This is a genomic window from Thermodesulfobacteriota bacterium (assembly GCA_025062045.1).
GTDB lineage: Bacteria > Desulfobacterota > Syntrophorhabdia > Syntrophorhabdales > JANXAF01 > JANXAF01.
The window spans coordinates 1-57,671 of the sequence record JANXAF010000005.1; the positions used below are offsets into that span (position 1 = coordinate 1).

General features: G+C 42.6%; 60 protein-coding genes, 1 tRNA gene and 1 pseudogene (1 of these 62 running past the window's edge). 25 read left to right on the forward strand and 37 right to left on the reverse strand.

Features of this window, described 5'->3' with window-relative positions; all coding sequences use genetic code 11:
• On the reverse strand, nt 1–279 hold a 279-nt coding region (locus NZ583_04715; protein MCS7280915.1), incomplete at its 3' end, for a bacteriohemerythrin.
• A 1,177-nt stretch (nt 280–1,456) separates the two neighbouring features.
• Between NZ583_04715 and NZ583_04720 the strand changes: the two genes are divergently transcribed.
• Nucleotides 1,457–2,920: a TRAP transporter fused permease subunit gene (locus NZ583_04720; GenBank protein ID MCS7280916.1), complete on the forward strand. Its 1,464-nt coding sequence runs from the start codon at nt 1,457–1,459 to the stop codon at nt 2,918–2,920.
• Nucleotides 2,921–3,004: 84 nt separating this feature from the next.
• Here NZ583_04720 and NZ583_04725 read toward each other — a convergent pair whose 3' ends face one another.
• From NZ583_04725 to NZ583_04760, 8 genes and pseudogenes are all read right to left on the reverse strand, one after another.
• Complete coding sequence (locus NZ583_04725) at nt 3,005–3,361, reverse strand: hypothetical protein (GenBank protein ID MCS7280917.1); 357 nt, start codon at nt 3,359–3,361, stop codon at nt 3,005–3,007.
• Nucleotides 3,362–4,541: 1,180 nt separating this feature from the next.
• The gene (locus NZ583_04730; GenBank protein MCS7280918.1) at nt 4,542–4,853 is read right to left on the reverse strand and encodes a hypothetical protein; all 312 of its coding nucleotides are present in this window, start codon (nt 4,851–4,853) and stop codon (nt 4,542–4,544) included.
• A gap of 231 nt (nt 4,854–5,084) precedes the next feature.
• Nucleotides 5,085–5,178: transfer RNA gene (locus NZ583_04735), tRNA-Ser, on the reverse strand.
• Nucleotides 5,174–5,617 (reverse strand): annotated as a pseudogene (tadA, locus tag NZ583_04740) (tRNA adenosine(34) deaminase TadA). The gene NZ583_04735 and the pseudogene tadA overlap by 5 nt, the downstream one beginning before the upstream one ends.
• Nucleotides 5,618–5,643: 26 nt before the next feature.
• Complete coding sequence (locus NZ583_04745) at nt 5,644–6,384, reverse strand: DUF72 domain-containing protein (protein ID MCS7280919.1); 741 nt, start codon at nt 6,382–6,384, stop codon at nt 5,644–5,646.
• 11 nt (nt 6,385–6,395) lie between these two features.
• Nucleotides 6,396–8,210, reverse strand: a complete 1,815-nt coding sequence (locus NZ583_04750) for a VacB/RNase II family 3'-5' exoribonuclease (protein MCS7280920.1) — start codon at nt 8,208–8,210, stop codon at nt 6,396–6,398.
• 120 nt (nt 8,211–8,330) lie between these two features.
• Nucleotides 8,331–8,729 (reverse strand): hypothetical protein, encoded by a 399-nt coding sequence (locus NZ583_04755; protein MCS7280921.1) that lies wholly within the window; start codon nt 8,727–8,729, stop codon nt 8,331–8,333.
• A gap of 47 nt (nt 8,730–8,776) precedes the next feature.
• The gene (locus NZ583_04760; GenBank protein ID MCS7280922.1) at nt 8,777–9,217 is read right to left on the reverse strand and encodes a hypothetical protein; all 441 of its coding nucleotides are present in this window, start codon (nt 9,215–9,217) and stop codon (nt 8,777–8,779) included.
• Between the two features lie 183 nt (nt 9,218–9,400).
• Here NZ583_04760 and NZ583_04765 point away from each other — a divergent pair, with 183 nt between their 5' ends.
• From NZ583_04765 to NZ583_04775, 3 genes are read left to right on the forward strand one after another with little or no spacing between them, the layout of a single operon-like run.
• Nucleotides 9,401–10,234, forward strand: a complete 834-nt coding sequence (locus NZ583_04765; protein ID MCS7280923.1) for an ABC transporter ATP-binding protein — start codon at nt 9,401–9,403, stop codon at nt 10,232–10,234.
• Complete coding sequence (locus NZ583_04770; GenBank protein ID MCS7280924.1) at nt 10,231–10,968, forward strand: ABC transporter permease; 738 nt, start codon at nt 10,231–10,233, stop codon at nt 10,966–10,968. The genes NZ583_04765 and NZ583_04770 overlap by 4 nt, the downstream gene beginning before the upstream one ends.
• Nucleotides 10,965–11,816, forward strand: coding sequence for an amidohydrolase family protein (locus tag NZ583_04775; GenBank protein ID MCS7280925.1), 852 nt, complete (start codon nt 10,965–10,967; stop codon nt 11,814–11,816). The genes NZ583_04770 and NZ583_04775 overlap by 4 nt, the downstream gene beginning before the upstream one ends.
• Here NZ583_04775 and rnc read toward each other — a convergent pair.
• Entirely contained in the window at nt 11,793–12,449 is a 657-nt protein-coding gene (gene rnc / locus NZ583_04780; protein ID MCS7280926.1) for a ribonuclease III, read from the reverse strand. The two genes, NZ583_04775 and rnc, sit on opposite strands and share 24 nt — an antisense overlap.
• Nucleotides 12,450–12,456: 7 nt before the next feature.
• Complete coding sequence (locus tag NZ583_04785) at nt 12,457–14,037, reverse strand: AMP-binding protein (GenBank protein ID MCS7280927.1); 1,581 nt, start codon at nt 14,035–14,037, stop codon at nt 12,457–12,459.
• Between the two features lie 141 nt (nt 14,038–14,178).
• Here NZ583_04785 and NZ583_04790 point away from each other — a divergent pair, with 141 nt between their 5' ends.
• Nucleotides 14,179–14,838 carry a DedA family protein gene (locus NZ583_04790; GenBank protein MCS7280928.1) on the forward strand — a complete coding sequence of 220 codons (660 nt, stop codon included), beginning with the start codon at nt 14,179–14,181 and terminating at the stop codon, nt 14,836–14,838.
• A 93-nt stretch (nt 14,839–14,931) separates the two neighbouring features.
• Nucleotides 14,932–16,575 carry an adenosylcobalamin-dependent ribonucleoside-diphosphate reductase gene (locus NZ583_04795; protein ID MCS7280929.1) on the forward strand — a complete coding sequence of 548 codons (1,644 nt, stop codon included), beginning with the start codon at nt 14,932–14,934 and terminating at the stop codon, nt 16,573–16,575.
• Here NZ583_04795 and NZ583_04800 read toward each other — a convergent pair.
• Nucleotides 16,567–18,369, reverse strand: coding sequence for a YgiQ family radical SAM protein (locus NZ583_04800; GenBank protein MCS7280930.1), 1,803 nt, complete (start codon nt 18,367–18,369; stop codon nt 16,567–16,569). The genes NZ583_04795 and NZ583_04800 overlap by 9 nt on opposite strands.
• Before the next feature lie 80 nt (nt 18,370–18,449).
• Between NZ583_04800 and NZ583_04805 the strand changes: the two genes are divergently transcribed.
• The 11 genes from NZ583_04805 (at nt 18,450) to NZ583_04855 (ending at nt 29,837) form a co-directional block, all read left to right on the forward strand.
• Complete coding sequence (locus NZ583_04805; protein MCS7280931.1) at nt 18,450–20,006, forward strand: fused MFS/spermidine synthase; 1,557 nt, start codon at nt 18,450–18,452, stop codon at nt 20,004–20,006.
• A gap of 2 nt (nt 20,007–20,008) precedes the next feature.
• Nucleotides 20,009–20,578 carry a DJ-1/PfpI family protein gene (locus NZ583_04810; protein MCS7280932.1) on the forward strand — a complete coding sequence of 190 codons (570 nt, stop codon included), beginning with the start codon at nt 20,009–20,011 and terminating at the stop codon, nt 20,576–20,578.
• Nucleotides 20,579–20,725: 147 nt separating this feature from the next.
• Nucleotides 20,726–22,105, forward strand: a complete 1,380-nt coding sequence (locus tag NZ583_04815) for an FAD-binding protein (GenBank protein ID MCS7280933.1) — start codon at nt 20,726–20,728, stop codon at nt 22,103–22,105.
• 17 nt (nt 22,106–22,122) lie between these two features.
• A complete protein-coding gene (locus NZ583_04820) occupies nt 22,123–23,391 on the forward strand; it encodes a (Fe-S)-binding protein (GenBank protein ID MCS7280934.1) in 1,269 nt (422 codons plus the stop codon).
• Nucleotides 23,392–23,422: 31 nt separating this feature from the next.
• A complete protein-coding gene (locus NZ583_04825) occupies nt 23,423–25,027 on the forward strand; it encodes an AMP-binding protein (protein MCS7280935.1) in 1,605 nt (534 codons plus the stop codon).
• Between the two features lie 88 nt (nt 25,028–25,115).
• Nucleotides 25,116–25,415, forward strand: coding sequence for a DUF3553 domain-containing protein (locus tag NZ583_04830; GenBank protein ID MCS7280936.1), 300 nt, complete (start codon nt 25,116–25,118; stop codon nt 25,413–25,415).
• 7 nt (nt 25,416–25,422) lie between these two features.
• Entirely contained in the window at nt 25,423–26,451 is a 1,029-nt protein-coding gene (gene selD, locus NZ583_04835; GenBank protein ID MCS7280937.1) for a selenide, water dikinase SelD, read from the forward strand.
• Between the two features lie 18 nt (nt 26,452–26,469).
• Entirely contained in the window at nt 26,470–27,855 is a 1,386-nt protein-coding gene (locus NZ583_04840) for an FAD-binding protein (protein MCS7280938.1), read from the forward strand.
• Nucleotides 27,856–27,886: 31 nt separating this feature from the next.
• Nucleotides 27,887–28,378 carry a peptide deformylase gene (def, locus tag NZ583_04845; protein ID MCS7280939.1) on the forward strand — a complete coding sequence of 164 codons (492 nt, stop codon included), beginning with the start codon at nt 27,887–27,889 and terminating at the stop codon, nt 28,376–28,378.
• Entirely contained in the window at nt 28,375–29,295 is a 921-nt protein-coding gene (gene fmt / locus NZ583_04850; GenBank protein MCS7280940.1) for a methionyl-tRNA formyltransferase, read from the forward strand. Before def ends, fmt begins: the two co-directional genes overlap by 4 nt.
• 14 nt (nt 29,296–29,309) lie before the next feature.
• Nucleotides 29,310–29,837, forward strand: coding sequence for a nitroreductase family protein (locus NZ583_04855; GenBank protein ID MCS7280941.1), 528 nt, complete (start codon nt 29,310–29,312; stop codon nt 29,835–29,837).
• Here NZ583_04855 and NZ583_04860 read toward each other — a convergent pair.
• From NZ583_04860 to NZ583_04915, 12 genes are all read right to left on the reverse strand, one after another.
• The gene (locus tag NZ583_04860) at nt 29,810–30,277 is read right to left on the reverse strand and encodes a hypothetical protein (protein ID MCS7280942.1); all 468 of its coding nucleotides are present in this window, start codon (nt 30,275–30,277) and stop codon (nt 29,810–29,812) included. The genes NZ583_04855 and NZ583_04860 overlap by 28 nt on opposite strands.
• Nucleotides 30,261–31,856, reverse strand: coding sequence for a citramalate synthase (cimA, locus tag NZ583_04865; protein MCS7280943.1), 1,596 nt, complete (start codon nt 31,854–31,856; stop codon nt 30,261–30,263). Before cimA ends, NZ583_04860 begins: the two co-directional genes overlap by 17 nt.
• A complete protein-coding gene (locus NZ583_04870; protein MCS7280944.1) occupies nt 31,847–33,097 on the reverse strand; it encodes an aspartate kinase in 1,251 nt (416 codons plus the stop codon). The genes cimA and NZ583_04870 overlap by 10 nt, the downstream gene beginning before the upstream one ends.
• 40 nt (nt 33,098–33,137) lie before the next feature.
• Nucleotides 33,138–33,566, reverse strand: coding sequence for a tRNA (adenosine(37)-N6)-threonylcarbamoyltransferase complex ATPase subunit type 1 TsaE (gene tsaE / locus NZ583_04875; protein ID MCS7280945.1), 429 nt, complete (start codon nt 33,564–33,566; stop codon nt 33,138–33,140).
• Nucleotides 33,529–35,103 (reverse strand): NAD(P)H-hydrate dehydratase, encoded by a 1,575-nt coding sequence (locus NZ583_04880; GenBank protein MCS7280946.1) that lies wholly within the window; start codon nt 35,101–35,103, stop codon nt 33,529–33,531. Before NZ583_04880 ends, tsaE begins: the two co-directional genes overlap by 38 nt.
• A gap of 14 nt (nt 35,104–35,117) precedes the next feature.
• Nucleotides 35,118–35,438 carry a holo-ACP synthase gene (acpS, locus tag NZ583_04885; protein MCS7280947.1) on the reverse strand — a complete coding sequence of 107 codons (321 nt, stop codon included), beginning with the start codon at nt 35,436–35,438 and terminating at the stop codon, nt 35,118–35,120.
• Nucleotides 35,438–36,169 carry a pyridoxine 5'-phosphate synthase gene (locus tag NZ583_04890; GenBank protein ID MCS7280948.1) on the reverse strand — a complete coding sequence of 244 codons (732 nt, stop codon included), beginning with the start codon at nt 36,167–36,169 and terminating at the stop codon, nt 35,438–35,440. Before NZ583_04890 ends, acpS begins: the two co-directional genes overlap by 1 nt.
• On the reverse strand, nt 36,166–36,819 hold the full coding sequence (locus NZ583_04895) for a CdaR family protein (protein ID MCS7280949.1): 654 nt from the start codon (nt 36,817–36,819) through the stop codon (nt 36,166–36,168). The genes NZ583_04890 and NZ583_04895 overlap by 4 nt, the downstream gene beginning before the upstream one ends.
• Nucleotides 36,820–36,823: 4 nt before the next feature.
• Complete coding sequence (gene cdaA / locus NZ583_04900; protein MCS7280950.1) at nt 36,824–37,564, reverse strand: diadenylate cyclase CdaA; 741 nt, start codon at nt 37,562–37,564, stop codon at nt 36,824–36,826.
• Entirely contained in the window at nt 37,561–38,379 is an 819-nt protein-coding gene (gene folP, locus NZ583_04905; GenBank protein MCS7280951.1) for a dihydropteroate synthase, read from the reverse strand. The genes cdaA and folP overlap by 4 nt, the downstream gene beginning before the upstream one ends.
• Nucleotides 38,363–40,186: an ATP-dependent zinc metalloprotease FtsH gene (ftsH, locus tag NZ583_04910; protein ID MCS7280952.1), complete on the reverse strand. Its 1,824-nt coding sequence runs from the start codon at nt 40,184–40,186 to the stop codon at nt 38,363–38,365. The genes folP and ftsH overlap by 17 nt, the downstream gene beginning before the upstream one ends.
• A gap of 205 nt (nt 40,187–40,391) precedes the next feature.
• Nucleotides 40,392–40,556 carry a zinc ribbon domain-containing protein gene (locus NZ583_04915; GenBank protein ID MCS7280953.1) on the reverse strand — a complete coding sequence of 55 codons (165 nt, stop codon included), beginning with the start codon at nt 40,554–40,556 and terminating at the stop codon, nt 40,392–40,394.
• A gap of 168 nt (nt 40,557–40,724) precedes the next feature.
• Between NZ583_04915 and NZ583_04920 the strand changes: the two genes are divergently transcribed.
• Both NZ583_04920 and NZ583_04925 read left to right on the forward strand, forming a co-directional pair.
• Entirely contained in the window at nt 40,725–41,882 is a 1,158-nt protein-coding gene (locus tag NZ583_04920; GenBank protein ID MCS7280954.1) for a reductive dehalogenase, read from the forward strand.
• A gap of 55 nt (nt 41,883–41,937) precedes the next feature.
• On the forward strand, nt 41,938–43,710 hold the full coding sequence (locus NZ583_04925) for an aldehyde ferredoxin oxidoreductase family protein (GenBank protein ID MCS7280955.1): 1,773 nt from the start codon (nt 41,938–41,940) through the stop codon (nt 43,708–43,710).
• On the opposite strand, the gene NZ583_04930 is transcribed toward NZ583_04925, so the two are convergent.
• Nucleotides 43,673–44,113, reverse strand: a complete 441-nt coding sequence (locus NZ583_04930; protein ID MCS7280956.1) for a DUF488 domain-containing protein — start codon at nt 44,111–44,113, stop codon at nt 43,673–43,675. The genes NZ583_04925 and NZ583_04930 overlap by 38 nt on opposite strands.
• Nucleotides 44,114–44,214: 101 nt before the next feature.
• Between NZ583_04930 and trxA the strand changes: the two genes are divergently transcribed.
• Both trxA and NZ583_04940 read left to right on the forward strand, forming a co-directional pair.
• Nucleotides 44,215–44,538, forward strand: a complete 324-nt coding sequence (gene trxA, locus NZ583_04935) for a thioredoxin (GenBank protein MCS7280957.1) — start codon at nt 44,215–44,217, stop codon at nt 44,536–44,538.
• Nucleotides 44,538–44,978, forward strand: coding sequence for a PaaI family thioesterase (locus NZ583_04940; GenBank protein ID MCS7280958.1), 441 nt, complete (start codon nt 44,538–44,540; stop codon nt 44,976–44,978). The genes trxA and NZ583_04940 overlap by 1 nt, the downstream gene beginning before the upstream one ends.
• A 1-nt stretch (nt 44,979) precedes the next feature.
• Here NZ583_04940 and bamD read toward each other — a convergent pair whose 3' ends face one another.
• Nucleotides 44,980–46,218: an outer membrane protein assembly factor BamD gene (bamD, locus tag NZ583_04945; GenBank protein ID MCS7280959.1), complete on the reverse strand. Its 1,239-nt coding sequence runs from the start codon at nt 46,216–46,218 to the stop codon at nt 44,980–44,982.
• 37 nt (nt 46,219–46,255) lie between these two features.
• Between bamD and NZ583_04950 the strand changes: the two genes are divergently transcribed.
• From NZ583_04950 to NZ583_04965, 4 genes are read left to right on the forward strand one after another with little or no spacing between them, the layout of a single operon-like run.
• A complete protein-coding gene (locus NZ583_04950; protein ID MCS7280960.1) occupies nt 46,256–46,882 on the forward strand; it encodes a class I SAM-dependent methyltransferase in 627 nt (208 codons plus the stop codon).
• 10 nt (nt 46,883–46,892) lie between these two features.
• Nucleotides 46,893–47,276 carry a cyclophilin-like fold protein gene (locus NZ583_04955; protein MCS7280961.1) on the forward strand — a complete coding sequence of 128 codons (384 nt, stop codon included), beginning with the start codon at nt 46,893–46,895 and terminating at the stop codon, nt 47,274–47,276.
• A 7-nt stretch (nt 47,277–47,283) separates the two neighbouring features.
• On the forward strand, nt 47,284–48,063 hold the full coding sequence (locus NZ583_04960; GenBank protein ID MCS7280962.1) for an AAA family ATPase: 780 nt from the start codon (nt 47,284–47,286) through the stop codon (nt 48,061–48,063).
• Nucleotides 48,042–48,857 carry a ParB/RepB/Spo0J family partition protein gene (locus NZ583_04965; protein MCS7280963.1) on the forward strand — a complete coding sequence of 272 codons (816 nt, stop codon included), beginning with the start codon at nt 48,042–48,044 and terminating at the stop codon, nt 48,855–48,857. Before NZ583_04960 ends, NZ583_04965 begins: the two co-directional genes overlap by 22 nt.
• On the opposite strand, the gene NZ583_04970 is transcribed toward NZ583_04965, so the two are convergent.
• The 11 genes in view from NZ583_04970 to NZ583_05020 are tightly spaced (at most 11 nt apart) and all read right to left on the reverse strand, a layout consistent with a single transcriptional unit that may run on beyond the window.
• Nucleotides 48,838–49,740 carry a Ppx/GppA family phosphatase gene (locus tag NZ583_04970; GenBank protein ID MCS7280964.1) on the reverse strand — a complete coding sequence of 301 codons (903 nt, stop codon included), beginning with the start codon at nt 49,738–49,740 and terminating at the stop codon, nt 48,838–48,840. The two genes, NZ583_04965 and NZ583_04970, sit on opposite strands and share 20 nt — an antisense overlap.
• Before the next feature lie 8 nt (nt 49,741–49,748).
• The gene (locus tag NZ583_04975; protein MCS7280965.1) at nt 49,749–50,657 is read right to left on the reverse strand and encodes an RNA polymerase factor sigma-32; all 909 of its coding nucleotides are present in this window, start codon (nt 50,655–50,657) and stop codon (nt 49,749–49,751) included.
• Entirely contained in the window at nt 50,647–51,666 is a 1,020-nt protein-coding gene (locus NZ583_04980; GenBank protein ID MCS7280966.1) for an XdhC family protein, read from the reverse strand. The genes NZ583_04975 and NZ583_04980 overlap by 11 nt, the downstream gene beginning before the upstream one ends.
• Nucleotides 51,656–52,489 (reverse strand): selenium-dependent molybdenum cofactor biosynthesis protein YqeB, encoded by an 834-nt coding sequence (gene yqeB, locus NZ583_04985; protein MCS7280967.1) that lies wholly within the window; start codon nt 52,487–52,489, stop codon nt 51,656–51,658. The genes NZ583_04980 and yqeB overlap by 11 nt, the downstream gene beginning before the upstream one ends.
• Nucleotides 52,489–53,514, reverse strand: a complete 1,026-nt coding sequence (locus NZ583_04990) for a molybdopterin-binding protein (protein ID MCS7280968.1) — start codon at nt 53,512–53,514, stop codon at nt 52,489–52,491. Before NZ583_04990 ends, yqeB begins: the two co-directional genes overlap by 1 nt.
• Nucleotides 53,501–54,112 carry a nucleotidyltransferase family protein gene (locus NZ583_04995; GenBank protein ID MCS7280969.1) on the reverse strand — a complete coding sequence of 204 codons (612 nt, stop codon included), beginning with the start codon at nt 54,110–54,112 and terminating at the stop codon, nt 53,501–53,503. Before NZ583_04995 ends, NZ583_04990 begins: the two co-directional genes overlap by 14 nt.
• Nucleotides 54,113–54,123: 11 nt before the next feature.
• On the reverse strand, nt 54,124–54,666 hold the full coding sequence (gene amrA, locus NZ583_05000) for an AmmeMemoRadiSam system protein A (protein ID MCS7280970.1): 543 nt from the start codon (nt 54,664–54,666) through the stop codon (nt 54,124–54,126).
• 3 nt (nt 54,667–54,669) lie between these two features.
• On the reverse strand, nt 54,670–55,500 hold the full coding sequence (gene amrB / locus NZ583_05005) for an AmmeMemoRadiSam system protein B (GenBank protein ID MCS7280971.1): 831 nt from the start codon (nt 55,498–55,500) through the stop codon (nt 54,670–54,672).
• A gap of 11 nt (nt 55,501–55,511) precedes the next feature.
• Nucleotides 55,512–56,408 (reverse strand): succinate--CoA ligase subunit alpha, encoded by an 897-nt coding sequence (sucD, locus tag NZ583_05010; GenBank protein MCS7280972.1) that lies wholly within the window; start codon nt 56,406–56,408, stop codon nt 55,512–55,514.
• A 1-nt stretch (nt 56,409) separates the two neighbouring features.
• Nucleotides 56,410–57,561 carry an ADP-forming succinate--CoA ligase subunit beta gene (gene sucC, locus NZ583_05015; GenBank protein ID MCS7280973.1) on the reverse strand — a complete coding sequence of 384 codons (1,152 nt, stop codon included), beginning with the start codon at nt 57,559–57,561 and terminating at the stop codon, nt 56,410–56,412.
• On the reverse strand, nt 57,548–57,671 hold the 3' end of the coding sequence (locus NZ583_05020; protein ID MCS7280974.1) for a 2-oxoacid:acceptor oxidoreductase family protein. 455 nt of this gene lie beyond the right edge of the window; 124 of the gene's 579 nt are visible here — the last part of the coding sequence; its start codon lies off the right edge, out of view — the gene reads right to left on this strand; it ends in the stop codon at nt 57,548–57,550. Before NZ583_05020 ends, sucC begins: the two co-directional genes overlap by 14 nt.

A 57,671-nucleotide genomic window follows, 5' to 3' on the forward strand; every position in this document is an offset into this window, starting at 1 on the left:
GTCTTTTAAATTCTTTGCCTTCTCGGCCAATTCCAAATGTTCTTTTCTATGCCAGAAAAGTCCTGGAAATCCGTACTGTTCCATGAGTTTCTCCTCTGTTGAAAAATGATATGCCGTATAGTGGATTAGCTCTCCCAAAATCTTTCCCATAATCTCCTTCGCTTTTCCTTCCTTCATGGCATCAAAGAGATCATTCACCAACTGAAATAGCTTCTTGTGCTGTTCGTCACAGATTTTGACATTGGTTTTGTTTTTATCTGTCCACTCGATGAATGGCATTTATACCTCCTTTTGCTAGAATTCTCGGTTATTATCGTCAAAAAACGAAAAGAGTTAAGGACTCGCTAGGGCTCCGTCCGTAGTTTGACTGGTATTTAGAAACGTGAACCGACATAAAACGTAGCTGCTTCTTTAAAAAAATGTGTAGATGACGCACTACATCGTCAAAGCCAACTTGATAGTGATGTAGGCGTACTGGCATCGCTTTCAATAGAATACCTTTTTTAGATTCGTCGTCTAAATGATAGGCCCTAGGAAAATAGAAGAATCAGAGCTTATTTTGAGATCTTTTTGTTCATAGTTGGACCGATTGTGACCCGAGTCCATGATAAAAACTTGATCGACAGGGAAAAAGTTGGCCATCACACCTAAAGTGCAGTCTTCTACAAACTAGCCTCAAAAGTGAGCCCAGCAGAACTATGGAAAATTTTGAAAAATAATTGAACGCAGTGAGATAATTCTAACGACAAAAATAAGCCAATTTTTTATAGTACCGCAAGGTCTTCCGCGGAAGGTTTTAAACCTCATCTGCTGTCGAGTTCGTCAAAAGGGTACCTCGCCTTCATCGAATCTGATTGATTTTTAGGCAGTGATGGAATTTTTAGGTTTTTTGGTTTCAAGCTCTTTAAAATTCCAATTTTTTCTCTGAATAAAAAAATGCCCAACTTTTGCTTAGTCTTTTTCACTTTTACAGGTGACAGACCAATTGGTTAGATTGTAAAAAATTCGGAAAAAACCCGCATTAGAGAACTAACGGACAGCAACTTAATAAGTCGAACCAAAACTTGACTAAAAGGAAACCGTGAAATGATCTCTCATCTTCAACGTACCACTGTGTTTCCAAAACGGGAATTATTGGTGAAGTCCCGACGCACGGCAGATATTTATTCAAACCCTAGTGACGTAGAAAAGAAAGCTGACATTGGTATTTGTCCTGAGTTTCCTGAAGGGTAAATGTATAGTAGAAAAAACCCTCGCGATTCGATTTGTCAATGTGGTTTTCTTTGTCTCTTTTACGTTCAGCTACAGTAGGCAGGACTTCAAACCAGGGCTTACTTTAATACTTTAATACTTTTTTTCAACCTTGTGGTCGAGGGAGCTCTGATATTCCTCTCATTGAAGGCGACCGGATGGGAGCTAGGATTGTTTCTGCCTTTCCCCGTATTTGTGATAAATAATCCAACCGTTTCTCGGACATCTTCTTCCAGAGCCGTTTTACTGTCATTCTCTTGGAGTGTCTAAGACCATTTCCAAACTGGCCATAGCTTTGGAAAGTGGAATATACCAATTTCTCCCTATCTCGACTAATTACATTTTTCTTTTCGCCGTCTTCGGATGTCTCTTGCAAGCTCTCGGTGGAACAGACTTCTTCATGGAGTGTGCTCGGCTCATTTCGCGGAAGCTCAGGGGTGGACCGGCGATGATGGCTGTTGTCAGTAGCGCTATGGTAGGGACGGTCACTGGAAGCGGAGCTGCAAATGTTCTGATCACCGGCACGTTTACAATACCGCTTATGAAGAAACACGGATACACACCTGAGCAGGCAGGCGCTATTGAGGCTGCCGCGGTAAGCGGCGGACAAATAATGCCACCTATCATGGGCATGGTGGCCTTCGGGATGGCGGGACTAACAGGAATCCCCTACACTTACATATGCATAATGGCAGTGATTCCGGCCCTTATTTACTTTTTTAACTGTGGCATGTACGTATACCTCCTCTCCGGCAAACTCCAGATTGGAAAAGCAGTTTCAGGTCCGGCTATTTCGAAGAAGAAGCTATTTTTGTCGTCACTCTGGTTTCTGGTACCCTTTACCGTGATAGTTGCGCTTCTTGCCGCAGGACGTACTGTCATGTTTGTTGCCTTTTGGGCGAATGTGTCTTTGATATTACTTGCTGTTCTTACTAAAAAGAGTCTTACAGCACTTTTTAAAGGACTGGTAGAGGGTGCCATAGCAGGTGCGGGCATTGCGTCATCCGTTGCGGCCGTTGGCATGATAGCAACAACTTTCACCACGAGCGGTCTAGGTGTAAAAATGGCGTCAGGAATTGAAGTTTGGTCAGGCGGTAGTCTTTTTTTCGCCCTTTTGATAATTTGGGCAGTATGCATAATTCTCGGCATGGTTGGACTTTCCCTTACCGCCTACATCATAGTTTCCCTTTTCGCTGTGCCTCCCTTGGTGAAAGTTGGGGTTCCTTTCGAGATAGCACATTTTTTTGTCATGTATGTTGCTGTTTTTGCCTTTTTAACCCCGCCCGTTGCCGTTGTGGCCTTGATCGCAGCTAGAGTAGCTCAAGCAAATTACATAAGAACCGCTATGGAAGCCGTAAAGACTGCTTTTGCTGCCTACATTTTGCCCTTTGCTTTTCCGTACTGTCGCCTTCTGCTGCTTAGGCCTGTGGATCTTAAAGCTGAGATCTTAGAAGTCCTTTCCCTAGTTGTTGGACTTTTCAGTCTTCAAGTGGCATTCGTTGGACATTTTATTCGAAAATGTGATTTACTTCAGCGTGCCTTTGCTTTGACGGCTTCTTCGCTTTTCTGCATGCTACTTTTTTTTGACAAATATATGTTGCTAATTCCTGCATTTGCCCTTTTGGGTATCAACCTATGGCTCAATCTCCGTGTATCGAACACGACTTAAAACATCCCGTGGGTGTTTCCAAAATCGAAAGCTTAGTCCCCTTAAGGAATGTCCTTCACCGACGTTTCTACCGATTTTTGGTACTTAATGGGATTCCTCTTTGATTTCTGCTCCATTCTGCGTTATTTTAGTGGTGCGGACAGGTTCTTCCTCCGCATTCCGCATCCAGGAAATGTTACTACCCGTTTCAGTACCATTCCGACAAAAATGCATCACCGTACCGCGACCGAAATCGGACAGCCTGTCAAAAGGGATACTGATGTGCAATTCGTATTCCCTGGTATTCTTTTTAGCTTGAGAACCTAGCACAATCATGTCTTTTTCAGGTTTCCTATCAGCCCTCACCGGATTCCTTATCGCACAAACCTTCTTCCCTTCCTTCCTGGGAGGCGCTGACATACAATTTCTGATTTCAGCAATCCAGCAAAATATAAGCTTCACTTTTCGGCTTTGATTTAGCAGATACAATCCTCAATCCAGCTTCCAAAAATATTCTCCCTAGCACCATTCGCGCACTTTATAAGCAATCGGCGGCTTGTCCCGACCGTAGTAAGTAAATTTATGTCTGACCACGGTATTCTCTCCGTACACTAGCCAGATAACAATTAAGTAAAATCCCTTCACTCCATCTACTCGATGCAGTTGAGTTTTACCCAAGATTCGAAAAAGGCAAATTTAGCCACCAGTATCTTAACGTTTCTGCTACTTGAACATCTTTCCCAAATGACTTTCCACAAGATTAGGTATTTACGGGACCTCTCTAAAGGGGGCCCGACGGTGCTTTTAAAAAACTCATCCTCGGGATATCTTCTTCCCAGAACTGGGCAGATTTTTCTGCACTTTTTAGCTTTTAACCGACCCCATTTCAGTATGGATTGGCCATGATGGTGTACATACAAGCGTGCTTATAACAGCGACTTTATAACGGTCTTTGAAGCATTTGTTCTTTTATGGACAAAAATCGATACAGCAACAACATATGGCTTTGGCACCTGTGGATATCGTAAAATGCCTTTATGAGCATCGGCCCAAACGGGCGCATCATCTGTTCCGTCCCAATTCCTTATACTTGATACTTAGTCTACCACCACTTTTTCTTTTTTGAGCGAAGCCGACGTCAAAGACGGCCGAGTAAAGATCATCAAGGCCGTTTTAGTCAATATAAAACAAGTCGGAGTAAGGACGGTTACCTGGGAAGGTGGATCGATAGGTATTGTGTCGAAGTAATCCTCTCAAGCCAGCGAATGGATGTGGCGGTACCGTGTCGAACGCCAGATTACGCGCTACAAATTGCGGTAAATTCCGCAACGGCATGTTCTAACCATTCCTCCGTCCCGGTCAAACCGACAACTAAGAAAAGGTTTGCCTCAAAGTAGTCTTATGTAACTGACAAGGCTTGGTATTCGATCACCGGCTATATCTTGTCAGCTAAGAGGTTATAAACAGTTACGCTCACGCATCTATTTCCGAGCCAGTTCTAGGCGATCCAAAAATGCGTTTTCGCTATCTTTTTAAAGTCCAACCGTTGCATATTCTAAGCATTTTGGGCATAGACACTGCATGACCGTATCGACGAAAGAAAATAAGAGACAATTTTTCCCTAAGATTGAGAAAAGTCCCCTCAAAGGAACAACTCGTAGCTCTGTGCGCGTAGGCCCAGTGTTTCGAAGGGACAACATCTTGCCCGGCCCGCACGAGGTCTATGGAATTTTTCTTCTAAAGCGACCCTCGTGTTAGCCTTTGGCCTTCTAGTCAGGTTATACCCACATTCATGGGGCTTTTGCCGTTTCTCCGCAACACATCCAGGTTCAACCTTCTTTCTGTTCTTTGCAAGCCATATTTTGGGGAAAAAAGGAATCTCGCTTCTGAGCAATACCTTGTACGGAAGTGTCACCAGCGAGATGTGACCTAAAAGCATAAAGCCAGTTAGCATTAGGCGAGGAAGTTTGGATCTGTTTATTCTTTTTCTTGTCCTCTTCCAAAACTTTCTTCAATTTGCAAAGGAAATGCAGCAAAGACCTAACCAAGTCATATGGTTCAGGTTTTATTAGTCGCATTCGGGATATCATAGTCCGGATAAAAAGCTAGAGGACAAGCCCGTTTAAGATTTCAAAACCCTTTAGGCTTAGAAAAGAGGCAAAAAGGACCTATCGACAAAACGGTCTGGCGGAGAGGGTGGGATTCGAACCCACGGTACGCGCCTTACGCGTACAGCCGATTTCGAGTCGGCCCCGTTATGGCCACTTCGGTACCTCTCCTGAGTTTAAAGAAAAGCTTTAGTATTTCTTCACACCTTTCTCTAAGTAAGCCGCCTTGGACTTCAACTTTGTGATTTAAGGGCAGACTATTTACATCTATCATCGAGCCAAAGGCACCTCTTTTTTTGTCGAAACACCCGAAAACAAGTCTTTTTATTCTTGATTCCACAATAGCACCGGCACACATGATGCAAGGCTCTTTTGTTACGTATAAAGTACAGCCTATTAGTCTGTAATTCCCTATTCTTTCCGTCGCCGAGGAAAGCGCAACAATTTCCGCGTGAGCATATGGTTTTGTGAGACTTATCGTCTGATTGTGACCTTTTCCGATAATCTGGCCGTCTTCTGACACAACTATAGCCCCAATTGGGACCTCTCCCGCTTGAAACGCTTCTTCAGCAAGTTTTACGCAAATCTCCATGTACGCTTTGTCATCCACAAAGAAAGTATACCTAGGTTCTAGCGCTAAATCAAATTATGTGACCGTAGGATCTCTATTAACTGTTTTGCGTTTTGAACGCTATACGCGTAAGCATCGTTATTAAAGTAAACGTAAACATCCTTAGAGCGGTTCGCATATTCTTTTATTTTTTCTGCATCTGCCATTATCTCTTCATCTGTGTAACATGTTGCGTAATTGCCACCATGACCATGTCTCCGGATATAAATGTAGTCTGCCGTCAATGGGACTTCTTCAAGAAACGGTGGCCAGTCGGCGCTGCAAAAACTGAAATTGTTTTCTTCGAGCAGGTTTCTTACATCGTCGTTTATCCAGGACGGATGCCTAAATTCAAAAGCTGCTCTCACGTTGAAGGAAGAGAGTAGTTTTATGAAAATTTCTAGCTTTTTTAAGTCAAGCGGAAATCCGGGAGGAAACTGCCAGAGTGTGATTTCGAGTTTTTCACCAAGGGCTGAGGCGTTATTGAAAAACGCCCGAAGTGGTTCCTCAATATCGGAGAGTCTTTTCATATGAGTGATGAGGCGGCTTCCTTTGACGGCAAAGGAAAAATCATTCGGAGTTTCTTTATACCATCTTTTGAACGTCGATTCTTTGGGAAGCCGATAAAAGGTGACATTCAGCTCGACTGTCTTAAAAACACCCGAGTAATACTCCAGCCATTTTCGCTGTGGCAAATCTTCAGGGTAGAATCTCTTTCTCCATCCGAAATAGTTAAAGCCGCTCGAACCGATTAGTATCTTAGGCATGAGCCCCCGATTTAATTTTTTCCAGTAAGCACAAACCTCAAAACTTTTCTTTCCACGTCTGCACTGACAACTTTGACCCTCACAATATCACCCAGAGTGAAGATTTTTTTCCTCCTTTTTCCCGCAAATACTGTGCCTTCTCTTTTGACCTCGTAGTGGTCGTCTACCATGTCAGAGAATAATACCACCCCTTCCACGAATACATCAAAGAGCTCGACGAAAAAACCGAAAGGAGCTATGTGCGTTATAATACCAGAATACTCCTCGCCCAAATTGTCCTTCATAAAGAGAATTCTTACCCTGTCTTCTATTTCCCGTTCTATTTCCATTATGATCCTTTCCCTTTCTGAAAGATAACTTGCCATACTGTCAAGTTCTTCGTACGTGTATGGACTCTTTTTACCGGAAATGACTGCCTCTAAGATCCTATGACAGACAAGGTCAGGATACCTTCTTATGGGTGATGTAAAGTGGAGGTAACTTACAAGACCTAACCCATAATGGCCTCTGTTTACGGCACTGTACTTCGCCTGCTTCATAGATCTAAGTAGCAGCCTATTTAGAATAAACTCGTAGAACTTGTTTTTCGCACTCTCCAAAATCGCTTGAAGCCGCTTTATACCATTTTTGTTCCGATGAAGAGGAATTCCAAAGGATTTACAAAACTTTTCAAAAACCCTCAGTTTTTCATGTTCCGGCTCCTCGTGTACTCTAAAGAGAACAGCAATTTTTTTTCTTTCGAGAAACTCTGCGACAGTTCTGTTTGCTAAAATCATGAATTCTTCTATTATCCTGTGTGAAAAGAGTCTCTTAGACCGTAAAATGTTTTTCACGGCACCTTTAAGATCGATTATGATTTCAGGTTCAGGAAGATCGAAATCAAGACTACCCCTTTCGGATCTTCTCTCTAACAAAACTTCAGTCAGTTCTTTCATCAATTCGAGATCTTTAAGTATGCCTTTGAGTCTTTTCCTCACTTGTTTGTCTTTCTCTATGATCGCAAGTTCCACTTCTTCATACGTGAGCCTTTTTACGCTTCTGATTACCGATTTCTCAAATCTTGTCCTTTTCACGTTACCTTTTTTATCGAGTTCCATTATCACTGAGAAGCAGAGTCTATTTTTTTTTGGTTTTAAACTGCATAGATCGTCTGATAAGGCGGCAGGCAGCATGGGAATGACTGAGTCAGGAAAGTACACGCTCATACCACGCATGTTTGCTTCTTTGTCCAGAGCCGACCCTTTTGGGACATAGCTTCCTACATCCGCTATTGATACGTAGAGCCTGTAATGTCCGTCAGTTTTTTCAACGTACACCGCGTCGTCGAAATCTTTGGCATTCTCACCGTCAATTGTGACGTGCCTTATGTGCGTAAGATCTATCCGATTCTTCGTGGATACTTTTCTTTCGAGAAGCTTTATCTCATCTTCTACGTTCTTTCCGAACCTTCTTGGAAGCCCATATTTGGCAATTACAAATTCTTTAATCTGATTGAGTGTTGAAATGGCGGGAAATACCTTTGTAATTTCACATCCCCGATCTAGTTTTCTTGCCACCGCCAAAGCTTCCTCTATGAGTTTTTCTTTACTTTTTAAGATGACATACGAAGCGTACGGCTTCGCATCCGACTCAAGTGTGTATGTACTTCCGACCTTTTTTATGAAACCTGTTATGGTCTCTCTCTTTTTTTCCTGGGGAGAAAAAGAGTGTTCGGTAAAGATTTTATTTGTCTTTTTCTCTGTTTTATGTCTCTTTAATTTCTTAGATCTACGCTTAATATTTCGAATCCTCGTGATCGATTTTTTCCTATCCGACGTATATAACATGAATCAGCCATCCTAGCCAAGCTTTCATTTGAGGGATCGCCACACGAGATCCAACCACGAGGATGGATCTTTAAAGTTCAAAATTTCGGAGATAACACGATCTTATGATCGTTTACGCCTTCACAAAAGATTATACTTCTTCAAAATCTCTGCAACTTTGCTATCTTCTTTGGCAAGCTCTTTGAGAGCTTCAAGGATGCTTTTTAGAGGACTTTCTCTTTCTAGATACTCTCTGGTTTCCCTTTTTGCTTCACGGAGCATGGTTCTTCTATCCCAAAGAGCCAAGGCTATTACAACTCCAACCAGAGCAGTGAATATCCCTGAGAGGAGGTACAGGAAGTTATTCAGTTGTTCGAATCTTTTGTCTACAGCATCTCTGAATTCTTTAATCGTAACATCGAGTCTTATGATCCTTTCTCTATCTTCCTGGGTGAAAGAAACTTCTTTTGCAAAAGAAAGTCCAAAGAGACTGAGTAATAAAGTTAGGATGATCAATTGCTCTTTTATCCTTTTTCTCATTAGAAAGCCTCCAGTTTAGCGTTCTTATCTCTTTTTAGCTTCCCATTTCACAAAAGATTATACTTCTTCAAGATCTCTGCAACTTTGCTATCTTCTTTGGCAAGTTCTTTGAGAGCTTCAAGGATGCTTTTTAGAGGGCTTTCTCTTTCTAAGTACTCTCTGGTTTCCCTTTTGGCTTCACGGAGCATGGTTCTTCTATCCCAAAGAGCCAAGGCTATTACGACTCCAACCAGAGCAGTGAATATCCCTGAGAGGAGGTACAGGAAGTTATTCAGTTGTTCGAATCTTTTGTCTACTTGTTCGAATCTTTTGTCTACTTGTTCGAATCTTTTGTCTACAGCATCTTTGAATTCTTTAATCGTAGCATCGAGTCTTATGAGTCTTTCCCTATCTTCTTGGGTGAAAGAAGCTTCTTTTGCAAAAGAAAGTCCAAAGAGACTGAGTAATAAAGTTAGGATGATCAATTGCTCTTTTATCCTTTTTCTCATTCCGAAACCTCCGATTTTTTCGCGGGTACGATGTATATACCACGTTGAATATTCCGAAAAAAGGCATGTTTTTAAAACTACGCAGCCCATCTTTCACCTTTATTTTTGCCCATTCGGTCCTAATATTCAAGGTGGAGGACTAAAAACTTTACTTTTTTCGGACTTTGGTGGTGTAATTTTTTTGTGATCGAGGCGGAAAACCTAACAAAAACTTACGGAAGGATATCTGCATTAAATGGGGTTTCTTTCAGAATCCGAAGCGGTGAAATTTATGGACTTTTGGGACCCAACGGCGCCGGAAAAACGACCATAATAAAAATCCTTACGACTGTCTCTAAACCGGATTACGGAAGAGCAACTATCTTCGGTTTTGACGTAGTCAAATCCCCAGAAAAGGTAAAAAGCCTCATCTCGTGTGTCCCACAAGAGAATAACCTCGACAGGGAACTTACCGTGTACGAGAACCTCTTGATATACGGTATGCTTCATAAGGTTAAAAATTTAAAAGCTAAGGTGGAAGAAGCATTAGAGCGGTTCGACCTCAAGGAGAGAAAAAATGATCACGTTTCCCAACTTTCGGGAGGTATGCAGAGAAGGCTTCTTTTGATTAGAGCTCTTATTTCTGACCCGAAGATTTTATTCCTTGACGAACCAACAACAGGACTTGATCCACAAATAAGAAGGCAGATATGGGATTTAATAAGAAGAGCCAAGTTGGAAGGAAGGACAGTTATTCTCACCACCCACTACATAGAAGAGGCAGACACTTTATGTGACAGGGTCGGAATTTTAAATAGAGGACGCCTAATTGCGGAAGGGAGTCCTTGGGAGCTAAAGCGTACCGTAGGAAATTTCGTATTAGAGAAACTCGACGGTGACGGTAGACTCATCCAACAAATTTTCAGGACTGAGGAAGAAGCTTACGCAAATGCGAAAAAGTTGGGTCCACCGTTTACTGTCAGACAGTCGAACCTTGAAGACGTCTTTATCAAACTCACTGGGGAGAGAATAGATTGAGCTGGTACCCCATATTCTTAAGGGAGATGATTATCTTTAGAAGGCGGCTTTTGCGTCTCGGATACATCTTTTCTACTCTCATAGTTCCCATTATCTATCTTTTTGCTTTCGGTCTTGGTATAGGAAGGAGTTTTAGAATCAGTGAATATGACTATTTAGGTTTTTTAATACCCGGGCTTTGCGCTCTAAGTTCCATGAATAACTCTTACACTTGGGTAGCAAATGGCATAAATTTTAATAGGCTCTATAGCAAGGGATTTCAAATGCTTATACAGTCACCAATAAGTCCCACATCCATCGTTCTGGGTCACGTTTTTTCAGGCGTTGTCAAAGGGCTCTTCGCCGCCTCTCTCATAATCGTTGTAGGCTATCTTACTGGTGGTATCCGTGGATTGAGTTGGTTATTCTGTTTTGCTCTCATCGTGAACTCTTTTATGTTTGCAAGCCTCGGCGTAATAGTCGGTATGATCACGAAATCCCACGAAGATACGGCGACTTACTCGAACTTTCTCATAATTCCGATGGGCTTTTTTTCAGGAACGTTTTTTCCTGTTGATAAAGTCCCCGCAATCTTTAAACCCGCATTATACGTTATGCCTCTCACCCACACAAACATACTTATCCGGAAAGACTGTTTGGATATTTCGGGACTTCTCTCTTTCGGTACGATTCTCCTTTACACCTTGTTTTTCTTCTTGGTGGCTGTAAAACTTGTGAGGGACTACTCTGAGTGAGTTCAAAAATATTTGATTTTCACACTCATATCTTTCCGGAAGAGATCATCAGAAAAAAAGAGATGATAATGGAAAGAGAACCTGCTTTTTCGCTCCTTTACGGCAAAAAAAATTCAAAGCTTGTAAGCCTTGAAGGCCTCACAAGCTACATGGATGAGGAAGGTATCTCAGTAGCCGCCATACTTTCTTTTCCATTTAAGGATAAAGGACTTTTAAACCTTTGCAACGACTACATAGTTTCGGTCTCAAAAGACAGGAGATTTTTACCGTTTATAATGCTCGATCTGAATGACGAGAAGTGGTCGCAAAACGAAGTAGAGAGATGTTTTTCTGCGGGTGCCGTAGGAATTGGGGAAGTTGCTTCTTACGACAGAGAGTTTGGAGTAAATGATTTTAAATTACTCGATTCCATCGCTCCTTTCTTAAGAGAAAAGAAAGCCATCTTGGTGCTCCACGTAAATGAACCCGTAGGGCATAATTATGCGGGAAAAACGTCCGTCAATTTCAACTCTCTTTACAAGTTCATTGAAAGAAACAGAGATCTTAAAATTATTTTGGCCCATATGGGAGGTGGAATCTGCTTCTACGAATTTATGCCAGAGGTAAAAGAACTCTTCCAGAATGTCTTTTACGATATGTCTGCTACTCCTTACCTTTACACCGACGAGGTATATTCCTTTATTGCCAACTATATTTCAGAGAAGGTTATTTTCGGATCAGACTTTCCTTTGCTTAGGTACTCACGGTATGTGGACGGTCTTCGTAAGATACGCGAAGAAAAACGGCAACTCGTTCTTTTTAAAAACGCCCAAAGACTTTTGGCGTCAGTTACCGAGTACAAGCTTTAGGACATTCTGGGCAGCGTTCATCTCCGCTTCTTTTTTTGTTCGTCCGAAACCTTTTGCTCTCAACTCGTTTCCTATTTTGCACGTTACTGAAAACCCACCCTTTTTTCTTTTGACACATCGGTATCTTGGGAGTACTCCGTATTGTTTCTGTGAATATTCCTGTAAGAGGTTTTTAGGGTTTTTTTGCTTCAATCTTTCTTCATCGAAATATGGCGAGAATAACCGCCTTATAACAGATCTTACCTTTCTTATCCCCCCATCTAAGTAAATGGCTCCGATAAGTGCCTCAACAATGTTAGATATGACCTTCGAATCGGAGGGAGATATAGTTTCCTCACATCTTATGAATCTTTCCAGGTTCAAATCTTTACCTATCTCAGTTAAGGTTTCTCTCCTCACAAGGTATGATCTCGCGTTACTCAAAAATCCTTCATCCCTTTCCTTAAACTTTTCGTAAAGCATAAATGTGATAACAGCATTTAGAACAGCATCCCCCAGAAATTCAAGCTTTTCATTTACTATCCTCTTTTCAAGATCTGACGAGTAAGAAGCGTGTGTCAGAGCCGCAAAGAGGAGCTCTTTACTTTTGAAAGAGTACTTTATCGTTTCTTCCAGCTCAGATATTCTGTCCATGCTGGACTTATATTTTAAATGCCTCCTCGATACCGGTGTACTTTTTTCGAAGCTTTGGCTTCTCTATTTTCCCAGTTGGGTTTCTCGGAACCTCACCAAAGAAGACTTTCCTCGGTCTTTTATATCTCGGAAGCGCTTCGCAGAATCTAAGGATTTCCTCCTCTGTCACCTCTTTGCCCGGCACCGGATCTATAACGACCGCAACTACTTCTCCCAATCTCTCATCCGGAATTCCTATCGCGGCTACATCTTTTACTGCAGGATGGGTGTGTAGAAAGTTCTCTATTTCAACCGGAAAAACGTTTTCCCCTCCTGTGATTATTATGTCCTTTTTTCTGTCCACAAGCCATATAAATCCATCTTCGTCCTGCCTTGCCATATCCCCTGTGAAAAGCCACCCGTTCCGGATGGTACTCGCTGTCGCCTCCGGATTTTTATAGTATTCCCTCATCACCCCGTCGCCCCTCACTATTAGTTCGCCAACTTCTCCTCTTTTTACATCGTTTCCATTTTCATCAACGATCCTTGCCTCCCAGTTAAAACCCGGTTTTCCTATGGAGCCTATCTTATGTAGGGCATCGGAACTCAAGTATATGCATCCTGGTCCTGTCGCTTCGCTCAAACCATAAACCGTGTTATACTCCATGTTTGGAAAATATCGCTTCCAATGCTGGATAAGAGCAGGAGGCACAGGCTGGGCCCCTATGTACATGAGTCTCCACTGATCCAACTTATAGTCGGATAGCTTTATCTCACCTTTATCGAGCTTAAGAAGGATATCTTGAGCCCAAGGTACAAGAAGAAAAAGTACGGTCCCACCTTCCTCGCTTATCGCCTCTAAAATCCATTCGGGCGCTACACCTTTAAGCAGAACGCCCCTACCCCCCACTATGAATGCGCCGAACCAATGCATCTTCGCACCTGTGTGGTAAAGGGGAGGAATAAGCACAAATACATCATTTTTTGTCATTCTCTGTCTTACGTTTTCAGTGATACAAGAGGAGACCATGTTCTTGTGAGTGAGAAGTATAGGTTTTGGCTTTCCCGTTGTTCCCGACGTGAAATAGAGACCGCAGGGATCGCTATAGGTGATTTCCGTTGCAAGAGGCGTATGAGACGCCTCGCTCATCAATTTTTCGTACAACTCCGCGAAGGGAGGAGCTGATTTTCCTACACAGATGTAGCTCTTCACAGTGGGCAATTTATCTAGAATCGCTTCTATTCGCGGGGTGAACTCTTCGTCGAAGACTATAACACTAGGTTCGGCGACATCACAGCAGTATTTTACGTCTTCTGCAGTAAAACGGAAGTTAAGCGGCGCAACCCATGCACCTGTTCTTATAATTCCAAAGTAGCATATGAGCCATTCGAGCGAATTCATCATAAAATGGACTACTCTATCACCCTTTTTCACCCCTTTTGAAACCAGAATGTTTGCAAATTTATTCGCTAGCCTGTCAAACTCAGACCAAGTTATCTGCCTACGTCTCTTTTCAGCCGGCACTCTTTCTACAAGGGCAACATCATCTGGGTACATCCTACCGTTTCTTGCGAGGATTTCGCCTATATGAATGTAAATATCAGGCATGACTTTATCCTCCAATTAGTTAAAGCAAAATTTCGAATCTGATTTTGATTTAGCACGCAAGAATATGACAAATCAAGAGAAAACAGACACTTTCCTCTATTTATTGACAGATTACACTTTTGGTTATACGATAAATCCTTGATGGAATTTCTAGGAGCATTTTTTGACTTCGTTTTGCACATAGATAAACATCTCGGCTCCCTAATAGCCCAATACGGGTCCTGGATTTATCTTTTACTCTTCTTAATTGTCTTTTTGGAGACAGGCTTTGTAGTTACCCCTTTCTTGCCAGGAGACTCGTTGCTTTTTGCTTGCGGAACATTCTGTGCGTTGGGTGCCCTGGATATGGAAAAGGTTATAATCCTTCTATCTTTGGCTGCCATAATTGGTGACACGGTAAACTATTGGGCTGGTGCACTCCTTGGGCCAAGAGTTTTTAGACGAGAAGATGTGCGATTTTTAAACAAAAAACATCTCGAAAGAACCCAAAGATTTTACGAAAAGTACGGTGGAAAGACGATTGTTATCGCCCGCTTTGTTCCAATTGTTCGCACTTTTGCTCCGTTTGTTGCTGGAATCGGAAAAATGAACTACCCGAAGTTCCTCTTCTACAATGTGACGGGAGGAGTTGCTTGGGTTGTAATTTGCACCTACCTTGGTTACTATTTCGGAAACATACCCATTGTCAAATCCAATTTTTCGCTTGTCATCCTAGCAATCATCATTATCTCTCTTCTTCCGGCAATCGTCGAGTACGTAAAGATCAGGTTTTTGGCAAAGGCAAAGGAAGCTCATTTTTAGTTTTCAACATTCTTTGTTAATATGTTGTGGAAAAGAGATGGTATAAAGCTTGTAACTTATTAAAATCGCAAAGGATTCCAAAAGGGGTACTTTATGCTCGACCCTAATGCACTTATCATTTTAGAAAGACGGTACCTCCTAAGGGACAAGGACGGAAAAGTAAAAGAGACTCCGGAAGACATGTTTTATAGGGTCGCATCCCATGTAGCGTTAGCGGAAAAAGATTATGGTAAAACTGATGCCCAACTGATTGAGGAAAAATTCTTTCTCGCTATGAGAAACCTCGAATTTTTGCCGAACTCGCCTTGTCTTATGAATGCTGGAAAGGAACTCGGTCAGCTTGCTGCCTGTTTCGTTATTCCCGTGGAGGATTCTTTGGATTCGATTTTTGAGGCCGTGAAGCTCACGGCGAAGATTCACCAAAGTGGCGGTGGGACAGGATTTTCTTTTTCCAAATTGAGACCGAAGGGGGATATCGTTCAGACTACAATGGGTGTTGCGAGTGGCCCAGTTTCTTTTATGAAAGTTTTCAATATGACAACGGAGGTGATAAAACAGGGTGGAACACGCAGAGGTGCCAATATGGGTGTGCTTAGGATCGATCATCCCGATGTGGAGGAGTTTATAACGGTAAAAAGAGATCCCAATGAACTCACCAATTTTAATTTGTCAGTTGCGATAACGGACGATTTCATGGCCAGTTATTTTAATGACGGAGAGTTTGAACTTGTAAATCCTAGAGATAAAAAGGTCGTAAAAAAAGTGAAAGCGAAAGAACTCATGAGGCTTCTTTCTGAATCGGCCTATATGTGTGGTGAACCGGGTTGTCTTTTTATTGACACCATAAATAGGGAGAATCCTTTGCCTCATCTGGGAGATATCGAAGCTACAAACCCATGTTCGGAGCAACCGCTTCTTCCTTACGAGTCCTGCTGTCTGGGTTCGATCAATCTCTGTCGCTTCGTGGATGATGAGGGAAGGATAAATTGGGAGAAGCTCAAAAATACTGTCCATCTTGCTTGTAGATTTTTGGATGATGTTATAGATGTGAATAGATATCCCCATCCCGAAATAGAACGGATGACAAAGATGAATAGGAAAATCGGGCTTGGGGTTATGGGTTTTGCCCACATGCTTATAAAAATGGGCATCCCCTATGACAGTGAAAGGGCAGAAAGAGTGGCAGAAGAAGTGATGTCCTTCATCCAGAAGGAGTCAAAGAAGGCCTCGGCTATCCTTGCAGAAGAAAGGGGTACATTTCCAAGTTACAGAGGGAGTAAGTGGGAAAGACTTGGGCTTCCCCAAAGAAACGGAACTACTACCACTGTGGCACCTACTGGAACATTAAGCCTTATTGCTGGAACTTCGAGTGGTATAGAACCTATATTCGATTTAGTCTATTCGAGAATCATCCTCGGAGACATAAAGGTTGAGATTGAGGATCCGCTTTATAGAGAGTTTCGGGAGAAAAAAGAACCAAAGGATAAGATTATTAGACTCTTCCGTACAGCTTATAACATAAGTCCTGAATGGCATTTGAGAATACAGTTAGCCTTCCAAAAGCACATAGACAATGGGGTAAGTAAAACTGTTAATCTACCTGAGGATACAAGCGTTGAGGATGTTGAGAAGATCTTCGTCTCGGCATACAAATTAGGGCTTAAGGGCATTACGGTTTTTAGAAACAGAAGCAGAAAATATCAGGTTCTTTCCTGCAGTGGCCAGACCCTATGCTAAAGCAAGCGATTTTAAGTAAAGAGAGATCAAGTCTTCCCGTTTTGCAAGTTTTAACGCTTCAACTACTGCCTCTCTATTCTTTTCATTGTAGTATTGAAGAAGCGCTCTTCTTAGCTTTCTCTCTCTAAATCGCCAAGGAACATAAAGTTCCTCATAAGTAAAGGGATGGATTCCAGTGTAGTACATGGCCGTCGAATTTGTGAGAGGAGTAGGTAAAAAATCCTGTATTTGTCTCGGATGTATTCGATTCCTGAAAAGATAAAGGAAGAGCTCGATCTCGTCTGTAAGTTCCGCCCCCGGATGGGATCCGATAAAGTAGTTGACCAAATAGACGTCCACTTTAGTCTTCTTTTTCAGCCTGTTGAAAGTATCAACGAACCTTTCATAAACCTCAAAAAATGGTTTGTTCATTAGCCTTAAAACTTTGTCAGATCTGTGTTCTGGCGCTACTTTCAGCTGACCACTTATGTGCCTTTTTAGAAGAGCTTCGAGATAGATTTTTCCTTCATCATCAGTTATAACGTCGTATCTTAGCCCGCTTTCGATAAATACATGTTTGATCCGTGGTATATTGAGGATGTCATTTAGTAAGTTTATTTGGCAAGAAAAGTCTATCTTTAAATTTTCGCACTTTTTTGGAATGAGACAACTCCTCTTCGAGCAAAATCCGGCAGTTTTCCACATCTTGCAGCTCGCTCCGTAGAAGTTGGCAGTAGGTCCACCAACATCTGTTATAGTTCCTTTAAAATCTTCCATACTGGCGATTCTCTTTGCCTCCTTTAATATCGAGAGGCTGCTTCGGGAACTTACAATCCGACCTTGGTGAACGAACAGGGCGCAGAAATTACATTCTCCAGGACATCCTCTGTGAGAGACAATAGAAAATTTCACGGTTTCGTAAGCAGGTACTCCGCCTTCACTATCGTATGCTGGATGCCATCTTCTCGCAAATGGAAGTTCGTAAATCCTGTCCAGTTCCTCGGTTGTATACGGCATCTGTGGCGGGTAGACGACAAGGAACCTATTACCGTGGGCCTGAATGAGTGTCTTTGCCTTAAACGGATTCTGGTTCCTGTAAATTATTCTTTGGGCCTCGTTGAATTTCTCCTTATCATCTCTAACCTCCTCAAAGGATGGAAGCTCTATGGCGTCTTTTAGGTCTTGGTCGGAGGATTTAAGGGATGCGAATAAGTCTCTTTTCATAACTACGGCTGTTCCCCGTATACCGAAAAGAGGTTTACCGCTTATTAACCTTTCGGCTATAGCAAGTATTTGCCTCTCACCCATACCGTAGACTAAAATGTCAGCCCGGGAATCGAAAAGAATCGATCTCCGTACCGTATTGTCCCAAAAATCGTAGTGGGCGAATCTTCTTAAGCTCGCTTCGATACCTCCGATCACTATCGGAACATCCGGAAAAGCCTCTTTTATCCTCATTGAATAGACGATGATTGCTCTGTCCGGTCTTAGGCCAGGTTTCCCGCCTGGTGAATAGTCATCCCTTTCTCTCTTCTTCTTGTTATGGGTATAATTTGCAACCATCGAGTCAACGTTTCCTGAAGTAACACCAAAGAAGAGTTTCGGTCTCCCAAACCTTTTAAAGTCTTTCGTATCCTTCCAGTCAGGTTGGGCAATTATGGCTACCCTGAGACCAGTACTTTCAAGTAGCCTGCCAATTAATGCCGCCCCGAATGTTGGATGGTCCACGTACGCGTCTCCAGTTACTATGACTACATCTAGAGAATCCCATTTTCTCTTTTTTACTTCGGCTTTTGTTAGTGGTAAAAACTCCATTTTTCTAAAGAAAAATTTTGACAAGAGCTCGAACAATCAATTATTAACATTAAAACTATCACATATGGGGTGAAAAGAAAATGAGCCTACTTACAGCATACGCTATAACCTTTATCGCTAGTTTCTGCACTTTAGTGATTGAGATTGTAGCTGGCAGGATCTTAGCTCCCTTTGTAGGCGTATCCATCTACACGTGGACGAGCATAATTGGCGTGATACTGGCCGGGATAAGCATAGGAGCCTACATAGGAGGACGATTGGCAGACAAATATCCTTCTCGAAAGACACTTTCAGTCCTGCTTCTACTTTCCGGTTTTACCGCTCTTATGATCATTCCTCTTACAAACCTTGTCGCCTCTTACAAGTTTCCTCTCTCCCTTATGATGAGAATATTTGTCGTGACATCGATTATATTTTTCATCCCCAGTTGCATTTTGGGTACTATTTCGCCTGTTGTGATTAGACTCGCTTTGAAGAACGTTGAAAGTGCCGGGGGCATTGTGGGTAAGATCTATGCTTTCTCCACACTTGGAGCAATAATAGGGACTTACGTCACCGGATTTTTTCTGATCTCTTGGATGGGAACAAGGAACATCATATTTACAACAGGACTCATCCTTTTAGTGTCAGCCCTCTTTGTTGGTTCCCTTTTTAGGCGTAAAGTTTATACGGTTTCTTTCTTTGTCCTTCTCGTTCCAGTTCTTGCTTTATGCTACGAGTCCCTATACAAGGTGAAACTCAGAGAAGACACCTATTTTTACAAGGAAAGTGATTACTATACTATCAAGCTCTGTAAATCTCTAAGCTCCGACGGAAAGACCGAGCTTGATGCTTTGATTCTCGACAACCTGATCCACTCTTACGTATGTAAAAAAGACCCAACCCACATAGAGTACGAATACGAACGCATATACGCTGACGTTCTCAAATGGAAGTACAAGAAGAAGGACAATTTTAAAACCCTCACCATAGGAGGGGGTGGTTACACTTTCCCTAGATACATGGAGGTCTACTACCCTAATGCCAAAATCGACGTTGTGGAGATCGACCCTGAAGTGACGAAGGTCGCATACGAGCATCTCGGGCTTCCAAGAAATACTAGAATAAGGACCTTTAACACTGACGGTAGGTGGTATGTGATGAACTGTAAAGAAAAGTACGATGTTGTCTTTCTCGATGCCTATAACGACCTTACGGTCCCCTACCATCTAACGACCAAAGAGTTTCTGACCCAGGTCAACAATATCATGACGGAGGATGGCATACTGCTCTCCAATATCATAGACAATTTCCAAAAGGGTGAGTTTTTACCGTCCTATATCCATACGTTGAAAAGAGTCTTTGGGGAAGAAAAGGTCTTTCTCCTTTCTGTTTCTCCCAATTTCGAGGACTTAAGGATAAGTACATTCATCGTTATCGCCTCTAAGGGAAACCTGAACATAAAAGAGTTCGACAGATTTGTAAAAGAGCGCAGACTAAAAGGTAAAGCAACGACGGTTGTAGTTCCGGATGAACTTGTAAAAAAGATGATATCTGGAAGACGAGTAATAACTATAAGTGACGATTACGCCCCTGTCGATAATCTTGTCGCTCCTGTCTTTGAGGAAAGGTTTGGATACGACAGAAAGGATGGATAGTTATGGAGAAAAGGACGCTAGTCCTTGTACCTTTGGCTTATGGATCCGAAGAACTAGAAGCAGTAAGCATAATCGATATATTAAGAAGGGCAAATGCCAAAGTGGATATTGTCACAATTGGGGATGAAAAGTTATTGGAGTGTTCGAAAGGGGTTAAGATCTTGGGAGAAAAAGTCATAGATGAGGTCAAAGGTGTAAAATACGACGCGATCGTTGTTCCTGGGGGCATGCCCGGCGCAGAAAATATCAGAAATTCCGAAGAATTCTCAAAAATACTGCTAGACCATGTCAAATCTGGTGCGCTCATTGGCGCAATTTGTGCGTCTCCTGTTGTAGTTCTCGACTACCTCGGGCTTACAAAAGGAAAAAGAATCACATGTCACCCCTCTTTTGCCCCCATGCTCAAACATGGCATTTATGATCCACAGCCTGTGGTTGTTGATTCGAATATCGTTACTGGGAAGAGCGCAGGTTTTGCACTCGAATTTGCTTTAAAAATCGTTGAACTACTCTTCCCTGAGGAAGTCGTAGTTAATGTAAAAAAAGGATTGGCTCTTCTCGAAATAATTTAAATAGAGATTCCAGGTTTCCCAGGTAGGTCAAAAATTTTCGGTTTTATATATAAAACCGTGTTTTATTTTTCTTGACAAATTAAAATTCGGTGAATATAACATCTGAACAAAGGTTAAAAAAATTAGAACCATGTTCAGGGGGATTAAATGTTGAAAGAGTCGATAGTAGCTGAACTTAAAAGGATTTGCGGAGATGAAGACGTTTTAACAACTCCTGAAGCTTTGAAAGCATACTCTTACGATGGGACCACCAACTGGATCAAAGAACCGGAAGCGGTAGTTTTTCCTAAAACCGCATCAGAGATTTCAGAAGTTTTGAAACTTGCGAACAGAGAAAAGATACCGGTTACTCCAAGGGGTGGCGGAACGAACGTTAGTGGTGGGTCTGTGCCATGGTTCGGTGGAATAGTGCTGTGCACCACTAAGATGAATAAGATCAAAAAAATTGACAAGGAGAATTTGAGTTGTACTGTCGAATGCGGAGTTGTGCTACAAGATCTAAATACTGCACTTGCGAAGGAGGGGCTTTTTTTTCCTCCCGATCCTCAAAGTTTCCTCGGCGCTACAATCGGTGGGATTATTGCTGAAAACGCTGGTGGCCCAGCATGCGTAAAGTACGGGGTGACAAAACAGTACGTTCTGGGTCTTCAGGTTGTTTTGCCCACAGGAGAGATTGTGAATTTGGGGGGAAGAACCCTAAAAAATGTTGCTGGATACGATCTTATCCATCTTTTCATCAGTTCTGAAGGAACACTCGGTGTTATAAGTGAAGCGGAACTTAAGGTAAATCCTCTTCCGCCAGCGAGAAAAACGATTGTGGCTGTCTATGACAGCGTTGAAAAGGCTGGAGAGACGGTTTTTAGAGTCCTTGAAAATGGGGTAATTCCGGGAAAGATAGAGCTTTTGGACAACTGGGTTATAAATCGGATAGAAGAGATGATGCCTATGGGTCTACCTAAAGAGGCGGATGCTATGCTTCTTTTTGAGTGTGACGGGATAGAAGAGGCAGTTCAAAAGGAGACCGATAAGATCGTTGAAATAGCGAAAATATACGGAGCAAGGGATGTGCGGGTTGCAAAAGATATGGACGAGGCAAACAGATACTGGATGGCAAGAAGAGCAGGATTTGCGGCGGTGTTCGGAAAGGCAAAAACGGTTCTATCGGAGGATGTGACAGTCCCAAGAGGAATGATCCCTGCTCTTATAAGAAAGAGTAAGGAGATAGCCAAAAAATATGGGCTAGAACTTGTAATCCTTGGACATGCAGGAGACGGAAATCTACATCCGTCCTTCCTGACAGACATAAACAACAAAGAACACTACGAGAGGGCCCAAAAAGCTATGGAAGAAATCATTTACGCCGCTGTCGAACTTGGTGGGGTTCTTTCTGGTGAACATGGAATTGGCCTTGAGAAACAGAAATTCTTCATGAGGGTTACAGATCCAGTCGCGATCGATCTCATGAAAAAGATCAAAGCTCTCTTTGATCCAAATAATATCATGAATCCCGGAAAGATATGGGAGTAAAACTTGAGGGGGCCAAAGTGAACGAGAAGAAGGAACTAAAAAAGGTGGAACAGTACATCGAACAGTGCATGAAGTGCGGCTTTTGTACATATTTTTGTCCTGTCTATCAAGAAGAAAAAGTCGAGACATCAGTTGCAAGAGGCAAAAACTACCTAATCAAACTGGCGCTCCAGGGGCAACAGGAATTCACAGAGGAGATGGGAAAGATTGTTGGCAAATGCCTTCTCTGTAAAAGGTGCGTAGTGAACTGTCCAGCAAAAGCACAAATAGATAGGGTTGTTGTAGGCGCCCGTGCTCAGATGGTAAACGAGAAGGGCCTTGGGTTTATAAAGAATTTAGCGTTCAGAAAGATCATGTCTGACAGGAAAAGATTCACAAGGTACCTTAAACTTGCAAAAGCCTTTCAGTGGCTTTTACCAAAAACAGAGGGAAATATAAGACATCTTCCCGATTTTCTCAAGGCTCTTGGCGCAGGAAGAAACATACCGGAGCTTGCTAAAACTTTTCTTCGGGATATGGTAAAGCCAGTCTATGAGCCGCAAAGCAAAGATAAGCCTGTCATGAAGGTTGGATTCTTTATGGGATGTGCAACAGACTTCATCTATCCTGAGATTGGGCTAAAACTCATAGACTTTCTAACAAAGAGGAACGTGGAGGTCGTAGTTCCTAAAGACCAGAACTGCTGTGGGGCTCCCATATACTTCAGTGGGGACTTCTTAACGGGAAGACTGATCGCTGACATGAATGTGGAGGCTTTTAAAGAAGTAGATACTATAGTTACGGCCTGCGCAACGTGCAGTTCAACCTTAAAAGAATACGAAAAGTACCTTGCAGAAACCGAGGAACAAAAACAGAAGTACGCGAATTTTGGAAAGAAAATAAAGGACAGTCTTGAGTTCATAGTGAAGACACTGAAAGTGGATCCAAAGAACCTTAAAGTTAGAAAAGAATTTCATGGAAAGACCGTAACATGGCATGATCCATGCCATCTTGTAAGGTATCAGGACATAAAGGATGAGCCGAGATCTATCCTTAAGAATTTGGATGGCATAAAATACGTGGAAATGCCCAATGCTGATCTGTGCTGCGGCATGGGAGGATCTTTCAGCATATACCATTACGACCTAACAAAAAGGATAGCGAAAAAGAAGCTGGATGGGATAAAAGCAACCGGGGCAGATATAGTTGTGACGGCATGCCCGGGTTGCATGATAAATCTCATAGATAACGTTTTGCAAAATAGAATGCCCCAAAGGGTTTACCATATCGTCGAACTCTTCGAGTAAAAAATAAATCAAGATAAAGGAGGGAGACCTTATGAAACACGGCGTATGGCTTACGGCAAAGGATGTCTTAAGGGTCAACGCTTTTAAATGGCCAAACAAAATTGGCATTAAGGACTTAAACAAGCAGTACACGTTCAAAGAGTGGAATGAGAGAGCCTGCAGGCTCGCCAACGCTTTAGCCAATCTAGGAATGAAAAAAGGAGATAGATTCTGCGTTTTGTCTTACAACTGCGTGGAATGGCTCGAATTCTATGCCGCTGCTGCAAAGGGTGGGTTCATATGCGTACCCATAATGTTTAGACTTGCGCCGCCTGAAATGGAATACATAATTAACCACGCGGAGGCAAAAGTTTTTATAGTCCAGGGCGGAAAGGACCAAAAAGGAAATGAACTTCCCTGGATAAAGCAGGTCAACAACATGAAGAAAAACTTACCTACTGTAGAACACTACATATCCTTTGCAGTGGACAGTCCGTACTATGATGGATACATAAATTACGAGGATATGCTAAAAGAAGCAAGTCCGGAAGAGCCGGAAGTTAGAGTCGATGCAGATGACATATGGGTCATAATGTATACCGGTGGAACTACAGGCCTTCCAAAAGGTGTTATGAAAAGCCACGGGAACCTCATAGCACAGTATTTTATAATGCTTTATGATCACGAGTTCGAACACGACGACATAGTACTTTTAGTTATGCCACTTTGCCACGTGAACTCACTCTTTTATTCCTTTGTCTTTACATGGATCGGTGCCACTGTAATGGCTTACAACATGGTCAGTTTCGATCCAGAAGATCTTCTTAAAACCTTCGCCGAACATAAGATTACTTTTACATCCCTCGTTCCGACACATTACATAATGATGCTCGCACTTCCAGATGAGGTTAAGAAGAAATACGATCTCTCCTCTGTCAAAAAACTCCTTATATCGTCTGCCCCTGCAAGAAGGGATACAAAGCTTGGAATCATGAAGATGTTCCCCAATGCAAGACTCTGGGAGGCATATGGATCAACGGAGGCAGGAATAGTCACAATACTTAAACCGGAGGAACAGCTCTCCAAACTTGGATCTATAGGCCGCGAAGTTATAGGCTCGGATATAATTAGGCTTTACGACGAAAACGGAAACATAATCACTGAACCGAACGTTGTGGGAGAACTTTACTCCAGAAGCCCCATGGTCTTCGAAGGGTACTGGAAGGATCCTGAAAAGACGAAAGCTGCGATGAAAGGCGAGTATTTTAGCGCGGGAGACATGGCCTATAGGGATCCTGACGGGTACTATGTCCTCGTTGACAGGAAAGCCAATATGATCATAACTGGTGGTGAGAATGTCTATCCCTCTGAGGTTGAGAACGTTATCGGAGCTCATCCTAAGGTAAAGGATGTGGCGGTAATTGGTGTTCCACATGAGAAATGGGGTGAGGCCGTAACTGCTGTAATCGTGCTCCACGAGGGGCAGACTGCAACCCCTGAAGAGATTATCGAGTTCTGTAGGGGTAAGATAGCAGGGTACAAGATACCTAAAAACGTGTACTTTATAAAGGACGAAGAGATGCCCCGTAGTGGAGCCGGAAAGATACTTCACAGGGTTCTAAGAGAAAGGTACGGAAAGTGGAGTGACGTAAGGTAAGTGTTTTCGTAGAGGCGGGCTTTGCCCGCCTTTTTTAATTTGTTAAAAATTTCCTTGAAGTGTCCTTCCTTTTTCTATATCATTAGTTATGGCCAATGATTACGTCCTTTATCTTCAGGTCGGAGACAGAGTTTATCACAAAAAGTACAGAAGATGGGGAATAGGTGTCGTAATTGAGGAGAGAAGATCAGAGCTTCCAGGTGGATTTTGCTATGTGAGGGTCGACTTTCAGGACGGTAAAGTAAGGATCTTCGATAACAACTTTAATAGTCACAACTGTTGTTACTATTCAGGGATCGAAAAGATCGAGTTTGACGAGGATTGTCCCCCAAAAAGAGTGAGGGGAAAGAAGAACGAAAAAAAATCGATTCCTAAGCTCAAAAAGTAAACAAAAAATGGAACGGATTGAGCTCGCAAAGAGTGTAAGGGGGGCCGGCTGAGCCTCAAAAATAGGTCCGGGAGACCTAAATAACATTCTCTGCGGCATCGAAATGCCAAAAGACGATAATGTGATTGTCGGTATTGAAGGATTTGATGATGCCGGTGTTTACAAACTCGACGAAAACACTTTTATCGTTCAAACGATCGACTTTTTTACACCTCTTGTGAATGATCCATATTGGTTCGGTAAGATTGCAGCAGCGAATTCCATGAGCGACGTTTACGCCATGGGTGGAGTTCCAAAAACGGCATTGAACGTGGTTTGTTATTCTACGAAAAAGTTTGGAACTGATATCTTAAAAGAGATACTGAAAGGCGGGATCGAAAAGATAAAAGAAGCCGGGGCGGTGCTTATAGGTGGTCACAGCGTTGATGATGAGGAGATAAAATACGGATTGGCTGTAACAGGTGTCATAAACCCAGAAAGGATTTTGAGAAACGATACGGCTTTTTTAGGAGATTTGCTCATCCTTACAAAACCACTTGGAACCGGAATCCTCACAACGGGAATAAAGGCCGACTTATTAAAAGAGGCGGACGCTCTTTACGTAGCCCAAATAATGGCAGAACTTAACAACAAGGCTTCAGAGCTTATGTTGTCGGTCAACACACATGCTGCAACTGATGTCACCGGCTTTGGACTGATAGGGCATCTAAAGGAGATGATAAAGGATCGGATAGGTGTCGATCTGTACATTAACGAGATACCGATTATCGAAGGCACACTGGAGCTTGCAAAAAAAGGTTTCATCCCAGGAGGCCTTTACAGAAATAAAGAGTATTTTCAAAAGTACGTTATGAATTTACGCGAGGGACCTATATACGACGTCATATTCGATCCTCAAACTTCAGGCGGGCTTCTTTTTGCTGTACCAGAGGAGGAAATCGGAAGATTAAGCGAAAATGCTCAACGGCTTGGCGTAAAGTTTTGGATCATAGGGAAGTTTACAGATAAAAACTTAGGACAGATAGCCCTCCTCTAGGTCTTTTTAGGACCGAAAATGGAAAGGCACTTGATCGAGAAGATTGAATTAGCAGTGGGAAAAGAAAACGTGCTTAGAACCGAGGAAGAAAGAAAGTGCTATTCGTTTGACGCGAGGGCCAGTGGCTGTGTGCCAGATCTTGTCGTACTGCCAACGAATGCAGAAGCTGTATCTTCTGTGCTCAAACTCGCGAACGAATACAAATTTCCAGTAATACCTAGGGGACAGGGTTCCGGTGTAACAGGCGGTGCCATCCCGGTTTCTGGTGGGGTTGTGATGGCTTTTACGAGAATGAGAAGGATAATCGAGATAGACAGAGACGATCTCATAGCAATCGTTGAGCCCGGGGTTATTACGTATGAGTTTCAAGAAGAGGTTAAAAAGTATGGTCTATTTTATCCTCCCGATCCTGCTTCCCATAAGTATTCAACCATAGGTGGAAATGTTGCCACATGTGCTGGTGGACCGAATTCACTGAAATACGGAGTAACGAGGGACTATATTTTGGGACTTGAGGTCGTTTTACCGACTGGTGAGATAATAAATACCGGTGTCAGAACTATGAAAGGGGTTGTCGGGTACGATCTTACACGCCTCTTTGTTGGTAGCGAAGGAACATTGGGGATCTTCACAAAGATAATACTGAAACTGATCCCTTTACCAGAGGCAAAAGCGACAATTCTCGCTTTTTTTAAAGAGGTTGAGGAAGCTGCAAAATGTGTTTCGAGCATCATCGCAGCCCGTGTAGTTCCAGCGGTCGTGGAGTTTATGGATAAAGCTTCCGTCATCTGCAGCGAAAAGGCAAATCCAATAGGTGTTCCAGAGAACACAGGCGCGCTTCTTCTCATTGAAGTTGACGGGGATCCTCCCTCTGTGAAGTACCAGACGGAAAAGATTATACGTCTTATAAAAGAGTCGAACGCAAGCAGCTTCCGAGTAACGGACGACCCAAAGGAGGCTGATCATTTATGGCTTGCAAGGAGGACGCTTTCTCAGGCCACGTACAATTTAAACCCGGTAAAGATAGCAGAGGATGTAGTAGTACCTCGTTCTAAAATCCCTATCCTCATAAGGAAACTTGAAGAACTTGGCAAGAGATACCAAATTCCCATACTCAGTTTTGGACATGCTGGAGATGGAAACTTCCATGTAAGCATCATGATAAGAGATGATCCGGAGGATTATAGAAAGGCAGAGGACGCAGTTAAGGAGATATTTAAGGAGACTTTGAGGCTAGGTGGAACGCTCTCTGGAGAACACGGGATAGGTGTTTTAAAATCGGAATACATAGACATGGAGCTTTCAAAGGAAGTCTTAGAGAAAATGGCAAAAATCAAAAAACTTTTCGATCCAAATAACATTTTGAACCCGGGAAAGATGTTTCCGCCATACATGGCGATCTGACCGCAAATTGACTATAATTTAAAAATAAGCCATGGCTGTTTTAGAGATAAGGAGATATCCTGACCCGATCCTCAAAAGAAAAGCTACCCTAGTCACCGATATCTCTTCAGAGATAGTTCAGCTGGCAAAAGATATGGTGGAGACGATGAGAAGCCAAAGAGGAATAGGTCTTGCCGCAAACCAAGTTGGATACCTTTTAAGAGTTATAGTTGTTGACGGGCTAAGTACTGAGGAGCCGATCGTAATGGTAAATCCCGAGATATTAGCTTTCGAGGACGAGGAGGTAAGAGAAGAGGGTTGCCTGAGTATCCCAGGGTATTTCGAGTACCTAAAAAGGGCAAAGAAGGTCTGGGTGAGGGGAATAGATTTACAAGGTCAACAGTTGGACATCGAGTGTGAGGGGTTAGTTGCGAGGGTTTTTCAACACGAGATAGATCACCTAGACGGGATTCTTTTTGTTGATCGCCTAAGCCCTGTAAAAAGATCGCTTTTTAAGAAGAATTACGAAGGAAAAAAAGGATGAAGATCTGTTTTTTCGGTTCTTCTGTCTTTTCCGTTCCTTCCCTTGTCGCTCTAAAGGACAGGGTCGTTTTGGTGGTAACAAAGAAAGCAAAACCAAAAGGAAGGGGTTATGGACTTGACGACAATGAGGTTAAAAAGTGCGCAAAGTCGTTGAACTTGGGAGTTTTGGAAATCTCTTCTTTTACTGAGCCAGATTTGGAAACGATAAGAAAAATAGAACCCGATCTTTTTGTGGTTGTCTCATTTGGGTTGATTTTGCCAGAATCCGTCCTCAAGATCCCAAAAATTGGCGCCATAAATGTACACCCGTCCTTGCTACCAAAATACAGGGGACCCTCACCTATTCAGGCAGCTCTTCTAAACGGAGACAAGGAAACTGGAATTACGATAATAAGGATGAGCAAGAGGATGGATGCGGGAAACGTACTTTTGCAGAAAAGTTTCGAAATAAGGGAAGACGACGACTCAATCTCTTTAAGTGAGAGACTTTCTCGTGAGGCAGCGGACATCCTTTTTGGATTTGTTAACGAAGTAGAAAAAAAAGGGCTGGAAGAAGGAATCGCGCAAGACGAAAAGTTAGCGACGTACACAAAAATGATAAAAAAAGAGATGGCTAGGATCGACTGGAATCAGGATGCGACCCAGATCGTAAACGCCGTCAGAGCTTATGCAGGTTGGCCTGTCTCTCACACCTATCTTGATGGAAAGTTGCTCAAGATTCATAAAGCTAGAGTTTACGATCTTTTCACATCCGAAAAACCAGGAAAGATTCTTTTTTTTAACAAGAACGGGATCGTTTGCGCATGTGGCTCTGGATCCGTACTTTTAACTGAAGTTCAGCAAGAAAGTAGAAGGCGGATGAGCGCGCATGATTTTGCGATAGGAGCAAAAGACATAGTCGGAAAAATTTTCACGTAAAAAGGAGAAAAGAGATGATAGAGATCTTAAGAGAGCGAAGAAGCATAAGAAAATACAAGGACATTCCTATTGAAGCCGAAAAAATAGAACTTCTAAAGGAAGCTGTTTTACGTTCTCCATCATCTAGGGGTATAAATCCCTGGGTTTTTATCTTTGTCGACGACAAAGATCTTTTACTAAAACTGTCCTACGCGAAAGAACATGGATCTTCTTTCCTTAAAGATGCGGTACTTGGTGTTGTAGTCATGGGTGACGAAACGCGATCTGATTGCTGGGTTGAAGATTGTTCAATAGCCTCGATCATACTGCAACTTGTTGCTCAATCATTGGGACTTGGAAGTTGCTGGATCCAGATAAGAAATAGAATGCATTCTAAAGAAAAGACCGCCGAGGACTATGTGCGCGAGTTGTTAAGTATACCATCCAACTTACGAGTCCTCTCTATAATAAGCATCGGATATCCAGCTGAAAGGAAAAGAAAAGTAAAGCTAGAGGAACTTGAGCACGAAAAGATCTACCGCAATCGATTCGGAGAACGGTAGTGGAGATGGATCGCGTATTCGAAACCGTCAAGGAGTGCCCAAAAGGAAGCAGCATTTATGTTTTCTGAGATTTCGGATACTCTCCAAAGGTCATTCCCGTTGGAGAAAACTATAGATACTTCAACCTTCGCCGCAGTCCCTGTCTTCGCATCGTGAACCCTCGCAGAATAATCGACCAGTTTTACGTTCTCTATGAACGGAAAAACCCTGGTTAGGGATTTTTTGAGTACGTTTGCCAGTGCATCAACGGGTCCAACTCCAGTTGCGGCTTCGTGTGCTTCTTGGCTATCCGTCTTTATTATCACTGTCGCTTCTGGCATATTACCATCGTCTATGAGTCTATAAGAACCAACAACCTCAAAAGGTCTTTTGTAGGAGTCTAATGAGCGAATAAGACTCAACTCTTTTGTTGCGTCTCTTACCTCAATCAACCTTTCCACGTTCCCTTTCCTCCTCAATCAGAAGCTTGTAATCTATGCTGTCTACAAGAGCCTCCCAGCTGGCCTCGATTATATTTTCAGAGACGCCAACGGTCCCCCATACCCTCTTCCCGTCCGAAGTCTCAATGAGCACTCTGATTGGCGCCCTTGTGCCTTCTTCCGTCGTCAAAACCCTTACTTTGTAATCTACAAGTTCCACTTCTTTCAAAGATGGATAGAATTTGTGGAGTGCTTTCCTTAACGCATTGTCTAAGGCGTTGACAGGTCCGCATCCCAAAGCAGCTGTGTGTTCGATCTGATCATTGACTTTAACCATTATAGTAGCCTCTGATACGGGCTTCATCTTACCCTTTTTCTCAACTATTACTCGAAACCCTATGAGATCAAAGTATTTTTTGTGTAGACCAATCACTTTTTTTATGAGCAGCTCTAATGTTCCATCGGCCCCTTCAAATTGGTAGCCAAAAAGTTCCATTTCCTTGATCTTCTTTAAGATCTCTCTTAAGTGTTTCTTATCCTTCTCCGAATCGAGTTCAATTCCAAATTCTTTCGCCTTTTGGATGATATTACTTTCTCCCGAAAGGTCCGACACAAGGACTCTCTGCTTATTACCCACGATTTGGGGGGGTATGTGTTCGTATGTTTCTGGATTCCTTCTTACCGCACTTACGTGTATTCCTCCCTTGTGGGCAAATGCGCTTTCTCCAACGTAAGGTTTCTTCTTGTCAGGAATAAGGTTAGCTATCTCATCGACAGTCAAGCTCAGTCGTCTTAAGTTTTTGAGTTTCTCCTTGTCAATCCCTTCAAGGCCCATCTTAAGAATAACATTCGGTATGACGGAGCACAGATTAGCATTTCCACATCTTTCTCCATACCCATTTATAGTACCTTGCACGTGTACACATCCCGCTTTCACCGCCATTATTGTGTTTGCTACTGCCATTTCCGTATCGTTGTGAGTGTGGATCCCCAATTTCACAGTTATTTTCGGATCCTCCTTAACCTTTTTTACGATCTCGTAAACCTCGTAGGGCATAGAACCCCCGTTTGTATCGCAGAGCACAAGCGCATCCGCACCTGCCATAACTGCAGTATAGAGGACTTTCATCGAGTATTCCGAATTCCTCTTATATCCGTCGAAGAAATGCTCGGCATCAAAGAAAACCTTTTTACCATGTTTTTTTAGGTACTCGATAGTCTTCTCCACCATCCTGAGATTTGTATCGAGCGAAACCCTAAGAGCGTCTTTCACGTGTAAATCCCAGCTTTTGCCAACTATCGTCACATATTCCGTGTCCGCATCAAGGAGAAGTCTTAAAGACTCATCAGATTCGGGGTGAGAAGTCTTCCTTATCGTACTTGAGAAAGCGACTATTTTTGAATTTTTAAGGTGTATTTTTTTGACTTCTCTGAAATAGTGAAGATCCTTTGGATTGGAGGCGGGCCACCCGCCTTCTATGTAGTGGATGCCAAAATCATCTAGGAGCTCAGTTATTCTTAGCTTGTCGTTGAGGGTAAACGAAATGTCCTCCGCCTGGGCACCATCTCTTAAAGTCGTGTCGTAGAACTCTATTGGCAAATGGTCTCCTCCTCTATGTCTTCCTTGTCCAACCCAAATGCGGTATGGAGGGCCTGAACTGCTAGTTCGGCGTATTTGGCCTCAATAACGCACGAGATCTTTATCTCCGATGTTGTGATCGCTTCTATATTTATCCCTTCGGAGGCCAAAGTGGAGAACATCTTTGCAGCAACCCCGTAATGTGATCTCATTCCCGAACCAACAATTGAGACTTTAGCAATGTCCTCATCTAGAGTAACCTCTTCCGCTCCGATCTCTTTAGCCACCTGCTCTGCAATTTTATGCGCTTTTCTTGCATCTCCCTTCGAGACTGTGAAAGTTATGTCAGTATAATTTCCCTTACTTACGTTTTGAACTATTATGTCCACAACGATATTGGCATCGGCAAGGGCCGAAAATATCTTAGCCGCAATTCCGGGTCTGTCTGGGACCTTACTGATCGTGATCTTGGCCTCATTTTTATTGAATGTAACACCAGAAACCACAACCTTTTCCATTGCCATATTCGGTACCTCCTTGCTCACCAACGTTCCCGGTCCCTCCGTGAACGAAGATTTAACGAGGATCGGAACGTTGTATCTTTTTGCCAGCTCAACTGACCGGATCTGCAAGACTTTTGCCCCAAGGCTTGCCATTTCTAACATTTCGTCGTAAGTTATGTAATCCAGTCTTTTCGCCTTAGGACATACATTTGGGTCCGCAGTGAACACTCCATCCACATCAGTATAGATTTCGCAGAGATCCGCACCTAATGCTGCTGCAAGAGCCACAGCCGTCGTGTCCGAGCCTCCTCTCCCTAAAGTTGTTATGTTTCCGTTCTTGTCGATTCCCTGGAACCCTGACACGATCACAACTCTACCTTTATTCAGTTCCGAAAGTATTCTTTCCTTTTCAACCTCAATAATTCTCGCTTTCGTGTAAGTGGAATCTGTGATTATCCTAACCTGGTGCCCCTGAAGGGAAACTGCACTGCAGTACATGCTGTTTAATGTAATCGCCAAAAGGGCCGATACCACTTGCTCTCCCGTAGTTAACAAAACGTCGAGTTCCCTCTCGTCGGGTGTCTTTGTTATGGATGTTGCAAGAGATATGAGTCTGTCCGTCTCACCAGCCATTGCGGATACGACAACAACTAAACTATCTCCTCTCTCTCGGTAAGAAATTATTCTTTTGGCCACATTTTTTATCCTTTCCAAATCTCCAACTGAGGTACCTCCGTACTTCTGAACTACAAGCATCACTTCCTCCGGAAGGGAACGCTAATTGTGAACTCTTATAATACTAAATTGTTCCCAAATTTACAACCTCAATCCTTCTTTCATTCTCACCAATTATCTCTATCTTCACTTCGGTTCTTGGTCCATGCCAGGCTCTCCTTTCTGGCCATTCCACAACCACGATCCCTTCGTCGAGCATCTCTTCCACAAAGATATCTGAGGCTTCCTCGTTACTGAGTCTGTAGAAGTCAACGTGGATCAAGGTTTGTCTTCCTCCTTCGTAGACGTTTACGATTGTAAAGGAGGGGCTATTCACATAAATCCAGTCTTTAAAACCGAGGCCCTTCGCTATGCCTTTTATAAGCTGCGTTTTGCCAGAACCCATATCTCCGGTGATTAGCACAAGGCTGCCTATGGTCAACTCTTTCGCTATAATTTCTCCTATTTCCCACGTTTCAGAGGGTCCTCTCGATATAAACTCTCTCTTTTCCATCCTTTATCTCCCTTATTGCCAAACCGAGATCACATAGAAGGTCCATAGCTAAAAGATCCATATCGGAGTATTTTTCTACATACCTGTCCGCTATGTATCCGTGAAGGTAAGTGCCAAGTATGGCAGCTTCTACGAGGCTATAACCCTGAGATTTTAAACCACCTATGAAACCGGTGAGAATGTCTCCAGAACCACCTTTCGCTAAAGCGGGATTTCCCGTGGGATTGATATAGATTCTGCCTGCTTCGTCAAAGATAAGGGTTCTTGCTCCTTTAAGTACAAGTGCTATTCCATACGATTTTACAAAGCCCAATCCTATCCCTATTCTGTCCTCGTTTATTTCCCTCGTACTCTTTTTTATAAGTCTTGAAAATTCTCCAGGATGAGGGGTGATGAGAGTTCGATTTTTACCATTCCTCAGTAAATCTGGTTCGTCTTTAAACGCATTTATCCCATCGGCGTCTATGACGAAAGGTTTGTCCGTCTCAAGAAATATTCTTCTTGCAAATTCCATCGCTTCTTCCTCCTGAGAAAGTCCAGGTCCGAGTATCACAACGTCCTTATCAGAAACAAACTCTTTCGTCATTTCGAAACCATCCATTGTAAAATGCCCTTTATTTCTGTCAGGCACTGGGAAAGTCATAACCTCAGTCGTTTTAGTCTCCAAAATTGGGTTTAGGCTTTCAGGGATAACGAGAGTTACAAGTCCAGCTCCGATCTTCAATGCCGCAACGGAAGCCATATAAGCAGCACCCGTTTTACCTTTAGATCCCGCAATTACTACGGCATGGCCGTAATTGCCTTTATGTGACTCAGGTGGGCGTTCTTTTAAGAGGCTTCTTATAAGACAACCGTCTATCACTTCTGCGTCCCAGCCAAGGATCTCCTCCGCGTGGCGTGGAATCGATATGTCGATCACTGTGAGTCTTCCCGTGTACTGAACACCAGGAAAAAGCACATGCCCAAGCTTCGGATACCCGAAAGTAAAAGTGTGGCAAGCCATAACAGAGACTGGTTGAGGTTTTCCTGTTTTTCCATTGAGCCCAGAAGGAATATCTATAGACACAACAGTCTTTCCTAAATCGTTTATGGCCTCGATCGCTTCTTTCTCCAGACCTTGTACTTCCTTTGAAAGACCTGTTCCAAAAATCGCATCCACTATAATGTCAGTTTTCTCAAGATACGATCTGACTTCGTCAAAGTTTTCGGTGATTTCCAATATCTGACCTCCTGTCTTCTCGTATAATTCCATGTTCAGCAAAGCATCACCTTTTAGCTCGGATTTTTTTCCAAGAAGGAAAACAGTGACTTCGTAACCTTCCATTTTTGCGTATCTTGCAACGACGAATCCATCCCCTCCATTGTTTCCCCTTCCAGCGATGACGACGATTCTTTTTTTTCCGTTCATGTAGGTCTCTTTTATGAGTCTAAAAACACTCCTTCCTGCATTCTCCATAAGGACTGAAGATGGAATACCCCACTCGTTTATCGCATAGTTGTCGTATTTTGCCATCCTTTCTGGTGACATAACTTTCATAAAGATTTCCCTCCTTAAGGAACGATGACCAGTGATATGGCGTATGTCTTTTCGTGAGAGATACTTACGTTTTTAAAAAAACGTCCGTTATAAACTATGTATGGTTTACCGTTTTCATTTAAAACCCTTATCTCTCTTAGCGGGATCCTTTTCTCCATTGCCTTTATAAAGGCCTCTTTTGCCGCAAAGATACCCGAGATTGATTCAATGCGTCTTTTTTTCCGATCCACATACTTTCTTTCCTCGTCCGAAAGAATCCTACGTAGAAACCTTTCGCCGTAAAGAGTGAGAATCTTTTCTATTCTTTTTGTGTCAACAATGTCTATGCCCACCATCACTTAACTTCTCTGCGAGCTACTTCAATGATTTTGATCATATCCCGAACCGCTCTGTCGAGTCCTACAAACACGGCTCGGGCTATAATACTGTGTCCTATGCTGAGCTCCTCTATCTCCGGTATTTTTGCTATTTCAAATACGTTGTCGTAGTTTAAGCCATGTCCCGCGTGGACTTTAAGACCCTCTCTTTTTCCCTTTTTTGCGGCCTTTTTTATCCTTTCTAGTTCGAAAATCCTTTCTTCCTCCCTTAATGCGTCTGCGTACCTTCCGGTATGAATTTCTATCATTTGGGCTCCAATTAGGCGAGACGCCTCAATCTGTTCTTCCTCCGGATCAACAAAGAGGCTTACTTTTATCCCGGCATTTTTAATTCTTTCGACAGCTGATTTTATGTGGGGAAATAGACCTTTTACATCAAGACCACCCTCAGTTGTGAGTTCTTCCCTCCTTTCGGGAACCAGTGTGACCATATCAGGTTTTATCTTGGTGGCTATCTCTATCATCTCATCCGTTGCTGCCATTTCTAGGTTCAGCTTTGTCCTGACAACCTCCCTCAAAATTTTTAAATCGCGGTCTTTTATATGACGTCTGTCCTCTCTTAAGTGGACTATTATGCCAGAGGCTCCTGCCATTTCAACTATTCCCGCAGCATAAATGGGATCGGGATAGGGGGTCCTTCTTGCCTCCCTCAATGTTGCGACATGATCGATATTAACCATAAGCTTCATCTTTCCTCACCTCTCCTTACTAATTTGACCTTAACCGTGGATGGAAAGATGTTTTTTATAATCATCCCATTGGTATTTAGAAGAAGCTCTATTTCTTCCTCTTTGGCTTCTAGTCTACCTTTCGGCGGGTGCGTTTCAATTTCGCCTTTAGACCCTAGTGCTTTTTCTGCTCCCTCCACCTCCACAAACCTAGGGGTGTAGTCAAGGACAGAATATTTTTTTTCCAAATCATCACTGAGCCTAACTATGACTTTCATTCTTTTCTTTACAACCCTGTCCAGTTCGAAACTTACAGTGTCAGGACGAATATCTTCTAGTTTCAGACCTTTAGGCAAAATAACGTTCTTCTTTTCGATGTGGTATGTATGGTGACCTTCTCCGTATTCTCCTAAATTGATTTTAACCTTAAGTTCGCTTTTATTTAAACTTTTAAGCTCTCCGATTGGGCCTCGCACAGTCACAAACACGCCTTCCGGTTCAAGTTTGGTAACTATTGTGTCTTTCCTAAGCCCCTGAGCAACTATAGGCACGTAGACGCTTTCTCTGTCCTCCCCTATCGTGGTTATGGCAAGCCAAACTATAATGGCTATAATAACGGATATAATCTTTAGTCTAAGGTTCGAAAGTAAGCGTCTCTTAATCGATCGCATAAATTCACGATAAAAGCTCGTTTAAAATCCTTTTGAGTGCTTCCGGCTTCACATTTATTTCTAGGTTTCCTCTAACAGCATACGCAATATGGCCTCTTTCTTCTGAAACACATATAGCTATGGCGTCGGTTATCTCTGAGATCCCCAAAGCAGCCCTGTGCCTTGTCCCCAATCCTTTCGTACTTTCTTCATTCATGCTGAGAGGAAGGATACACTTTGCTGCTCTTATCCTTCCCTCCTTTATGATGACTGCTCCGTCGTGTAGCGGTGAACTTGGCTGAAATATGCTAAGGATCAATTCCGTATTAACCTCTGCATCGAGTCTTGTGCCGACCTCCATGAAATCTTCAAGTCCGACTTTCCTTTCAATAACTACCAAAGCTCCAATTTTGTGAGCACTAAGGATCGCTAACGCGTTTACAAGTTCATCAAAAAAAAGTGTAGCTTCAACATAGCTTATCCTTTTCAAAAAAGGGCTTCTACCTATTTCGAGAAGCATCCTTCTTATATCATCCTGAAAGATTATAACGACAATAAGAACGGCGTAAGTAAAGAAATTGTCAAGAATCCAGCTAGCCGCCGACAATTCAAGTTTTTTTGAGAGATAAAAAAAGCAAAAGAGGATAAGGAGACCAAAAAGGAGCTGAGCGGCTCTTGTCCCTTTAATAAAAAGGAGAACCTTGTAAACCAAAAACGCGATGATGATTATATCGAGAAAGTCCTGCCATCTTAGGTAAGAGATCATGAGGTTTTTATCGCGTGGACAAGGTCTACTACCTTTTTCGTCTCTTTTACATGGTGAACTCTCACAATATCTGCGCCATTCCATATGGAAATAGCAACACTCGCAAGTGTACCTGGTAATCTCTCAGTAAGGGGAGAATTAGTAACTACCCCGATAAAGCTTTTCATCGAAGTGCCTATAAGTATTGGTCTTCCAAACTCTTTAAAATCAGAGAGGCTTTTTAGAATTTTAAGATTGTCCTCAACTCTCTTACCAAAACCAATTCCCGGATCGATTATGATATTTTCCTCTCTTATCCCTTGGCTTTTGGCATACTCGATCCTTTCCCGGAAATACTCTTTTATCTCCCCTATAACGTCATCATAGTGAGGTGAAATCTGCATATCTTCGGGTCTCCCCTTTATATGCATTATCACTACCGGAACATCAAACTCGGCTGCCACTTTTGCCATGTCCTTGTCGAAGGAAAGACCGCTTATGTCATTTATGATATTTGCCCCTGCTTTTATCGCCTCGTAGGCGACCTTTGCTTTGTAAGTGTCTATTGAGATTGGGATATCAGAAAATTCCCTTATTTTTTTTATCACCGGGATCGTCCTTTTTAGTTCTTCTTCAAGGGGAACCCTCTGTGAGAACGGTCTTGTAGACTCACCGCCCACATCGACGATGTCAACCCCTTCATCAATCATCTCTTTCACGCGGGATATTGCCCTATCAAGCTCGAAATAGAGACCTCCGTCGTAGAAAGAATCTCCGGTTACGTTAAGTATGCCCATAATTTGGGGTCTCTTTTGGAACTTAAGACCTTTTTTCATCGAGACGGTCCTTTATGATTCGATCTATTTCGTTTCCGTCAAGGACTTCTTTTTCTAGCAACTTATTCGCGATTTCATGAAGGATGTCCAGACGTTCTTCTATAATCTTCTTGGCCTTTTCGTAACAGGATGTTACTATGCGTTTTATTTCCTCATCTATCTCCCTTGCTGTTTGCTCGCTAAAGTCCCTGTGACGTGCTATTTCTCTACCAAGAAATATATGTTCTTCATTTTTTCCGTAGCTCAAAGGCCCGAGTTTTTCACTCATACCCCATTCGCACACCATCTTTCTTGCCAGTTCGGTTGCCCTTTCTATATCGTTACCTGCACCTGTTGTCTCAATATTAAGGACCACCTTTTCCGCCGCCCTTCCTCCAAGAAGAATGGTTATGTTGTTCAAGAGGTAATCCTTTGAATACGTATGCCTGTCATCTATTGGTAGTTGCTGGGTTATTCCAAGAGCCCTACCCCTTGGGATGATAGTCACCTTGTGGATCGGATCGGTTCCGGGTAACATTTTGGCGACAAGAGCGTGTCCTGCTTCATGATAAGCCGTGTTTCTCCTCTCCTCGTACGGTATTATCATGCTTTTTCTTTCAACACCCATAAGCACCTTATCTTTTGCGTGCTCGAAGTCCTCCATCTCTATGTACTTTTTATTTCGCCTTGCCGCAATAAGCGCTGCCTCATTGACCAGGTTTTCGAGGTCAGCCCCGGAAAACCCAGGAGTTCCTCTAGCTATTACTGAAAGATCTACATCCGGTCCCAAAACCCTTTTTCTCGTGTGAACCCGAAGTATAGCTTCGCGGCCTTTCACGTCAGGTGTAGGAACAACAATTTGGCGGTCGAACCTTCCAGGTCTTAAAAGGGCTGGATCAAGAACATCGGGCCTATTTGTGGCAGAGATTACTATCACACCTTCATTCGACTCGAATCCATCCATTTCTACAAGGAGTTGGTTTAGAGTCTGCTCCCTTTCGTCGTGTCCACCACCTAAACCCGCACCTCTTTGTCTTCCCACCGCGTCAATTTCGTCAATGAAGATAATACACGGAGCATGCCTTTTCGCCTGGTTGAAGAGGTCCCTCACCCTGGATGCCCCAACGCCTACGAACATTTCAACAAAGTCTGAACCACTTATTGTGAAAAAAGGCACGTCTGCTTCCCCTGCTATTGCCCTTGCAAGCAAAGTTTTACCAGTTCCAGGCGGGCCCACAAGAAGCACTCCTTTGGGGATACGTCCTCCGAGTTTTGTAAACTTCTTTGGATTTTTTAGAAACTCTATAATCTCCTGGAGTTCTTCCTTGGCTTCTTCGATTCCTGCCACATCGTCAAACGTCACTTTATTCTCCTTACTGGTTATCATTCGTGCCCTACTCTTTCCAAAGGCGATAGCTCGTCCACCGCCTGACTGCATCTGCTTCATAAAGAAGATCCACACCCCAATCAAGAACAAAACTGGAAGCCAAGATATAAAGACGTTCTGCCAGAACGAAGACTCCTCACCAGGCTTTGCCTCTATTTTTACATTCTGCTTCCTCATGAGTTTTAAAAGTTCCGGATCTTCCGGGGCGTATGTTCTAAACTCCTTACCGTTATGGAAAACCCCCGTGATACTGTTTCCCTGTATTACAACCGAAGAGACAAGCCCTGCCTCTAAGGCCCCTACAAAATCAGAAAAAGGCAAATACTCTTTTGCTTTTTTCGGCCTGTTGTACAGGTTGAAGATAAGAAGGACAAGAATCAAAAGAACAAAAAATAAAAGTAGGTTTCTATTTAGCTGGTTGACTCCACCGTTTTTCGCCACATGTATATTTAACACGAATAGTCTTGTATTATCAACATGTTGGACTTATCTCTGAGTCCAAAACCTGAAGTTTTGTAGATCAGCGAGGAGCGCTAAAAGTATCTTTAAACGTTAACGAAAGGGCAGAAATAACACGTAGTCTTCTCTGAAAATTTCCAGGCTGCACCCGGAAAGACAAACGAGTGCAACCCGGATGAGGTGTCTTTTAGCTCTTTCTACTCGTTTTAGCCATAAAACTGGAAGGAATCTGCTTCACCTGATCGCTGTTGCAATTAGGACAGGTGATTTTTTCTTTTTCCCGTTCGGAGATACTTAGCACCTTGAAAAATTCGTGGTTACACTTTTCGCATCTGTACTCGTACGTTGGCATCGTCTAACCCTCCTTTTTCTTTGGTGCAAGAATATTATAAGTATGTCCCTTCCCGTTGTAAAGCGACTAATAAAAACGATATCCAAAAAAAGTTCGGACACTTGTTTCTGGACATGAATTCTAAACTTGACTATAGTTTGAGAAGCATCTTGGAAAAGGAGGCATATAATGCCTGGATACTTAAAGCGAGATTTTGAAACTTTTCCCACGCGTGCGATAAAGCGAGTCGAAAGACCGACAACAAAGATAGAAGACGAAAAAATCCAAAGAGTGAGTGAAAAGGAAAGCGGCTTCTCTAAAGCGGCTTTAGGAGATTATGGGCCCACAATACAAAAAGAGGTTAGAAGGTTTGTCTCAAAATACCCTCTTTCGGCTGCTTTATCTTCCTTTAGGTACGTCATGAGACCTTACGCCGGCGGAAATGTTTCACAAAAAGAGGCTCCCATCCCAAAGGATCCAGAATTACTCTCCAGACATATAAAAGAGGTTGCTTACTTCCTTAGGGCGGATGCCGTTGGTATCTGTGCATTGCCGCCATGGTCCGTATATAGTCGCAAATTCGATTTTATGGACCCTGAAGGAAAGGAAGAAATCTGTGAACTTAACCATAAATACGCAATAGTAATACTTGTAGATCAGGATTATAGAACATCTGTCGCATCAACCGGAAATGACTGGATAAGCAATTCGATGAGCATGATGGCATATGCGAGCTCCGGGTTCATAAGTATTATTCTTGCAGATTACATAAGAAGACTTGGCTTTCCCGCAAAAGCCCATTTCGCCCCTTTTTACGATGTTCTCGTTCCACCGCTTATTCTCCTTTCAGGTCTTGGAGAGCTAAGTAGGCTCGGCGACAGTGTAGTGCACCCGTTTCTCGGGCCAAGATTCAAGGCTAGCGTTGTCACAACAGACCTTCCTCTCGTGCCTGACAAACCCATAGACTTCGGGCTACAGGATTTTTGTACGAAATGTAAAAAATGCGCAAGGGCATGTCCAAGCAAGGCTATAAGTGATGGCTCGAAGGTAATGTACAATGGCTACGAAAGGTGGCCTTTTGATAAAGAAAGGTGTACTAAATTCAGGATCGGCAACCAGAAAGGTTCAGGGTGTGGTGTCTGTATAAAAGTCTGTCCGTGGAATAAACCCTACACGTTGATCCACAGGATCTTTGGACGGATAATTAGAAGATCCTCCATAGCAAGGCGATTGGCCATATGGGGAGATGACCTTTTAGGTTACGGAAAACCCGATTTACGGAAAAAATGGTGGTTCGACCTTGAAGAACGAGAAGGACTCATACAACTTCCAAAAGAAATGGAATAGTCAAGTGTGGCTTGAAAAACTACTTTGCACACGATAAGATGAGACCAAAGATTCCATGTTTGGAAGGATCCTCTTCATAAACCTTACGGAAAGGACTTACAAAGTAAGGGAGATAGGAAGAGAAATTTATCGTCACGTATTAGGTGGAAAAGGACTTGCCACGTACCTTCTCTTAGAGGAAAACCCATCCGGAATCGATCCCCTTTCCCCTCAAAACAAACTCGTAATAGCCTTGGGACCTGTCCAGGATACCCCCATTTGGGGATCGAGCAGGTACGGTGTTTTTACGAAGTCGCCTCTTACAGGGCTTTATGCAGAATCGTACTCCGGAGGAAGGGTTGCGGAATCTATGAGCAAGACGGGTTACGATGCCTTCGTTCTTGAGGGATCCTCTACTTTTCCAGTATTTCTCGAGATAAGCGATAAGGAGGTAATCTTTAGGGATGCTAAAGACATCTGGTCTTATGACACATTCAAATCGGAAGATGAAATAAGAAGAAGGATAGAGAGAAAAGACGCGGGCGTTATCGTTATAGGTCCGGCCGGTGAAAACCTTGTAAAATTCGCATCCATAGTTAACAACTACTGGAGATGCGCTGGAAGAACAGGTACCGGATGTGTCCTTGGATCTAAGAAGGTTAAAGGCTTAGCTTTTTACGGTTCTAAGAGAAGGCCAGTTGCTTATCCAGAAGAAGTAAAAGAACTGAGCAAAAGATGGCTTAAAGAAGGAAAAAATATGCCCTTTGTCCGGGCTTTTAAAACTTTTGGAACACCTGGGCTTGTCTCAATAATAAACAGTGTTGGGGCTTTCCCCTCTTATTACTGGCATACTGGAGAATTGGACGGTTGGGAAAGTATCTCGGCTGAGGCGCTCCATATGAACTTTAATGTAAGGGCTCGGGCTTGTAGTAAGTGCTTTATTGCCTGCGGAAGGTATACCCAGGTAACGGATGGAAAGTACGCCGGTTTAAAAATAGAAGGACCTGAATACGAAACGATCTATGCCTTCGGTGGGCTTTGCGGAATAAAAAGTCTGGAGGACATAATCTTTCTAAACGATATTTGTGACAGGCTCGGTATGGACTCCATCAGTGCTGGCAATCTTGTGGGGCTTACTATTGAGGCTTCACGCATGGGAAAAATAAAAGAAAAGATCGATTATGGAGAGACAGAAAAAATAGCGGAACTTCTCATAAAAATAGCAAAAAGAGAAGGAATAGGAGAGATACTGGCGGAAGGCGTAAAATTTGCGGCAAAAGAATGGAATTTAGAGGACATAGCAATTCATGTAAAAGGTCTTGAACCGGGAGGCTACGATCCGAGGTATTTTAAAGGTATGGCCCTCACGTATGCCACTTCTGACCGAGGTGCTTGCCACATGAGATCTACGGTTTTTAGGGCCGAGCTTTCAGGCATCATCTCGCCCCACGATATTGATAAAAAGGCTGAAGTAATGATCGATTTCGAGGATAGACACATACTAAAAGATTCTTTGATCGTATGCAGGTTTTACAGAGATATCTACATGTGGGATGAGATATCAGAGATCATAAAGGCTACTTTTGGGGAAAGCTTCGGCAAAGAGGACCTAAAAAAAGTTGCTTCCTCAATCAGGGACATGGTTAGGCTCTTTAATCTAAGGGAAGGGATGGGAGATGGGGAGGATACTTTACCTACGAGGTTCTTTACAGAGCCGATCGGCAAAGGTGAGTATGTCTTAAAAAGAGATGACTTTGAGAGGATGTTAAAGGACTATTACCGGATACGGGGTTGGGATGAAAGGGGAAGACCTACTCGTATTCCCCCCTTTCTTCGTAGATCCTATTAAAGTCCATTATATGGTACACATTCCAACCCTTTCTTTTGAGCCTTTTTGCTATAAATTTCCTGTGGCACCTGAAAAATAGCCTTTCACAGCAGAAAAACACTGTTTTTGAGGTTTTAGCGAGACTCTCTAGTATCTCCATACCTTCTTCAAATGTTTTTGTTAGAGCGTGGTTTTTATAGCCTTTCTTTCTTAATCCACCAAGTTCTTGGCCCAGATAAACGTATCTTATGCCTGATTCTTCTAATGCTTTAGATAACGTCTCTTTCATAAACTGTGGAAACCTTTTTGATCTGGGGATTCTGCGAACATCAACGGCGGTTTGTATTCCATAGGACAAAAGTAGATCTATAAATTCTTGGAGCGTGCGGCTACTGGTACCTACTGTGTAAATATCCTTTTTCACATCACTTTTACAGTCTTACAATTTTTTTCTTTTATCCACTCTTGACTGTTGACAATTAAGTTTCAATGCATAAAAATTTCAAGAAAAAAAGGAGAGTAACCATGGGTCAGGCAAAAGCAGTAACTGACGCGAATTTTAAAGAAGAAGTTTTAGAATCGGATATCCCTGTACTTGTCGATTTCTGGGCGAGCTGGTGTGGACCCTGCCAGATGATGGGACCTATAATAGACAAGCTGGCAGAGGAGTACGAAGGTAAAGTAAAGGTAGTAAAGCTCAACGTTGACGAAAACCCTCAAACGCCGGCAAAGTATGGGATTAGGGCCATACCAACCCTTATAATTTTCAAAAACGGAGAGATTATGGAGAGGATGGTAGGAGCACAACCCAAAACGGTGGTGGAAGAGGTGATAAAAAGGGTCGTCTGATGGAAGAAGAAAAGAAGCGGCTCTATTTTAGAAAAGTAGAGACTGAGCCTTACGCGAAACTTCTAAATATCAAACTCAAAGACGTGGACGAAGGTTATGCACTCTGCGAAATGGAGTATACTGAAAGGCTTGATAACATTTATGGAATTGCCCACGGAGGTGCCATATTCTCCCTTATAGATGAAGCCTTTGAGATCTCCTCAAACAGCTATCAGAATGTGGCTGTCGCCTTGAACATGAATGTCACGTATATCCGGGCCCCTAAAAAGAACACCATCCTTACTGCGGAATCTAAAGAAATCTATAGAACAAAAAGGACAGCCTCTTATTACATCACGGTTCGGGATGACGAAAATTTGCTCGCGGTATGTCAAGCGCTAGTCTACATCAAGGATAGAGAGATACCTTTCCTGGAAGAACTAAGGCAGAAAAAAGGGTAGCTCATTTTGGGAATATGATCATTCTCGCTTTTTTGTCTTTTTTCCCTTTAACTAATATCCTGTCCTCGTTCATGTAGTAAACGATCACATCACCTTTTAGTCTGTCCGGACCGGATATCACTAAAACTTCTCCTTTAAGGACTATTGTTGCGCCTTTGCTGTCAAATTCTGCTTCATTGCAAGTTGCGGTCCTTTGACCTTTGATTATTCTCACATTTCCTTTAGCGAAGACCTTTTCGATCTCCTTTCTGTCCTCGGAGAGATATGCCTCTAAGGTGTCGCAAAGAATGGTAAGATCCTCCTGTCTTAAAAGGACATTGCCCTCAAAAAAGACTCTCCTTTCTTTCTCGAAACCTTCCATTCTTTTGGCAAAAACTTCAACCCCTTTTTTTGGATCGAAAAACGTGAACTTTTCGGTAGGGTTCCTCTCTTCTTTCCGTATTTCCTCTGGTAATACCCTTTCTTTTCCTTCCCCTTTTGGATTCACTTCTTTATTTTTTGATCCTTTAAGACCGCCTCTTTGACTTTTTGACTGAGCTGCGTACGGACTTTTTGGGTATTCCTCCATAAGCCTGGCCCTATAGTACTCGCTTTTCTCTGTATTTCCCAGCTCGAAGTGGGCCTTACTTAAAAGAAATAGGGCTTTGTCGATTCTTTTCGAGTTTGGATAGTGTTTCAAGAGATACTCGAGTCTTAAAATACAGGCGTTGTATTCGTGAGTTCGAAAGTAGAATTCGGCAACGTAGAGTTCTCTCTCTGCCAGTTTCTCTTCGAGAAGTTTCTTTCTGTTTTCGGCTTCCTTCGCGTAGTGAAGGTGAGGAAAACGGCTCAAAAGGATAGTGTACTTTTCTAAAGCTTTATAGGTGTACTCTTGATCCCTTTCAAAAGAGAGGGACAATTTTTCGTAGCATTCTCCGCATTTTAGCAAGACGTAAGGGATATTCTCGTCGTTGGGAAAACTACTTGCAAAGTCTTCATAAAGCCTAGACGCTGCCATATAGTCCTTCTTCATAAAGTAGCAGTCTGCCATTTTAATGAGCGCATAGGGTGCAACAGGATCAAAAGGATAGTTTTCCCTTATCTGGGAGAAGTTACGAATTGCTCTATCGTACTTCTTCTGTTTCATAAGATTCACACCTTCAACGTAGAGATCATTTGCTAATCGGGTAGGTTTAGTCTGCTTTCCGGCACAGTAGCTGAAGAAAAAGGCAAACATGAGGATAAAAACGAGCTTCTTCATACTTTTGGGATTATAACAGAAAAGAGGAAAATGTGCTATGCTTTTGAAGATGGATTTGAGAAAGCTCATCCTTCTTGGAATAGAACATTACTGGGAAAAAACTTCTGGAGTCCTTATAGAGAAGTTAAACGCAATCGTGGTGGAGCTTCTAAGGTGGAAAAAACACATAAATTTGACAGGATTCAAAAATGAGGAGTCTGTAATAAAAAATTTAGTCTTCGAGGCCCTCTTTGTTCTTAAGTACCTTCGCGATCGGACAAGAATAGTCGATGCTGGGTCAGGATCGGGTATCATGGCTTTCGTTTTTGCTCTTTTTCTGCCCTCTGAAATTCTCTCTATTGAAAGAAACACAAAAAAGGCGACTTTCCAAAAGCACATAAAAAGACTAATTGACATTCCGAATCTTACTATACTTAATGGAGCAATTGAGGAAATAGAACCATTGGGCGCGGACGCTGTATTCGCGAAGGCTTTCGGCAAAACTGAAGCGATAGTAAAGAAGACCGACAAACACCTTTTGAAAATGGGGATTCTCCTTCTGCCCAAAGGAATAAAAGAAGAACCTCGAAAACTACCGAATTATATCCTCGAAAAAAACGAAGCATACGTCCTTTTTATGGGTAATAGACAAAGCAGACTTTTAATCTACAGAAAAATCCGTTGAGGAGGAGAAAATGAAGGCCAAGATAACGATAGGAAATGTCTCCGTTGAAGCCGAGTTTTTTAATACTCCATGTGCGAAGGCAATCTACGAGGCTCTTCCTCTTTATGCCGAAGTAAACGAGTGGGGGGACGAATTCTATTTTTCCATCCCTCTTAGGTTACCACTCGATGAGACGGCAACACGTGAAGTAGATGTGGGAGACATAGGTTACTGGCCACCTGGTAGCGCCATAGCGATCTTTTTCGGGCCAACTCCCATAAGCGAGGGAGAAAAACCCCGTCCCGCAAGCGAGGTAAACTTGATTGGGAAAGTTTTGCACGATCCAAAGGTACTTAGAATGGCAAAAGGTTCAAAGAGAATATCGATAGAGAGGATTCAGGGCCAGAATCTGTAAACCCACTATGGTCATATCCATAGCAAACCAGAAAGGTGGGGTAGGAAAAACAACCACCGCTATAAATCTCTCCGCTTCAATAGCAGTCTCGGAAAGGAAAGTTCTCCTCATAGACATGGATTCACAGTCAAATGCCACACAGGGACTAGGCATACTTTATAGCGAGTTGAGATCCAGTATATACGATGTCCTCATCGGGGAAAAAGAGATAAAGGAAGTGATAATGAGGACTGAGGTTCCGTATCTCGACATAATTCCATCCCATCCGGACCTTATCGGGGCTGAGGTGGAGCTTTTAGATTTTCCGGAAAAAGAGTCTATTCTTAAGAAACACTTAGAAATAGTAAAAGAGGAGTACGCATATATAGTCGTTGACTGTCCCCCGTCTCTCGGTCTTCTCACAATAAATGCTCTTGTCGGTTCTGATAGGGTTTTAATCCCTCTTCAGTGCGAATATTTCGCTTTGGAAGGCCTAGCCCTCCTTTTAAGAACAATAGCTGTCGTAAAAAGAAGGCTCAATCCCTCCCTAGATATTTTAGGGGTCCTCCTTACAATGTTCGACAAAAGGAACGCTCTTTCCTTTCGGGTCTTAGAAGAAGTAAAGAGGCACTTTTCAAAAGAGCTTTTCTCCACAATAATCCCCAGAAACGTAAGATTAAGTGAGGCAAGTAGCTATGGTAAACCTGTCCTTCTCTATGATATAAACTCCAAAGGCGCGGAAAGTTACCTCGATCTTGCAGCGGAAGTTATAGAAAGGAGCCCGAAGTGCAAAGAAAAGATCCCCTAGGAAGAGGGCTTAGGGCAATACTTAAGGATATAGACGAAAAATCTACCGTCCTTTTAGTTGCTGTAGAAAAGATTTTGCCCAATCCAAATCAGCCAAGGACCTCAATCGATGAGGAAAGCCTTTTTGGTCTCGCACAGTCGATAAAAGAGAAGGGTGTGCTGCAGCCCCTGCTTGTAAGAAAGAAGGGTGAAAATTATGAGCTTATAGCTGGAGAGAGAAGACTTAAGGCTTCAATTCTTGCCGGCCTTAAAGAGGTTCCAGTTATAGTGAGAGATGTCGATGATAAGGAGTCTTTGGAAATAGCTCTCATCGAGAACCTCCAGAGGGAAGATTTGAATCCTATAGAAGTGGCTAAGATTTACAAGAGATTTGTCGATGAACTAGGCTATACCCACGAAGAACTTGCAAAAAGAATAGGCGTTGAAAGGACCTCAGTAACAAACACAATTAGACTTCTCAAACTTCCAGAATGGGTGCAGGAAAAGATAAAAGAAGGTTACCTCTCTTCGGGTCACGGAAGAATCCTTCTGAGTCTAAAGGACGAAAATGAACAGAGAAGATTCGTTGAAAAGATCCTAAAGGAAAAAAGTTCTGTGAGAGACCTCGAAAGGGAAACGAGAAAGCTCACAAAGAAGGATTCGGAATTTATGACCATAGAAGATGATCTTTCAGAATACCTAAAGACAAAGGTCCAGATTACGTACAAAAACAGAAAAGGAAAGATCATCATAGAGTTCTTTAGTAAAGAAGACCTCTTTAGGCTTCTCGAGCTTATTAGGCCCTCTCGTATATGATCCCGTATCTTAGGCCTTTCGTCGAGACTTTTAGATATTCCGACTCGAAAAAGTCCATGATACATTTTAGGGCAAGAGTTCCTGAAAAAATCACGTCTGCCCTGCTTTTCTCGAGGGAAGGAAAATTCTCCTCTATCTCCTTGTAAGTCATTCTTTTCATCGTATCATAGAGTTCTTCTACGTCTTTTTTGGAAACTGTCATTCCGTGGATGAGTTTCTTGTCGAAATAACTTTTCTTTGTGAGTATACCCGCAAGGTTTGTGACAGTACCTCCAACCCCACATAGATCCTTTTTTTCCTTTTTAAGCCTTTCTTTTAAAATCCCACTAAGGTATTTTTCTGCATAAATCAGCATAGATTCATCCGGGGGATCGGTTTTAAAGAACACCTCCTTTAACTTCACAACACCAAAAGGAAAAGAGAAAAACCTCTCCATCTTTTTATTCTTTCCGTAAATCACTTCTGTACTCCCACCGCCCAGATCAAGGATGATCTCGTCTTTATATTCCAATTCCTCATCCATAACCACCGATAAGAAGCTATAAAAAGCCTCCTTTTTTTCGCTTAAAATCTCGGGTTCTATCCCTATTTTGTCCTTCACTCGTTTCAGAAATACATCTCTATTTTTCGCTTCCCTTAGCACCGCTGTTCCGAAAATGAATCTTTTTTCTACACCCTCTCTAGCTAAAAGCTCGTTGTATTTCTCAAGTACCAAGAGTGTCCGCAAAATAGCCTCATCTTTTAAGATGCCAGAACTAGTTAAGTTTTCTCCAAGCCTAGGGACTTCCGAGATATCCAGTATCTCTTTAAAGAAGGAAGACTCCTTTTCGAGAATCAGAAGGAGGACTGAATTTGTACCAATGTCAATGGAACCATATTTCATTTCTTACTTTAATTGGAATTTCTTTCAAACTGGTCTCTGAAGGTCTCTTTAAACTTTTTTATGATTCTATTCTCTAACTGTCTTACCCTCTCCCTCGAAATATTGAACCGTTCTCCTATTTCCTGGAGAGTGAGAGGTTCTTCCGCTAAAATTCTCTGTTCAAAAATGAATCTTTCTTTCTCGCTCAGTTTACTTTTAAAATCCTCAACCTTTCTCTGAAATATCTCCTTTTCCTCTTTCTCCGAGACCTTTTCTTCTATATTGTCCTCCACTCCCATAAAGTCCATTAATGTGTCGGTTCCGTCTTCGTTGATCGGCGTCTCAAGGGATATGTCAGCTGCGGAAAGTCTTTTTTCCATATCCTCAATCTCTTCCTCTTTTACATCGAGTGTGCTTGCAAGAAGCTTCGGTGCAGGAAAGATACCTAAGGCCTCGAGCCTTTGTCTTTCCTTATTTAGCTTGTAAAAGAGCTTTCTCTGGCTCTGGGTAGTGCCAATCTTCACGAGGCTCCAAGTTTCCATTATGTACTTTAATATGTATGCTCTAATCCAATAAGACGCGTAAGTTGAGAATTTGGTTCCCTTATACGGATTATACTTTTTGACCGCATGCAGAAGACCTACGTTTCCCTCTTGTATGAGATCAAGGATATTCTGATATACCGTGTAGTATTCGAGGGCTATTTTTATCACAAGCCTAAGGTTCGAAATCACAAGCTTTTGAGCAGCCTCTTTATCCTTATACTTGTAAACCCTCTCTGCAAGCTTAAACTCCTCTTCCTTCGATAAAACCGGGTACTTTGAGATTTCATGTAAGTACTTCTTTAAAGGATCGAATGGTATGGGTAAGCTCTCTTCCTCTCTTTTTTCCCCACCTTCGATATCTTCAATCTCTTGCGTCGTTAATTCATCGAACATTTCTGAAATACTCTCCCCTTTCTTTAATTAGTTCTGCAACTATACTTACGGCAACTTCTTGCGGTGTTTCAGAGTTTATCTCGATACCGATAGGTGCGTGGACTCTTTTTAGGAGTGCCTCATCGTAGCCTTTGGCTCTTAAGTACTCAAAAACTGCTCTTACTTTCCTTTTCGAACCTATCATTCCCACATAGCGGAACGGTCTTTTTAACACTTCCTCCAGACATAAGGTGTCTGACTTGTGGCCCCTCGTTACTATTACTACGTACTCTTCGCCTGTAAAACTCAGGAGATCAAAAGACTCTTCGAAGGGAACTGCGTAGACGGCCTCCGCATCAGGAAAATTCTCCTTTTTTGCAAATTCCCCGGAGTCGTCTATCACTATTACTGAAAAATCGACAAGGCTTGCAATTTTGACCAAGTATTTCGACACATGTCCCGCGCCAAATACGTATAACTGGGATCTCACCTGAAGGGGGATGATGAAGCTCGAAATATCTACTTCAATAGGCTTTTTTGCATTTATATTTTTTTCTAGAAGTACTCTTTCCGCCTCGCTTAAGGCATCACCAACTAGTCTTCCGTCCGACGTAAAAAGGGATTTTGAGTAGTTTGGCTTCAATTTTACATAAAATACTCCTTTTTTTCTTTCGGTGAGCAGTTTTTTTGCTTCCTCGTAGATCCCAAGATGGCCAAGAAGTACTGGCTCTATAAGAACATCCACATTACCGCCACAGAGCATACCTTCGTCCTCGACAGATTTTGCGTCCAACCTGTATCCAAAAAGATCGGGTTTCTTCTCCATAAATACCGATTCCGATCTTATCTTCACTTCTCTTTCTAAACTTCCACCCCCAATAGTCCCGAATGTAGTTCCGTCCTCTCCAAGAAACATGGTAGCTCCCTCTCCTCTGGGAGACGAACCGATCCTCTTTACTATTGTAGCCAGTAAACCCGATCTTTCAGTTCTCAGATATTCAACTATCCCTTTATAAACTTCAAGTGACATCTTCTTTTCCCCTTATATCAGGCAAAAAATGGAGTATCGCCTCGAGCACTCCACCACCAATCGCCCTTGCCTTATCGGAAATCGTATTAAGATATCGGGCATCCATCCTGGGATCAATATCTCCAATCTTTTCGTTTTCCGAAACCTCTATCTCCCTAATGAGACCTCTTAGGATCCCATCTATCTCTGAAAAGACAGGTGTTTTATCAACATACATGACAATCTCACCTTTCTTTATCCGATCTCCGATTTTCTTTACATGCTTTACAACACCGCTGCATGGTGCCCTAAGAACTCTTTCTGTGGTATAACCCAAAACAGGTGACGGAACTTTTGTGTGAGGTTCGGCTTCCCCGTTATAGATAACCTTCCCTAAAAAGTGACCTCTTTGGCTTTCTATAACCGCATGACAGTTTTCTGGAGCTCTAAACCCGGGCCCAATACCAATAACGATTGGTTCATCCTTTATCTTTCCTTCCGTATATTTTTTAATCATTCTCGCATCGACAACAACATGGGGATTCAAACTTGCAATGGAGCTAGAAGACGGATCTACTATGACTCCGATCATCCCCTGATCCCAAACCTTTTGCACTTCTTCAATGGATCTTAAAAAGAGAGCTTTAACTCCCTCTACCTCCCATTGCCCTTCATATATTGCTTCACAAAATGAAACCGTCCTCCGAATGCATAAAGGGTTTGGAAGCTCGGTCATAAGGATCTTCTTTATCCCAGCCATAAAGAGCCTGTGGGCTATTCCAGAAGCCATCTCTCCTGCACCTTTTATTACGACCTTTAGCTCTCTGTAATCGATAGGCCCCATCACATTCCCTTTCCGAAATAACATATTGGATAGTGGCACGATTCACAGTTATAGCATAATCCACCATACGATAAAGACGCGATATCCTTCTTATCCAATTTTTCAAATCTTTCCCCTGCAAGAATCCGCGCAAAAATGATGTCGAAGGCAGTATTTTTGTTATAATAGATGCAAGCAGGAGCACCTAGTATGTATCTTTCTCCGTAAGAAGCTAAAAGGAACATGGCTCCAGGAAAGATGGGCGTACCATAAAACAGTATTTTTGCTCCCGAAGCTTCAATTGCCTCTTTCGTCACATCATCCGGATCAACAGAGAGACCTCCTGTTGTAACAACGATTTCTGCACCTTTATCAAAAAGTTCAACTATAGACCCCTTTATCAATGCCACATTATCGGGAACCACCCTTTTTTCTAAAATCTCGCACCCCATTTTTTTTATCTTCTCTTCCACAACCGGTGATCCGTCTTCCACCCTGCCTAAAAAGATTTCAGATCCTGTCACTACCAACCCCACTTTGGCCTTTACGAAAGGCTGAATCCTCATTACCCCTTTCTTTCCCATCCTTTCTACCTGTTTTAGACTCTTCTCATCTATGTAGAGCGGGACAATTCTTGTTGCGGCAATGACGTCATTTCTTTTGACAGGGTGTCTATTGGGCAATGTGGTAAAAAGTACACCTTCTACGAGATTAATCCTAAGAAGCATCCTTTTATCTACGTAGAAGAGGCCATCTATTTTGCTCCTTATGGAGACCCTCCCTTCCTTTGGAGGGTCGTAATCCATATGTTCGTTTATCATAGCCTTCGCTATGCGGACTGCAGCCTCATCTTCGTGGATTCCTTCTTCTTTTCCGTCAAAGACGTACACGTAAGTTTTTCCTAGATCGAGAAGCTTTTTTACGTCATTTTTTTCGATTCTCTGTCCTTTTCGGAATGCAACGTCTTTTTTTTTGCCAGGTATTATCTCAGTTATGTCGTGGGCAAGGATCATCCCGACTGCTTCATCAACTCTAACCTTTCTCAAGTTTTACCTCCATTTTTTCAATCTTTCCGAGATCCTCAGGGGTGTCGATGTCGGTAAGAACTCCTTCGTCTGCGGATATATATACAACATTTTCTCTTTCTCTTTCTATGACGTACCTAAGCCCCACATCCCCTCTCACATCGGAAATCCTTTTTAGATACCATCCCGGTCCTATAAGGATCGGATGTCCTCTTTTTCCTTCATAGACCGGAATGACTATGTGCGGTGTCTTTTTTGAAGAGACTTTTTTCATGTACTTTATAAGGTCCGGCCTCACTAAGGGTTTGTCCGCAAGATGGATGAATGTTTCGTCTTCGTCTCCAATGTATGAGATGCCGATGCGGATGGAAGAAGATATACCTTCATAATAATTCGGGTTATTTATAATCACTACCGGGTAAGGCTTAAGAACTCTTGCAACTTTTTCGCTTTCGTGTCCTACAACGATTAGGATCTCGTCTACGCACTGAGAAACCAAAAACGGCCTAAGCGCCAATTCAACGATTGTCGCTTGGCCTACCCTTTGGACGAGTTTTTGTGATCCAAACCTCTTTGAGAGACCAGCGGCAAGGATAATCGCAAAAAAACGTTTTTTCATGAAGGGATCTCTTAGAAAACTTCCGCAGAAAAGACATATATATTTGCCTTATCCGACTTCCAAGCGTCTTTCGGCAATCCCGCTTTATAACACGTATGCTCCAAAAATTCGGTTCTGTCCCAACCGTATTCAAGAGCCACCTGAGGTAGAAGGAGACCTGATGCTCCTTGCATCTCAATATAAAGCCCGTGTTTTCCAACCTCAATCTCTTCTATGGTTTTTATTTTTCTCATCGGACTCAGAACAGAAATTTCGAGCTCGATATCTTTCCACTCTTCCTTGGAGAGAGGTGGAAATCTCGGATCATGAAATGCCGCCTCAACTGCCACTTCTTCCACCGTTTTGTGAAGTGGAAGATATCCCCTTATGTATCCTATACAGCCTCGAAGTTCACCTCCTTTTTTCAAGGTCACAAAAGCCCCTCTTTTTTCCGTTAGAGATTCGGGTATGTTTATCTCTTTGGTGCTTTTTCCAAAGAGTTTCCTTTCTATTGCAGATCTTGCTATCTCTTTAAGTATTTTTCTTTCTTCATCGGTAAGTTTTCGCTCAGCCATTCCCTACCTCACAAAAACAGCGGACAAATAACCAACAACCGCGCTTTTGTCACCTGAAACATCTCCCGAATTCGCGTATTTTAGAACCAAACCTTTAGTCGCTCCGAACATTTGGGAAAGGAGCATCACTGTGATCATGGGTCCACCTCCACACGCCTCGTAGGTCTCACTCTCAAAATCTTTCTGAATCCCTTCCACATCAAATGATTCAATGTGTCTCACAACGATCTTATCGAGCATGAGGGCCTTTTCGTACGGATAGTAGTGAGAAAGGTCTGTACTCGCAAGAAAAAGCACCTTTTTCGTTTCCCCTTTTAGCGCCGAAAAGATTGAGTCTTTCGCCTCTGTCCAGATCTCTCTTCTCTGAGCTCCCATAATCATGGGGACAATTTTAAACTCCTTTAGCACAACTTGCAAAAATGGGATCTGCACTTCCAGCGAGTGTTCTCCAAGGTGGGCCTCATAGTTCGATTCGAAAACTCGCATATTCGATGAGAGGATCTTCTCCGCAAGTTCCTCATCCACGGAAACTACCCCAAAAGGAGTACGGTAACCTCCTCTGTCCATAATTGCGATTTTTTGAAAATAGAGTCTGTGGCTCGGGGCAATAATAACCACAGTATCGTATCTCTTTCCCAAAATTGCTTTAAATCCATAAGCGGCAACCTGGCCAGAATACATATAACCCGCATGGGGCGAGACAATTCCCACAACATCGCCTTCAATCTTTTCGATCCTTGCGTTTTCCAAATATCTCTCTATTGTTTTTTTGAGAGTTGAAGGATTATCGGGGTAAAAAGATCCGCTTACGCTCGGTTCTCTTATGTATCCCACACTCTCATTAATTATACCACAGAACTTTTTCTTTTTAGATTAAAAAGGAGTCTTTTTACTTTTTCGCCAACCTCAGCAATCGATCGGACAACCTCAATACCAGCCTCCTCTAAAATTCTTATCTTTGCAGCTGCATCTTCGCTTCCTCCCGAAATGATGGCTCCCGCATGGCCCATCCTCTTTTCCCTTGGGGCTCCATAACCGGCTATATAGGCGCAGAGGGGTTTCCGCATAGAGCTTCTATAAAAGTGTGCCGCCTCCTCTTCCATATTACCACCTATCTCACCGATAAGAACCACAAGTTCAGTCTCCTCGTCCTCCTCAAAAAGGGAAAGCACGTCAATAAATCGCATTCCCACAATGGGGTCACCCCCGATTCCAATGCAAGTTGATTGTCCAATATCTAAAGCCGTAAGCTGACTTACGACCTCGTATGTTAGTGTGCCACTCCTAGAGACGACACCTACATTCCCCTTTTTATGGATGTAATCCACCATAACACCAACTTTGGCCTTCCCCGGTGATATTACACCGGGTGTGTTAGGGCCTATGATGAATGCGTCTTTCTCTTTGGCAAATTTTTTAAGAATGAGCATATCATGGACGGGAACGCCTTCTGTTATGCAAACGACTGTCTTTATACCCGCATCTATGGCTTCAAAGATTGCATCCTTAACATAGGCTTGTGAAACGAAAATACAAGAAAAGGTTGCCCCTTCACTCTTTACAGCTTCGTAGACAGAACCAAAGACTGGAATCCCCAAAAAGTAATGCCCTTTTTTCTTAGGTGAAACACCAGCAACTACTTTTGTACCATATTGGATCATCCTTTCCGTATGAAATGCCCCTTCTTTTCCAGTAATGCCTTGAACGACAACCCTTGTGTTTTCGTCTAAGAGGATGCTCATTTTAGATATCTAGGCTTTTTAACCTTTCTAAAGCTTCTTTTAGGTCATTGACAATTATTAGGGGAATCTTTAAATCCTTCAAAATCTTCATTCCATCTTCCACATTTGTACCTTCAAGCCTCATTATCACAGGCTTCTCAATTATCTCAGAAGCATCCCTAAACCCCATTGCAAAGGTGTCACACCTTAGGATTCCACCGAAAATGTTTATGAAAATGACTTTGACGTCCGGGTCGGAATGCACTATTCTTAGACCTTCACGAATCATCTCCCTCGTTGCTCCACCCCCAACATCCAAAAAGTTGGCCGGTTCTTTCCCTGAGAGGCGTACAAGATCCATAGTTGCCATGGCTAGGCCGGCTCCATTCGCAACACATCCCACATTCCCTTTAAGTTTCACATAGTTAAGACCGAATCTTCTAGCCTCAACCTCCTTTGAGTCTTCTTGGGTTGGGTCGAACAATTCTGACAAATCGGGATGTCGAAATAGGGCGTTATCATCCAAAATAACTTTAGCATCTAGTGCCACAAATTTTCCGGTATCATTGATGGCAAGAGGATTTATCTCACAGAGAGTGCACTCTTTCTCAACGAATATTTTATACATGTTTTGACAAAGCTCAGTAAAAGGCTCGAGCAAAGACGGATCAAGCTCTAAAAAGAAGAAAAGTTTTCTCGCCTGGTACGGCATAAGTCCGTATCTCACATCGATTACTTCGCTTGCTATGAGGTCCGGGTCCTTTTTTACCATCTCTTCTACCTCTATCCCTCCTCTTTTGCCCGCAATAAGCCTTGGGCTCTCCTTTTCTCGGTCTAGAACGATTGCAATGTAAAGTTCCCTCGTGATATTTTCGAATCTTTCAAAAAGAAGTTTAGAGACGATTTTTCCTTCTTTTTCCGATTGCTCGGTCACAAGTCTTTTTCCAAAGAGTTCATCGAATGCGGTTTTGAGCTCTTCCATGGTATTTGCGATCCTTATGCCACCTCCCTTTCCTCTTCCACCTACATGTATCTGCGCTTTGACCACAATGGGAAAACCCAAAACGGAGGCTGCAAGTTCTAAATCATTGCTTTTTTCGACTACGAACCCTTGGGGACAGAAAATAGAATAAGCTTCAAAGATCTTTTTTGCCTGGTATTCATGTATCCTCATCGATTCTCTCACTTACAATGAGAGGCTTTAGTGCCTTCTTTGCTTTTCTTCCCTCCCTCACTCCAATCTGGAAGGCCTCTAAGTTCAACTTTTCAGTTCCCTTTGGAACT

Excerpts from the sequence above, each read along its gene's own strand:
- NZ583_04980 (MCS7280966.1), bottom strand. The coding sequence starts at position 51,666 with ATGTCACTTGAAGTTTATAAAGGGATAGTTGAATATCTGAGAACTGAA.
- yqeB (MCS7280967.1), bottom strand. The coding sequence starts at position 52,489 with ATGGGGCCTATCGATTACAGAGAGCTAAAGGTCGTAATAAAAGGTGCA.
- NZ583_04830 (MCS7280936.1), top strand. The coding sequence starts at position 25,116 with ATGGCCAATGATTACGTCCTTTATCTTCAGGTCGGAGACAGAGTTTAT.
- NZ583_04840 (MCS7280938.1), top strand. The coding sequence starts at position 26,470 with ATGGAAAGGCACTTGATCGAGAAGATTGAATTAGCAGTGGGAAAAGAA.
- fmt (MCS7280940.1), top strand. The coding sequence starts at position 28,375 with ATGAAGATCTGTTTTTTCGGTTCTTCTGTCTTTTCCGTTCCTTCCCTT.
- NZ583_04880 (MCS7280946.1), bottom strand. The coding sequence starts at position 35,103 with ATGAAAGTTATGTCACCAGAAAGGATGGCAAAATACGACAACTATGCG.
- NZ583_04790 (MCS7280928.1), top strand. The coding sequence starts at position 14,179 with ATGGAATTTCTAGGAGCATTTTTTGACTTCGTTTTGCACATAGATAAA.
- NZ583_04810 (MCS7280932.1), top strand. The coding sequence starts at position 20,009 with ATGGAGAAAAGGACGCTAGTCCTTGTACCTTTGGCTTATGGATCCGAA.
- sucC (MCS7280973.1), bottom strand. The coding sequence starts at position 57,561 with ATGAGGATACATGAATACCAGGCAAAAAAGATCTTTGAAGCTTATTCT.
- NZ583_04995 (MCS7280969.1), bottom strand. The coding sequence starts at position 54,112 with ATGAAAAAACGTTTTTTTGCGATTATCCTTGCCGCTGGTCTCTCAAAG.
- NZ583_04960 (MCS7280962.1), top strand. The coding sequence starts at position 47,284 with ATGGTCATATCCATAGCAAACCAGAAAGGTGGGGTAGGAAAAACAACC.
- NZ583_04915 (MCS7280953.1), bottom strand. The coding sequence starts at position 40,556 with ATGCCAACGTACGAGTACAGATGCGAAAAGTGTAACCACGAATTTTTC.
- NZ583_04970 (MCS7280964.1), bottom strand. The coding sequence starts at position 49,740 with ATGAAATATGGTTCCATTGACATTGGTACAAATTCAGTCCTCCTTCTG.
- NZ583_04800 (MCS7280930.1), bottom strand. The coding sequence starts at position 18,369 with ATGGAGTTTTTACCACTAACAAAAGCCGAAGTAAAAAAGAGAAAATGG.
- NZ583_04895 (MCS7280949.1), bottom strand. The coding sequence starts at position 36,819 with ATGCGATCGATTAAGAGACGCTTACTTTCGAACCTTAGACTAAAGATT.
- NZ583_04755 (MCS7280921.1), bottom strand. The coding sequence starts at position 8,729 with ATGAGAAAAAGGATAAAAGAGCAATTGATCATCCTAACTTTATTACTC.
- NZ583_04815 (MCS7280933.1), top strand. The coding sequence starts at position 20,726 with ATGTTGAAAGAGTCGATAGTAGCTGAACTTAAAAGGATTTGCGGAGAT.
- NZ583_04750 (MCS7280920.1), bottom strand. The coding sequence starts at position 8,210 with ATGTTATATACGTCGGATAGGAAAAAATCGATCACGAGGATTCGAAAT.
- trxA (MCS7280957.1), top strand. The coding sequence starts at position 44,215 with ATGGGTCAGGCAAAAGCAGTAACTGACGCGAATTTTAAAGAAGAAGTT.
- NZ583_04940 (MCS7280958.1), top strand. The coding sequence starts at position 44,538 with ATGGAAGAAGAAAAGAAGCGGCTCTATTTTAGAAAAGTAGAGACTGAG.
- NZ583_04955 (MCS7280961.1), top strand. The coding sequence starts at position 46,893 with ATGAAGGCCAAGATAACGATAGGAAATGTCTCCGTTGAAGCCGAGTTT.
- NZ583_04805 (MCS7280931.1), top strand. The coding sequence starts at position 18,450 with ATGAGCCTACTTACAGCATACGCTATAACCTTTATCGCTAGTTTCTGC.
- NZ583_04785 (MCS7280927.1), bottom strand. The coding sequence starts at position 14,037 with ATGCCTGATATTTACATTCATATAGGCGAAATCCTCGCAAGAAACGGT.
- NZ583_04730 (MCS7280918.1), bottom strand. The coding sequence starts at position 4,853 with ATGCTAACTGGCTTTATGCTTTTAGGTCACATCTCGCTGGTGACACTT.
- NZ583_04795 (MCS7280929.1), top strand. The coding sequence starts at position 14,932 with ATGCTCGACCCTAATGCACTTATCATTTTAGAAAGACGGTACCTCCTA.
- rnc (MCS7280926.1), bottom strand. The coding sequence starts at position 12,449 with ATGGACAGAATATCTGAGCTGGAAGAAACGATAAAGTACTCTTTCAAA.
- NZ583_04975 (MCS7280965.1), bottom strand. The coding sequence starts at position 50,657 with ATGTTCGATGAATTAACGACGCAAGAGATTGAAGATATCGAAGGTGGG.
- NZ583_04760 (MCS7280922.1), bottom strand. The coding sequence starts at position 9,217 with ATGAGAAAAAGGATAAAAGAGCAATTGATCATCCTAACTTTATTACTC.
- NZ583_04745 (MCS7280919.1), bottom strand. The coding sequence starts at position 6,384 with ATGCCTAAGATACTAATCGGTTCGAGCGGCTTTAACTATTTCGGATGG.
- cdaA (MCS7280950.1), bottom strand. The coding sequence starts at position 37,564 with ATGATCTCTTACCTAAGATGGCAGGACTTTCTCGATATAATCATCATC.
- def (MCS7280939.1), top strand. The coding sequence starts at position 27,887 with ATGGCTGTTTTAGAGATAAGGAGATATCCTGACCCGATCCTCAAAAGA.
- NZ583_04855 (MCS7280941.1), top strand. The coding sequence starts at position 29,310 with ATGATAGAGATCTTAAGAGAGCGAAGAAGCATAAGAAAATACAAGGAC.
- tsaE (MCS7280945.1), bottom strand. The coding sequence starts at position 33,566 with ATGGAAAAGAGAGAGTTTATATCGAGAGGACCCTCTGAAACGTGGGAA.
- NZ583_04825 (MCS7280935.1), top strand. The coding sequence starts at position 23,423 with ATGAAACACGGCGTATGGCTTACGGCAAAGGATGTCTTAAGGGTCAAC.
- NZ583_04920 (MCS7280954.1), top strand. The coding sequence starts at position 40,725 with ATGCCTGGATACTTAAAGCGAGATTTTGAAACTTTTCCCACGCGTGCG.
- acpS (MCS7280947.1), bottom strand. The coding sequence starts at position 35,438 with ATGGTGGGCATAGACATTGTTGACACAAAAAGAATAGAAAAGATTCTC.
- NZ583_04925 (MCS7280955.1), top strand. The coding sequence starts at position 41,938 with ATGTTTGGAAGGATCCTCTTCATAAACCTTACGGAAAGGACTTACAAA.
- sucD (MCS7280972.1), bottom strand. The coding sequence starts at position 56,408 with ATGAGCATCCTCTTAGACGAAAACACAAGGGTTGTCGTTCAAGGCATT.
- bamD (MCS7280959.1), bottom strand. The coding sequence starts at position 46,218 with ATGAAGAAGCTCGTTTTTATCCTCATGTTTGCCTTTTTCTTCAGCTAC.
- NZ583_04950 (MCS7280960.1), top strand. The coding sequence starts at position 46,256 with ATGCTTTTGAAGATGGATTTGAGAAAGCTCATCCTTCTTGGAATAGAA.
- NZ583_04890 (MCS7280948.1), bottom strand. The coding sequence starts at position 36,169 with ATGAAGCTTATGGTTAATATCGATCATGTCGCAACATTGAGGGAGGCA.
- amrA (MCS7280970.1), bottom strand. The coding sequence starts at position 54,666 with ATGGCTGAGCGAAAACTTACCGATGAAGAAAGAAAAATACTTAAAGAG.
- folP (MCS7280951.1), bottom strand. The coding sequence starts at position 38,379 with ATGAAAAAAGGTCTTAAGTTCCAAAAGAGACCCCAAATTATGGGCATA.